The 55,667-nt window shown below is 65.0% G+C and carries 56 protein-coding genes (2 of these 56 running past the window's edge); 19 read left to right on the plus strand and 37 right to left on the minus strand.

All coding sequences use genetic code 11. The annotated features are described in order from the left end of the window. The 3 genes in view from GPL20_RS17680 to GPL20_RS17690 are tightly spaced (at most 12 nt apart) and all read right to left on the minus strand, a layout consistent with a single transcriptional unit that may run on beyond the window. Window positions 1-429: the 5' portion of a GDSL-type esterase/lipase family protein gene (locus tag GPL20_RS17680; RefSeq protein ID WP_157330787.1), read on the minus strand. It extends 570 nt beyond the left edge of the window; 429 of the gene's 999 nt are visible here — the first part of the coding sequence; its start codon is at window positions 427-429; the stop codon falls past the left edge of the window. 12 nt (window positions 430-441) lie between these two features. Next, the gene (locus tag GPL20_RS17685) at window positions 442-1,221 is read right to left on the minus strand and encodes an SGNH/GDSL hydrolase family protein (RefSeq protein ID WP_157330788.1); all 780 of its coding nucleotides are present in this window, start codon (window positions 1,219-1,221) and stop codon (window positions 442-444) included. After that, the gene (locus GPL20_RS17690) at window positions 1,221-2,462 is read right to left on the minus strand and encodes an OpgC domain-containing protein (RefSeq protein ID WP_157330789.1); all 1,242 of its coding nucleotides are present in this window, start codon (window positions 2,460-2,462) and stop codon (window positions 1,221-1,223) included. Before GPL20_RS17690 ends, GPL20_RS17685 begins: the two co-directional genes overlap by 1 nt. A gap of 196 nt (window positions 2,463-2,658) precedes the next feature. Here GPL20_RS17690 and apaG point away from each other — a divergent pair, with 196 nt between their 5' ends. Continuing rightward, window positions 2,659-3,051, plus strand: coding sequence for a Co2+/Mg2+ efflux protein ApaG (gene apaG, locus GPL20_RS17695; RefSeq protein WP_167533085.1), 393 nt, complete (start codon window positions 2,659-2,661; stop codon window positions 3,049-3,051). A gap of 366 nt (window positions 3,052-3,417) precedes the next feature. Here the strand turns inward: apaG and GPL20_RS17700 are convergent, their stop codons facing one another. The 3 genes from GPL20_RS17700 to GPL20_RS17710 all read right to left on the minus strand — a co-directional run bounded on the left by GPL20_RS17700 (window position 3,418) and on the right by GPL20_RS17710 (window position 6,845). Then, on the minus strand, window positions 3,418-4,425 hold the full coding sequence (locus tag GPL20_RS17700; RefSeq protein ID WP_157330791.1) for an Hsp33 family molecular chaperone: 1,008 nt from the start codon (window positions 4,423-4,425) through the stop codon (window positions 3,418-3,420). A 288-nt stretch (window positions 4,426-4,713) separates the two neighbouring features. After that, a complete protein-coding gene (gene argF / locus GPL20_RS17705) occupies window positions 4,714-5,637 on the minus strand; it encodes an ornithine carbamoyltransferase (protein ID WP_157330792.1) in 924 nt (307 codons plus the stop codon). Further along, window positions 5,637-6,845 (minus strand): aspartate aminotransferase family protein, encoded by a 1,209-nt coding sequence (locus tag GPL20_RS17710; protein ID WP_157330793.1) that lies wholly within the window; start codon window positions 6,843-6,845, stop codon window positions 5,637-5,639. Before GPL20_RS17710 ends, argF begins: the two co-directional genes overlap by 1 nt. 455 nt (window positions 6,846-7,300) lie before the next feature. Between GPL20_RS17710 and GPL20_RS17715 the strand changes: the two genes are divergently transcribed. Then, a complete protein-coding gene (locus GPL20_RS17715; RefSeq protein ID WP_157330794.1) occupies window positions 7,301-7,813 on the plus strand; it encodes a GcrA family cell cycle regulator in 513 nt (170 codons plus the stop codon). 218 nt (window positions 7,814-8,031) lie between these two features. On the opposite strand, the gene phoB is transcribed toward GPL20_RS17715, so the two are convergent. The 13 genes from phoB to GPL20_RS17780 all read right to left on the minus strand — a co-directional run bounded on the left by phoB (window position 8,032) and on the right by GPL20_RS17780 (window position 20,056). Next, window positions 8,032-8,739, minus strand: coding sequence for a phosphate regulon transcriptional regulator PhoB (gene phoB / locus GPL20_RS17720; protein WP_074122952.1), 708 nt, complete (start codon window positions 8,737-8,739; stop codon window positions 8,032-8,034). Between the two features lie 23 nt (window positions 8,740-8,762). After that, window positions 8,763-9,479, minus strand: coding sequence for a phosphate signaling complex protein PhoU (gene phoU, locus GPL20_RS17725; RefSeq protein WP_157330795.1), 717 nt, complete (start codon window positions 9,477-9,479; stop codon window positions 8,763-8,765). An 11-nt stretch (window positions 9,480-9,490) separates the two neighbouring features. Beyond that, window positions 9,491-10,312 (minus strand): phosphate ABC transporter ATP-binding protein PstB, encoded by an 822-nt coding sequence (gene pstB / locus GPL20_RS17730; RefSeq protein ID WP_027549768.1) that lies wholly within the window; start codon window positions 10,310-10,312, stop codon window positions 9,491-9,493. After that, the gene (pstA, locus tag GPL20_RS17735) at window positions 10,309-11,154 is read right to left on the minus strand and encodes a phosphate ABC transporter permease PstA (RefSeq protein ID WP_157330796.1); all 846 of its coding nucleotides are present in this window, start codon (window positions 11,152-11,154) and stop codon (window positions 10,309-10,311) included. The genes pstB and pstA overlap by 4 nt, the downstream gene beginning before the upstream one ends. Before the next feature lies 1 nt (window position 11,155). Beyond that, a complete protein-coding gene (pstC, locus tag GPL20_RS17740; protein WP_157330853.1) occupies window positions 11,156-12,145 on the minus strand; it encodes a phosphate ABC transporter permease subunit PstC in 990 nt (329 codons plus the stop codon). Window positions 12,146-12,310: 165 nt separating this feature from the next. Continuing rightward, on the minus strand, window positions 12,311-13,321 hold the full coding sequence (gene pstS, locus GPL20_RS17745; protein ID WP_157330797.1) for a phosphate ABC transporter substrate-binding protein PstS: 1,011 nt from the start codon (window positions 13,319-13,321) through the stop codon (window positions 12,311-12,313). Window positions 13,322-13,466: 145 nt separating this feature from the next. Next, on the minus strand, window positions 13,467-14,765 hold the full coding sequence (locus GPL20_RS17750) for an ATP-binding protein (RefSeq protein ID WP_157330798.1): 1,299 nt from the start codon (window positions 14,763-14,765) through the stop codon (window positions 13,467-13,469). Window positions 14,766-14,797: 32 nt separating this feature from the next. Next, window positions 14,798-15,853 (minus strand): lysylphosphatidylglycerol synthase domain-containing protein, encoded by a 1,056-nt coding sequence (locus GPL20_RS17755; RefSeq protein ID WP_157330799.1) that lies wholly within the window; start codon window positions 15,851-15,853, stop codon window positions 14,798-14,800. Window positions 15,854-16,276: 423 nt separating this feature from the next. Continuing rightward, window positions 16,277-16,708 carry a GNAT family N-acetyltransferase gene (locus GPL20_RS17760; RefSeq protein ID WP_157330800.1) on the minus strand — a complete coding sequence of 144 codons (432 nt, stop codon included), beginning with the start codon at window positions 16,706-16,708 and terminating at the stop codon, window positions 16,277-16,279. 13 nt (window positions 16,709-16,721) lie between these two features. Beyond that, entirely contained in the window at window positions 16,722-17,654 is a 933-nt protein-coding gene (locus GPL20_RS17765; RefSeq protein WP_157330801.1) for a haloalkane dehalogenase, read from the minus strand. Next, window positions 17,651-18,241 carry a TetR/AcrR family transcriptional regulator gene (locus GPL20_RS17770; protein ID WP_167533079.1) on the minus strand — a complete coding sequence of 197 codons (591 nt, stop codon included), beginning with the start codon at window positions 18,239-18,241 and terminating at the stop codon, window positions 17,651-17,653. The genes GPL20_RS17765 and GPL20_RS17770 overlap by 4 nt, the downstream gene beginning before the upstream one ends. A gap of 121 nt (window positions 18,242-18,362) precedes the next feature. Next, the gene (locus tag GPL20_RS17775) at window positions 18,363-18,659 is read right to left on the minus strand and encodes a hypothetical protein (protein WP_157330803.1); all 297 of its coding nucleotides are present in this window, start codon (window positions 18,657-18,659) and stop codon (window positions 18,363-18,365) included. Between the two features lie 2 nt (window positions 18,660-18,661). Then, window positions 18,662-20,056 (minus strand): OmpA family protein, encoded by a 1,395-nt coding sequence (locus tag GPL20_RS17780; RefSeq protein ID WP_157330804.1) that lies wholly within the window; start codon window positions 20,054-20,056, stop codon window positions 18,662-18,664. A gap of 166 nt (window positions 20,057-20,222) precedes the next feature. Here GPL20_RS17780 and GPL20_RS17785 point away from each other — a divergent pair, with 166 nt between their 5' ends. Together GPL20_RS17785 and GPL20_RS17790 are read left to right on the plus strand one after the other, a co-directional pair. Next, window positions 20,223-21,281: a polysaccharide deacetylase family protein gene (locus GPL20_RS17785; RefSeq protein WP_157330805.1), complete on the plus strand. Its 1,059-nt coding sequence runs from the start codon at window positions 20,223-20,225 to the stop codon at window positions 21,279-21,281. Between the two features lie 238 nt (window positions 21,282-21,519). Then, a complete protein-coding gene (locus tag GPL20_RS17790; RefSeq protein WP_157330806.1) occupies window positions 21,520-22,332 on the plus strand; it encodes an SDR family oxidoreductase in 813 nt (270 codons plus the stop codon). Between the two features lie 78 nt (window positions 22,333-22,410). Here the strand turns inward: GPL20_RS17790 and boxB are convergent, their stop codons facing one another. From boxB to GPL20_RS17815, 5 genes are all read right to left on the minus strand, one after another. After that, window positions 22,411-23,862, minus strand: coding sequence for a benzoyl-CoA 2,3-epoxidase subunit BoxB (boxB, locus tag GPL20_RS17795; protein WP_145642220.1), 1,452 nt, complete (start codon window positions 23,860-23,862; stop codon window positions 22,411-22,413). Between the two features lie 101 nt (window positions 23,863-23,963). Beyond that, a complete protein-coding gene (gene boxC / locus GPL20_RS17800; protein ID WP_157330807.1) occupies window positions 23,964-25,652 on the minus strand; it encodes a 2,3-epoxybenzoyl-CoA dihydrolase in 1,689 nt (562 codons plus the stop codon). Window positions 25,653-25,759: 107 nt separating this feature from the next. Continuing rightward, window positions 25,760-26,296 (minus strand): DUF309 domain-containing protein, encoded by a 537-nt coding sequence (locus GPL20_RS17805; RefSeq protein ID WP_157330808.1) that lies wholly within the window; start codon window positions 26,294-26,296, stop codon window positions 25,760-25,762. A gap of 21 nt (window positions 26,297-26,317) precedes the next feature. Then, complete coding sequence (locus tag GPL20_RS17810; RefSeq protein WP_157330809.1) at window positions 26,318-27,136, minus strand: alpha/beta fold hydrolase; 819 nt, start codon at window positions 27,134-27,136, stop codon at window positions 26,318-26,320. A gap of 125 nt (window positions 27,137-27,261) precedes the next feature. Beyond that, window positions 27,262-28,803 (minus strand): benzoate-CoA ligase family protein, encoded by a 1,542-nt coding sequence (locus tag GPL20_RS17815; RefSeq protein ID WP_254125731.1) that lies wholly within the window; start codon window positions 28,801-28,803, stop codon window positions 27,262-27,264. Window positions 28,804-28,930: 127 nt separating this feature from the next. Here GPL20_RS17815 and GPL20_RS17820 point away from each other — a divergent pair, with 127 nt between their 5' ends. Together GPL20_RS17820 and GPL20_RS17825 are read left to right on the plus strand one after the other, a co-directional pair. Continuing rightward, complete coding sequence (locus GPL20_RS17820) at window positions 28,931-29,848, plus strand: helix-turn-helix transcriptional regulator (RefSeq protein ID WP_256557436.1); 918 nt, start codon at window positions 28,931-28,933, stop codon at window positions 29,846-29,848. A gap of 2 nt (window positions 29,849-29,850) precedes the next feature. After that, a complete protein-coding gene (locus tag GPL20_RS17825) occupies window positions 29,851-30,243 on the plus strand; it encodes a group II truncated hemoglobin (protein ID WP_157330811.1) in 393 nt (130 codons plus the stop codon). Between the two features lie 107 nt (window positions 30,244-30,350). Here the strand turns inward: GPL20_RS17825 and GPL20_RS17830 are convergent, their stop codons facing one another. Further along, window positions 30,351-30,683 carry a PRC-barrel domain-containing protein gene (locus GPL20_RS17830; protein WP_157330812.1) on the minus strand — a complete coding sequence of 111 codons (333 nt, stop codon included), beginning with the start codon at window positions 30,681-30,683 and terminating at the stop codon, window positions 30,351-30,353. A 102-nt stretch (window positions 30,684-30,785) separates the two neighbouring features. Continuing rightward, window positions 30,786-31,571 carry an IclR family transcriptional regulator domain-containing protein gene (locus tag GPL20_RS17835; protein ID WP_157330813.1) on the minus strand — a complete coding sequence of 262 codons (786 nt, stop codon included), beginning with the start codon at window positions 31,569-31,571 and terminating at the stop codon, window positions 30,786-30,788. Window positions 31,572-31,683: 112 nt separating this feature from the next. Between GPL20_RS17835 and GPL20_RS17840 the strand changes: the two genes are divergently transcribed. Then, window positions 31,684-33,042, plus strand: a complete 1,359-nt coding sequence (locus GPL20_RS17840) for an aromatic ring-hydroxylating dioxygenase subunit alpha (protein WP_157330814.1) — start codon at window positions 31,684-31,686, stop codon at window positions 33,040-33,042. 111 nt (window positions 33,043-33,153) lie between these two features. Further along, window positions 33,154-34,590 (plus strand): glutamine synthetase family protein, encoded by a 1,437-nt coding sequence (locus GPL20_RS17845; RefSeq protein ID WP_254125729.1) that lies wholly within the window; start codon window positions 33,154-33,156, stop codon window positions 34,588-34,590. Window positions 34,591-34,611: 21 nt separating this feature from the next. Here the strand turns inward: GPL20_RS17845 and GPL20_RS17850 are convergent, their stop codons facing one another. Then, entirely contained in the window at window positions 34,612-35,940 is a 1,329-nt protein-coding gene (locus GPL20_RS17850; RefSeq protein WP_157330815.1) for a lipase family protein, read from the minus strand. A 107-nt stretch (window positions 35,941-36,047) separates the two neighbouring features. Beyond that, window positions 36,048-36,662: a hypothetical protein gene (locus GPL20_RS17855; protein WP_157330816.1), complete on the minus strand. Its 615-nt coding sequence runs from the start codon at window positions 36,660-36,662 to the stop codon at window positions 36,048-36,050. A 389-nt stretch (window positions 36,663-37,051) separates the two neighbouring features. Between GPL20_RS17855 and GPL20_RS17860 the strand changes: the two genes are divergently transcribed. After that, on the plus strand, window positions 37,052-37,384 hold the full coding sequence (locus GPL20_RS17860; protein WP_157330817.1) for a hypothetical protein: 333 nt from the start codon (window positions 37,052-37,054) through the stop codon (window positions 37,382-37,384). Between the two features lie 46 nt (window positions 37,385-37,430). Here GPL20_RS17860 and GPL20_RS17865 read toward each other — a convergent pair whose 3' ends face one another. The 9 genes from GPL20_RS17865 to GPL20_RS17905 form a co-directional block, all read right to left on the minus strand. After that, on the minus strand, window positions 37,431-39,725 hold the full coding sequence (locus GPL20_RS17865) for a TonB-dependent siderophore receptor (RefSeq protein ID WP_246250645.1): 2,295 nt from the start codon (window positions 39,723-39,725) through the stop codon (window positions 37,431-37,433). A gap of 107 nt (window positions 39,726-39,832) precedes the next feature. Next, complete coding sequence (locus GPL20_RS17870; protein WP_254125727.1) at window positions 39,833-40,612, minus strand: helix-turn-helix transcriptional regulator; 780 nt, start codon at window positions 40,610-40,612, stop codon at window positions 39,833-39,835. 260 nt (window positions 40,613-40,872) lie between these two features. Further along, entirely contained in the window at window positions 40,873-41,586 is a 714-nt protein-coding gene (locus GPL20_RS17875; RefSeq protein ID WP_157330819.1) for an ABC transporter ATP-binding protein, read from the minus strand. Beyond that, on the minus strand, window positions 41,579-42,346 hold the full coding sequence (locus GPL20_RS17880; protein WP_254125725.1) for an ABC transporter ATP-binding protein: 768 nt from the start codon (window positions 42,344-42,346) through the stop codon (window positions 41,579-41,581). The genes GPL20_RS17875 and GPL20_RS17880 overlap by 8 nt, the downstream gene beginning before the upstream one ends. Beyond that, window positions 42,339-43,283: a branched-chain amino acid ABC transporter permease gene (locus GPL20_RS17885; RefSeq protein WP_157330820.1), complete on the minus strand. Its 945-nt coding sequence runs from the start codon at window positions 43,281-43,283 to the stop codon at window positions 42,339-42,341. The genes GPL20_RS17880 and GPL20_RS17885 overlap by 8 nt, the downstream gene beginning before the upstream one ends. Continuing rightward, a complete protein-coding gene (locus GPL20_RS17890; RefSeq protein WP_157330821.1) occupies window positions 43,280-44,197 on the minus strand; it encodes a branched-chain amino acid ABC transporter permease in 918 nt (305 codons plus the stop codon). The genes GPL20_RS17885 and GPL20_RS17890 overlap by 4 nt, the downstream gene beginning before the upstream one ends. Window positions 44,198-44,583: 386 nt before the next feature. Beyond that, a complete protein-coding gene (locus tag GPL20_RS17895) occupies window positions 44,584-44,802 on the minus strand; it encodes a hypothetical protein (RefSeq protein ID WP_157330822.1) in 219 nt (72 codons plus the stop codon). 1 nt (window position 44,803) lies between these two features. After that, window positions 44,804-45,463: an acyl-homoserine-lactone synthase gene (locus tag GPL20_RS17900; protein WP_167533080.1), complete on the minus strand. Its 660-nt coding sequence runs from the start codon at window positions 45,461-45,463 to the stop codon at window positions 44,804-44,806. 83 nt (window positions 45,464-45,546) lie between these two features. Beyond that, window positions 45,547-46,275, minus strand: coding sequence for a helix-turn-helix transcriptional regulator (locus GPL20_RS17905; RefSeq protein WP_157330824.1), 729 nt, complete (start codon window positions 46,273-46,275; stop codon window positions 45,547-45,549). Between the two features lie 168 nt (window positions 46,276-46,443). On the opposite strand from GPL20_RS17905, the gene GPL20_RS17910 reads away from it, so the two are divergent. The 10 genes from GPL20_RS17910 to GPL20_RS17955 form a co-directional block, all read left to right on the plus strand. Further along, window positions 46,444-46,620: a hypothetical protein gene (locus tag GPL20_RS17910; RefSeq protein WP_157330825.1), complete on the plus strand. Its 177-nt coding sequence runs from the start codon at window positions 46,444-46,446 to the stop codon at window positions 46,618-46,620. A 466-nt stretch (window positions 46,621-47,086) separates the two neighbouring features. Then, window positions 47,087-48,025, plus strand: coding sequence for a LysR family transcriptional regulator (locus GPL20_RS17915; RefSeq protein ID WP_157330826.1), 939 nt, complete (start codon window positions 47,087-47,089; stop codon window positions 48,023-48,025). Between the two features lie 143 nt (window positions 48,026-48,168). Further along, a complete protein-coding gene (locus tag GPL20_RS17920) occupies window positions 48,169-49,047 on the plus strand; it encodes a shikimate dehydrogenase (RefSeq protein ID WP_157330827.1) in 879 nt (292 codons plus the stop codon). 57 nt (window positions 49,048-49,104) lie between these two features. Further along, entirely contained in the window at window positions 49,105-50,235 is a 1,131-nt protein-coding gene (locus tag GPL20_RS17925) for an ABC transporter substrate-binding protein (RefSeq protein WP_157330828.1), read from the plus strand. Between the two features lie 159 nt (window positions 50,236-50,394). Continuing rightward, the gene (locus GPL20_RS17930) at window positions 50,395-51,270 is read left to right on the plus strand and encodes a branched-chain amino acid ABC transporter permease (protein WP_157330829.1); all 876 of its coding nucleotides are present in this window, start codon (window positions 50,395-50,397) and stop codon (window positions 51,268-51,270) included. Then, on the plus strand, window positions 51,267-52,265 hold the full coding sequence (locus GPL20_RS17935) for a branched-chain amino acid ABC transporter permease (RefSeq protein ID WP_157330830.1): 999 nt from the start codon (window positions 51,267-51,269) through the stop codon (window positions 52,263-52,265). The genes GPL20_RS17930 and GPL20_RS17935 overlap by 4 nt, the downstream gene beginning before the upstream one ends. Beyond that, window positions 52,262-53,005: an ABC transporter ATP-binding protein gene (locus GPL20_RS17940; RefSeq protein ID WP_157330831.1), complete on the plus strand. Its 744-nt coding sequence runs from the start codon at window positions 52,262-52,264 to the stop codon at window positions 53,003-53,005. Before GPL20_RS17935 ends, GPL20_RS17940 begins: the two co-directional genes overlap by 4 nt. Before the next feature lie 12 nt (window positions 53,006-53,017). After that, entirely contained in the window at window positions 53,018-53,755 is a 738-nt protein-coding gene (locus GPL20_RS17945; RefSeq protein ID WP_157330832.1) for an ABC transporter ATP-binding protein, read from the plus strand. Next, window positions 53,752-54,810 (plus strand): Gfo/Idh/MocA family protein, encoded by a 1,059-nt coding sequence (locus GPL20_RS17950; RefSeq protein ID WP_157330833.1) that lies wholly within the window; start codon window positions 53,752-53,754, stop codon window positions 54,808-54,810. The genes GPL20_RS17945 and GPL20_RS17950 overlap by 4 nt, the downstream gene beginning before the upstream one ends. Next, window positions 54,807-55,667 carry the start of a bifunctional sugar phosphate isomerase/epimerase/4-hydroxyphenylpyruvate dioxygenase family protein gene (locus tag GPL20_RS17955; RefSeq protein WP_157330834.1) on the plus strand. It continues 1,011 nt past the right edge of the window, so the window shows 861 of its 1,872 coding nt (coding positions 1-861); its start codon is at window positions 54,807-54,809; its stop codon lies beyond the right edge, outside the window. Before GPL20_RS17950 ends, GPL20_RS17955 begins: the two co-directional genes overlap by 4 nt.

The raw sequence follows: 55,667 nt of genomic DNA on the forward strand, positions 1-55,667 counted from the left end.
ATAGTTGAACTCGGGCGAGCTCGCGCCATAGCCCGCGGTCGACGACGAGCCGAACGCGACGATGACGACGGGCTGGCCGGCGACGAGCTTGCTTGCGACATGCGGCAGCGAGCCCATCGCCTTCGCGCCGCCCTTCGGGGCAAGGCATGGTACGCGGCTGAAGATGTCGCCGGCGGATTTCGCAACCTGCTTCACCTTGTCGATGGCGCGCGCGGTGATGCCGCGCTGCTCGGCGGGCGGCTGGCTGGTGGCGGCGACCGTGGTCTGCGACGGTGATGCGGGAGCGGGATTAGCGCTCTGCTGCGGAGCGGGCGTCGTCTGTGCAGCCTGCACCTGCGCGCGCGACGGCGAAGCGGGCGTCAGTACCAGCAGCGCCGCTGCGGACGCTGCCAGCCATGCCGTCAGGCAAAAAGGGCGGAGAGAACTCATTAACGCTAGACCTCAATTTTGCTGCTGGGCCGGCCCCAGATGGGCGGCGTCGATCACGAACTGTGCCAACGCCCGGCCAAGGCAATCATGAACCTGTTTCGCCAGTTCAGGCCCGCGGGACGGGCTGAACAGGTCGAACTGCCCCTGATCGTTCCACTGCCGCATGATCGCGAAACGATCGAACAGCGGGATGTCGTGCTCCTGCGCCACCACACGCATATTATCGAGAAAAGGCTGCGCCGAAATCATCGTTTCTGTGCGCGGGCTGTACTGCAAATTCATCAAGACGACGTCAGCTCCCGCACTTTGCAACGCAGCAACACCTTCGGTGACGGCGCCGCGAAACTCATCAGGATCGATGGATCGGATAGCATCCACGGTCCCGGTCTGCCAGATGACCAAAGTAGGCCTTTTTGCTTCCATCAGCTTAACGAAGGTGGAGGCCGTTTCCTCGGCCGTTTTCTTGCTCTGTATTTCTACGGAGACGTGCACCACCTCCGGCGGCGGCAGCTTGTCCTTCAAGACCGCCTCCATCCGCGCCGGATACGAGCTGTTCTCCGAGGCCGGAATGGTGGTCGAGCGGCTGCCGACGACCAGGATTTCGAGCGGTTTGCCGGCCTTCACGGCATCGGCGACCCTGGGAAGCTGGCTTTCGCTGGTGAGCAGATAGGACGGCAATTCGCAGGCTGCGGGCGCCGCCGGAGCGGCAGACGCAGCATCATCCGCGCGCGCCGAGGGCGCGGCGAGGCCACCGCATAGCAGGATCAGGCTCAGGAGAACCCTAGCCTTCATCAGCCCCCTCCCGCCAGATCGGCGTTGCCGACGGCGTTTTTGGTTTTCGCACCGCTCTTGTCAGCTACGCGTTTGTACCACGAAATCACCCAGGCCACGCCCCACATGATCAAGATTCCGGAGAGACTAATCAGCGCATGCATGGCCGGGCCGCCGGAGACTTCGGCCAGGATGAAATGGCCGGCGAAAGCCAGGAAGACGCCGAGGCAGAATATTTCCAGCGAATGCTGACCGCACAGGATCAGCGGCCTTAGCCAGCGCGACCTCAGGCCCGGCCAGTCGCGCGGCAGGAAGCGCACGGTGAGCGCGGCCAATGCCACGAAATGCGTGAAACGCAGCACGTCGAGATCGGTCTTGTCGATCGGATACATCCACTGCTCGATGCGCTTCGGCATGAGGTGACCGAGCTGCGGCACGTACCAGGTCAGCGTCACGTAGAACGCCGCGACGAGATAGGCGACCGCGATCCACATCGTCACGGGCGAGGCCAGAATGCGCGACATGCGTCGCGCACCTCCGAGCGCACACCATGCACCGAAGACGAAAAGCAATTGCCAGGCCAGCGGGTTGAACGCCCAGAAGCCGTTCGGATAGGCGGAGAAGTAGAGATCGTACTCCCAGGTCACCACGTAGAGCGCGACGGAGAGGCCGAGGGTGACGTCGGGCTTCCACTTCATCGACCACAGGATCAGCGGCAGCGCCAGCATCAGCACGATGTAGAGCGGCAGCACGTCCATGTTGACGGGACGGAAGCGCAACAGCAGCGCCTGCACGATGGTGACGTCGGGCTGCTTGAGGAAATCCATGATGCCCATCTCTTCGGTGTAGAGCGGGTTCTCGAAGCTGGTCGCCACATAGGAGATTTCGGCAAGGAAGATCGTGAACAGGAAGACGTGCGCGACGTAGATCTGCCAGACCCGGCGCAGGATGCGCGCGGTGGCGATGACGAATCCGCTCTCCAGCATCGCCCGGCCGTAGACGAAGGCGGCGGTGTAGCCGGAGATGAAGATGAAGATCTCGGTGGCGTCGCTGAAGCCATAATTGCGGATCGTGAACCAGGTCAGCAGGCTCGTCGGCAGGTGATCGATGAAGATCAGCCACAGCGCCAGCCCGCGGAACAGGTCGAGCCGGAGTTCGCGCTCGCCGATGGCGGGCAGCGTGATGGCCGACGCGGCGGCACGCGGCTTGGCGCCCGCGGCGTCCGCGATCGTCGATCCCGTCACTTGGTCGGCAATGGTCATCGGGGCCCGAAACCCTCACACAAATCGCGACGTTCAATGGAGTTTACCGGTCCAGTCATCGTCTCGCAAAGCGACCGGATCACATAAGGGTGTCTTCCCTGGGGGTGTACTTCCCCGCCAATTCTGGCGGGACGATGTCACCAAAAGCCGCCTCCGGCGTTTGGTTCCGGGGGCGGATTTCGGTATGATGGCAGCCATGTACCGCGCCGTGACCCGCCAGATCGAAGTGACCGTCGAGCCGAACTTTGTTCCGGAACAGTCGTCGGCCGACCGCTCCCGCTATTTCTGGTCCTACACCATCGTCATCACCAATTCGGGCGAGGAGACCGTGCAGCTCAAGACGCGGCACTGGATCATCACCGACGCCTCCGGCCGCCAGCAGGAGGTGAAGGGCGAGGGCGTGGTCGGCGAGCAGCCGATTCTGGCCCCCGGCGAGCGTTTCGAATACACCTCCGGCGTGCCGCTCTCGACCGCATCCGGCTTCATGACCGGCCGCTACCAGATGGTCAGCGAGAGCGGCGAGCGCTTCGAGATCGACGTGCCGACGTTCTCGCTGGACAGCCCGGACAACAAGCGGGTGCTGAACTAGGGGCGAGACGAGTGCCGCAGGGTGGGCGCGCAAAGCGCCGTGCCCACCATTCCGGTCGCCGCGCACAAGATGGTGGGCACGCTTCGCTTTGCCCACCCTACGATAGCCGAGGGCTTGGCACGCACCTTCCAACTTCGTCATTGCGAGCGCAGCGAAGCAATCCAGAATCGTTCCGCGGCGCCATGCTGGATTGCTTCGCTGCGCTCGCAATGACGAAGCACGCGTAGCCCGGATGGAGCGGAAGCGTAATCCGGGAAAGTGCCGATGCCGAGCGAGCGCTCCTGGGTTGCGCGGAGCCGGTCATCGGGCGGCGCTTCGCGCCGACCCGTTGGCTTCCCATCCGGGCTACGGCTACTAGGCCGGCGCCTACGCGTTCTCCACGCCCGCCTCGTGCGGGGTGAACTGGTAGACCGAGCTACAGAACTCGCAGGTGACGACGACCTTGTCGTCCTTGACCATGGCGGCGCGGTCGTCCGGCGAGAAGCTCTTGAGCATGGACGCGACCGCATCGCGCGAGCAGGAGCACTGCGCCTTCAGGATCTGCGGATTGAACACGCGCACGCCGCGCTCGTTGAACAGGCGGAACAGCAGCCGCTCGCCGGAGAGCTCGGGATCGATCAGCTCGACGTCTTCGATGGTTTCGATCAGCGAACGCGCCTCGACCCAGGCATCGTCCTCGGCCACGCTGTGCACCTGCGTGCCGTCGGGCGCATCGCCCGGATGCAGGTCGGCCTGACGCGCGCGCTCCGGCGCTTTCGGCAGGAACTGCATCAGCATGCCGCCGGCACGCCAGCGGTGCTTGCCGCCGTCGCTCGAACGCCACTCCTCGCCGACGGCGAGGCGGACGCGGGTCGGGATCTGCTCGGAACGCAGGAAATATTCGTGGGCGGCATCTTCCAGGCTGCCGCCGTCGAGCGCGACCAGACCCTGGTAACGGCTCATGTCGGGGCCCTGGTCGATGGTCATGGCGAGATGACCGCGGCCGAGCAGCGCGCCGGAATCCTTGGCTTCACCCAGACGCGCAGCATCAAAGCGCGCGTAGGCGCGCAGACGATCCGGCGCCATGTAGTCGACGACCAGGAACGACACCGGCCCGTCGGTCTGGGCCTGGAGGATGAAGCGGCCTTCGAATTTCAGCGCGGTGCCAAGCAGCGTCGTTAGCAGGATGGCCTCACCGAGCAGCTTGCCGACCGGCGCAGGATAGTCGTGCTTGGTCAGGATGTCGTCGAGCGCGGGCCCGAGCCGCACCAGGCGGCCGCGCACGTCGAGCGCATCGACCTCGTAGGGCAGCACGGCGTCATCGATCGGAACTGCTGATGGCGCGCGAACCGGGCCTTCGGGCCCGGTTTTCATGTCAGGAGATTGAAAAACCATGGCGCTCTATTTGGGGTCGGAGGTGGTGAAATGGAAGGGGCGCGGGGCTGTGTGTTCCGGATGCAGTGATGATCGCACACGATAACGCAAATTCGATGTCGTCCCGGGGCGCGCGAAGCGCGAACCCGGGACCCATAACCACGGAATTACGTCATAACGCGAGATGGTAACTCCGAGTCCTCGCCAAACAACGTCCTGTGGTGATGGGTCCCGGATCTGCGCTTGCGCTTGTCCGGGACGACGGCGGAGGATGGGGCCGCCAGCGCGGCCACACACTCTCACGCTGCGTTACTTCACCGCGTCGAAGCACCAGGCCAGAATCCCCTTCTGCGCGTGCAGGCGGTTTTCGGCCTCGTCGAACACAACCGATTGCGGGCCGTCGATCACCTCGTCGGTGACCTCCTCGCCGCGATGGGCCGGCAGGCAGTGCATGAACAGCGCGTCGGGCTTGGCCAGCGACATCAGCTTGGCATTGACCTGGTAAGGCTTGAGCACGTTGTGACGGTGCTCGCCTTCCTTGTCGCCCATCGACACCCAGGTGTCGGTGACGACGCAGTCGGCGCCCTTCACGGCGGCCTCGGGATCGGTGCCGAGCACGATCGGGGCGTTCGTCGCCTTGATCCAGTCGCGCATCACCTTCTTCGGCGCGAGCTCCGGGGGCGTTGCGACGTTGAGCTGGAACTTGAAGCGCTCCGCAGCGTGGGCCCAGGACGCCAGCACGTTGTTGTCGTCGCCGGTCCAGGCCACCGTCTTGCCCTCGATCGGGCCGCGATGCTCCTCGTAGGTCATCAGGTCGGCCATCACCTGGCAGGGATGCGAGCGTCGCGTCAGGCCGTTGATGACCGGCACGGTCGCATAGGCCGCAAGCTCCAGCAGGGCCTCGTGGTTGAGGATGCGGATCATGATGGCGTCGACATAGCGCGACAGCACGCGCGCGGTGTCGGCGATGGTCTCGCCGCGACCGAGCTGCATCTCGGCACCGGTGAGCATGATGGGCTCGCCGCCGAGCTGGCGCATGGCGACGTCGAAGGACACGCGGGTGCGGGTCGAGGGACGCTCGAAGATCATCGCCAGCGTCTTGCCTTCGAGCGGCCGCTCCGGCTGATGCGCCTTCTGCTTCGCCTTCATCGCGGAGGAGGCGGCGAGCATGCGCTTGAGCTCCGGCAGCGGCAGCTCGTTGATATCGAGGAAGTGCTTGGGGGACTTGCTCATCAGCTTGCCGCCCGCTTGGTCTGACTGGACGAGATCGCGGAGCAGGCGCGCTCGAGCCGCCCGACACTGTCCTCGATCTCGGCTTCGGTGACGATCAGAGGCGGCAGGAAGCGCACGACGTTGTCGCCGGCGCCGACCGTGAGCAGCTTTTCGTTGCGCAAGGCGGCAACGAGATCACCCGAAGGCACGACCGCCTTGATGCCGATCAAAAGACCCTCGCCGCGGACTTCGCTGACGACGTCGGGGTGACGATCGATCACGGAGGCGAGCTTCTGCTTGAGCAGCAGCGACATCTTCTGCACGTGATCGAAGAAGCCGGGCTTGAGCATGACGTCGAGCACGGCGTTCGCTGCGGAGATCGCGAGCGGATTGCCGCCGAAGGTCGAGCCGTGCGAGCCGGGCGTCATGCCGGAAGCCGCTTCCGCGGTGGCAAGGCAGGCGCCGATCGGGAAGCCGCCGCCGAGCGCCTTCGCCAGCGACATCACGTCGGGCGTGACGCCCATGCGGCGATGGGCGAACAGATCGCCGGTGCGGCCCATGCCGGTCTGCACCTCGTCGAACGCGAGCAGCAGGCCCTTCTCGTCGCAGAGCTGGCGGAGCGCCTTGAGGAAGGCCGGCGTCGCCGAACGCACACCGCCCTCGCCCTGGATCGGCTCGATCAGGATGCCGGCGGTCTGCGGGCCGATCGCCTTCTTCACGGCCTCGAGGTCGCCATGCGGCACCTGGTCAAAGCCGTCCATCGGCGGGCCGAAGCCTTCGAGATATTTTGCCGAGCCCGTCGCGGCGAGCGTCGCCAGCGTGCGGCCATGGAAGGCGCCGTCGAAGGTGATCATGCGATAGCGGTCGGGGTGGCCCTTCACGGCGTGATAGCGGCGCACGACCTTGATCACGCATTCCAGCGCTTCGGCGCCGGAATTGCAGAAGAACACGAAGTCCGCGAAGCTTTCACTGCACAGACGCGCGGCGAGACGCTCGCCGTCCGGGCTCTGGAACAGGTTCGACATGTGCCAGAGTTTCGTGGCCTGCTCCTGCAACGCCTTGACCAGCGCCGGATGAGCATGACCGAGCGCATTCACTGCCACGCCCGAGGTGAAATCGAGATAGCGCTCGCCATTGGTCGCGATCAGCCAGCAGCCTTCACCGCGCTCGAAGCCGATGTCGGCCCTGGCGAAAACGGGGAGCAAATGCGGCGCAGCGCTGTTGGTCATGACGATCACTTGATGTTGCGGACGGCGTGAGCGTGCATTGCGCAACGCACCATCGACCGGCCCGGAAAACGAAACGTGCCGCCTTTTAAGGGCGGCACGCGCCACTATCTTATGCCTGGCAAAACCGGTGTCAATGCCGCCCCGAAAGCCTCGCGAAACGCCGAATCCGTAGTCTTGCGGTGGCGATTTTGCCGGGTTTTCGCCACGGAACATGTGGAAGCGAGTCGGCGGACTCTTGCGCGCGAGTCACGCCATATTGTAGCGTTTGGCTTGTCAGATACGACATCTCGTGCAGCAGTTCTGATCCTCTAAGTCCTCATGTACCGGCGTAACGTTCGGGCGTTTCTTGATGCGCCCGGCGAGCCTTAAGGGATTCTGGCGGCACGGGTTTTTCGAGGCTTAGGCATTCGCTGTGCGGCCCCAGAATGGCAGGCGCCGGCGAAGGAAAGGGTGCAATGACGGTTTTGACCTGGTCCGACGATCGCGTCGAGCAGCTGAAAAAGCTCTGGGAGGCAGGACTTTCTGCCAGCCAGATCGCGGCCGAGCTCGGCAATGTGACCCGCAATGCCGTGATCGGCAAGGTTCACAGGCTCGGCCTGTCCGGCCGCGCCAAGAGCCCCTCATCCGCTGCTCCGCGGCCGCGCAAGGCGCGCCCCGCGCAGCACATGATGCGGGTGAGCCGTCCGATCTCGCGCGGCAACACCGCGCTGGCGCAGGCCTTCGAGGTCGAGGTGGAGCCCGATCCGGTCACCTACGACAACGTGGTGCCGATGAGCCAGCGGCTGTCGCTGCTGGAGCTGAACGAGGCGACCTGCCACTGGCCGGTCGGCGATCCCTCGAGCCCGGATTTCTTCTTCTGCGGCGGCAAGGCGCTCTCCGGCCTGCCCTATTGCGCCCAGCACTCGCGCGTGGCGTATCAGCCGGCGGCGGATCGCAGGCGCGCGCCGGCGAAGCCGAGCACGCGGTGAGGTTATCAGCGCGCGCGGCCTGTGGTCGCGCAAAGTAGCCTCAACAAATCGGATGTCGTCCCTGCGAACGCAGGGACCCATAATCCCAACGCGCAGTTGTTGCGCGACAAGGTCACTCCGAGTCTTCGCCAAACCACTCCCTGTGGGTATGGGTCCCTGCGTTCGCAGGGACGACATCGGAGGTTGTAGCGGCAGATCGCTAAATCAGCTCGCAAACCTTACGTCTGCTCAGCCTTCGCGAAACGATCGTCGAGCGCGTAGCCGGCGCCGCGGACGGTGCGGATCGGGTCCTGCTCGCGGCCGAGATTGAGCAGCTTGCGCAGGCGGCCGATATGGACGTCGACGGTGCGCTCGTCGATGTAGATGTCGCGGCCCCAGACGCTGTCGAGCAGCTGCTCGCGCGAGAACACGCGGCCGGGATGCTCCAGGAAGAACTCCAAGAGGCGATATTCGGTCGGGCCGAGATCGATCGGCCGGCCCGAGCGCGCCACGCGGCGCTTCTCGCGGTCGAGCTCGATGTCGCCATAGGCGAGCACGGTGGCGAGCCGCTCGGGGCTGGCGCGCCGCAAGAGTCCCTTCACGCGCGCCAGCAGCTCCGGCACCGAGAACGGCTTGACGATGTAGTCGTCGGCGCCGGTCGCAAGCCCGCGCACCCGCTCGCTCTCCTCGCCGCGCGCGGTGAGCATGATGATCGGGAGCTGCTTGGTCTCGGGGCGGGTGCGCAGCCGCCGGCACAGCTCGATGCCGGACAGTCCCGGCAGCATCCAGTCGAGCACGATCAGGTCGGGAATGTGCTCCTTGAGGCGGGTGTCGGCGTCGTCGCCGCGCATCACCGTCTCGACGTCATAGCCGTCGCCTTCGAGGTTGTAGCGAAGAAGCTCGGTCAGGGCTTCCTCGTCCTCAACCACCATAATGCGTGCGCCCATCGGGTCGTCGCTCCTTAAGGAAATCAGGTATTCGGGACCGTGGTGGCGAAGGTCGTCATATCGCCCTTCGGCCGCTTGTCGGTGATCGCCTGTCCCTCGATCATGTAGAACACGGTCTCGGCGACATTGGTGGCGTGATCGCCGATGCGCTCGATGTTCTTGGCGCAGAACATCAGGTGGATGCAGAACGAGATGTTGCGTGGATCCTCCATCATGTAGGTGAGGAGCTCGCGGAACAGCGAGGTGCAGATGGCGTCGACTTCCTCGTCGCCCTTCCACACCGTCATCGCCGCCGGCAGGTCATGCGCGGCATATGCATCCAGCACCGACTTGACCTGCTGCTGCACGAGGTCGGTCATGTGCTCGAGGCCGCGGAACAGCTTGAGCGGATGGAAGTCCGTCTCCAGCGCCGCGACGCGCTTGCCCATGTTCTTGGCGAGGTCGCCGATGCGCTCGAGATCGGTGGCGACGCGCATGGCGCCGACGATCTCGCGCAGATCGACCGCCATCGGCTGGCGGCGCGCGATGGTGAGCACGGCGCGCTCCTCGATCTTCTTCTGGAGCGCGTCGAGCTCGGCGTCGGTGGCGACGACGCGCTGGCCGAGCGCGACGTCGCGGCGGATCAGCGCATCGACGGAATCGACGATCATGCGCTCGGCGATTCCGCCCATCTCGGCGACCAGGCGGGTGAGCTCCTGGAGGTCGGTGTCGAAAGCCTTTGCGGTATGTTCAGAACCCATGTGCCGTCTCCTCAGCCGAACCGGCCGGTGATGTAATCCTGCGTCCGCCGATCGGTCGGCGACGTGAAGATCTTGCTGGTGTCGTCGAACTCGATCAACTCGCCAAGATACATGAAGGCGGTCTTGTCGGATACGCGCGCCGCCTGCTGCATGTTGTGGGTCACGATCGCGATCGTGTAGTTCTCGGACAGTTCCTGGATCAGCTCCTCGACCTTGGCGGTCGAGATCGGATCGAGCGCCGAGCAGGGCTCGTCGAACAGGATCACTTCAGGCCGCACCGCCACGGTGCGGGCGATGCAGAGGCGCTGCTGCTGTCCGCCGGAGAGCGACAGGCCCGAGGCGTTGAGCTTGTCCTTGACCTCGTTCCACAGCGCGCCGCCGCGCAGCGCCTTCTCGACGCGGTCGTCCATCTCGGACTTCGAGATCTTCTCGTAGAGGCGGATGCCGAAGGCGATGTTCTCGTAGATCGTCATCGGGAATGGCGTCGGCTTCTGGAACACCATGCCGACGCGAGCGCGCAGCAGGTTGAGGTCCAGCTTGGGGTCGAGGATGTTGGTCTGGTCGAGCATGAGCTGACCGGTGACGCGCTGGCCCGGATAGAGATCGTACATCCGGTTGAAGATGCGCAGCAGGGTCGACTTGCCGCAGCCCGACGGGCCGATGAACGCCGTGACGCGGTTGGTACCGAGCGTCAGGTTGATGTTCTTCAGCGCGTGGTGCTCGCCGTAATAGAAGTTGAGGTTGCGCACCGTCACCTTGGCGGGCGCTTCCGGCAGCGGCTGCTGCGAGGCCAGATGGCCGTTGGCACTCACGGATACGGAAAGATCGGTCATTTTGCAGTCCTCTCGGCGCCAAGGATGCGCGCGCCAATGTTCAGGGCAAGCACGGTGATCGTGATCAGCAGCGCGCCGCTCCAGGCGAGCTGCTTCCAGTAGGCATAGGGGCTCTGCACGAAGTTGTTGATGGTGACCGGCAGGTTCGCCATCGTCTTGTTCAGGCTCAGGCTGAAGAACTGGTTCGACAGCGCGGTGAAGAGCAGCGGTGCGGTCTCGCCGGCGACGCGGGCGGTGGCGAGCAGGACGCCGGTGATGAGGCCGGAGCGCGCGGCGCGATAGGCGATGCGCTTGATCACCAGCGAGCGCGGCAGGCCGAGCGCCGAGGCCGCCTCACGCAGCGCGTTCGGCACCAGCAGCAGCATGTCCTCGGTCGTGCGCAGCACCACCGGGATCACGATGACGGCGAGCGCAAGGGCGCCCGCGATCGCCGAGAAGCCGCGCATCGGCACCACCACCGCGCCGTAGATGAACAGGCCGATGATGATCGAGGGTGCCGAGAGCAGGATGTCGTTGATGAAGCGGATCACCGAGGTCAGCTTGTCGTTGCGGCCGTACTCGGCGAGGTAGGTGCCGGCGAACAGGCCGAGCGGCGCGCCGATGCCGACGCCGAGCACGGTCATGATCAGCGAGCCGACGATGGCGTTGAGCAGGCCGCCTTCGGTCGAGCCCGGCGGCGGCGTGTTCTCGGTGAAGATCTGGAGGTTCAGACCCGTCAGACCGTTGTAGAGCAGCGTGACCAGGATCAGCGCGAGCCAGGTGACGCCGAAGGCGGCGGCGCCGAAGCAGAGCCCGCGGATGACGATGTCGGTGCGGCGGCGGCGTACGTAGATCGGGTTCATGTTACTTCCCCGCCTTCTTTTCGAGACGCAGCAGCATCAGTCGCGCGGCCGCGAGCACGAAGAACGTCAGCACGAACAAGAGCAGGCCGAGCAGGATCAGGCCGGACTGATGCAGGCCGTCGCTCTCGGCGAACTCGGATGCGATCGCCGCCGAGATCGTGGTGCCCGGCGCGAAGATCGACGAGGAAATGCGGAACGAGTTGCCGATGATGAAGGTCACCGCCATGGTCTCGCCGAGCGCACGGCCCAGCGCCAGCATGACGCCGCCGATGATGCCGACGCGGGTGTAGGGGATCACCACGCTGCGGACGACTTCCCAGGTGGTGCAGCCGACGCCGTAGGCGGCTTCCTTCAGCACCGGCGGCACCGTCTTGAACACGTCGACCGAGATCGAGGTGATGAAGGGCAGCACCATGATCGCGAGAATCAGCGCGGCGTTGAACAGGCTGAGATAGGACGGGGGACCCGCGAAGATCGCGCCCAGCACGGGGACGCCATCGAAGATCCTGATCATGAAGGGCTGGAACGTGTTGGCCAGGAACGGGCCCAGCACGAAGAAGCCCCACATGCCGTAAATGATCGAAGGGATGCCGGCGAGCAGTTCGACCGCCATGCCGATCGGGCGGCGCAGCCATTGCGGGCAGAGCTCGGTCAGGAAGATGGCAATGCCAAGACCGACCGGAATGGCGATCAGCATCGCGATGAAGGAGGTGACGAGCGTGCCATACATCGGCCCGAGCGCGCCGAGCACGGGGGGATCTGCCGACGGCGCCCAGCGCTGCGTCCACAGGAACGACAGGCCGTATTCCTTCATCGCCGGGAAGGCCCCGACGATCAGCGAGATGATGATGCCGCCGAGGATCAGCAGCACGGAGATCGCGCTGAGGCGCGTGATCCAGTAAAAGGTGAGGTCACCGAGCTTGAACGCGCTCAACGCCTTGGCGCGATCATACGGTCCGGCGGCATCAACTACGTTGCTCTCGACAGCCATCTCTGCCACGCCGATCCCCTGTACTTACTGATACGTTTTTTTAATCACTGTCCGCGCCCCGGATGGCTCGCCATGCGACGCCGGCCCGGAGGACGATCGTTCGTGAGAGCCCCGGAACGGCGGCGCGACTTCGATGCCGCACCGCCTTTCCGGAACTAGAAGAGCTTAGCTCTTGATGTCGGCAGACCAGGTCTTCTCGATCAGCTTCACGACGCTCTCGGGCATCGGGATGTAGTCGAGCTCCTCGGCCGCCTTCGCGCCGTTCTTGAACGCCCAGGTGAAGAACTTGAGGGCTTCCTTCGACGCCGCCTTATCAGCCGGATCCTTGTGCATCAGGATGAAGGTCGCCGCCGTGATCGGCCAGGACTTGTCGCCGGGCTGGTCGGTCAGGATGACGTAGTAGCCGGGAGCCTTGGCCCAGTCGGCGTTGGAAGCGGCCGCCTGGAAAGCCTCGACGGTCGGCTGCACCGGCTTGCCCGCCTTGTTGACGAGGCCGGTGTAGGTCAGCTTGTTCTGCTTGGCATAGGCATACTCGACATAGCCGATCGAGTTCTTGGTCTGGCCGATGTTGCCCGACACGCCTTCGTTGCCCTTGGCGCCGACGCCGACCGGCCACTCGACGGCCGTGCCCTCACCGACCTTGCTCTTCCAGTCCGCGCTGGCCTTGGAGAGGTAGTTGGTGAAGTTGAAGGTGGTGCCCGAGCCGTCCGAACGGCGGACCACGGTGATCGCTTCCGAGGGCAACTTCACGTTCGGATTGAGCTTCTTGATCGCAGCGTCGTCCCACTTGGTGATCTTGCCGAGATAGACGGCCGCCAGCGTCTCGCCGTCGAACACCATCTCGCCGGGCTTCACGCCCTCGATGTTGACGACGGGAACGATGGCGCCCATCACCATCGGCCACTGGACGAGACCGTCCTTCTCGAGCTGCTCGGCCTTGAGCGGCGCGTCGCTGGCGCCGAAGGTCACGGTCTTGGCCTGGATCTGCTTGATGCCGCCGCCGGAGCCGATCGACTGGTAGTTCAGACCGTTGCCGGTCTCCTTCTTGTAGGCGTCAGCCCACTTGGAATAGATCGGGAACGGGAACGTCGCACCGGCACCCGTGATATCGGCAGCGAAGGCCGACGTCGATGCGGCGACCAAGCCAGCAGCGACGATAGTTTTGATGAAATTCATGCTGGTCTCCATACCAGGGGAGCGAAGCGCCTTCCGCGCCCGATCGCGCTCCCCGTGCCGCCCCTTTAGGAGCGGTCGGCTGTGCTTTTACGAAGGTTTCGTGACAGTCGGATGACTGCCTTAAAGGACTGAAATCACTACGTTTTCAGCCTGAGACTAAAGTCTTAGCTTGGGGAAAACAGGCGGTGAAGGTGGCACCCTGTCTGGGCACGCTTTCAATCAAAAGCCGGCCGCGATGACGGTTAAGAATATGTTTCACCAGCGATAATCCGAGCCCGGTTCCACCCTGCGATCGGCTGTCGCCGACGTCCACACGATAGAACCGCTCGGTCAGCCGCGGCAGGTGCTCGGGCGCGATGCCCGGGCCGAAATCGCGGACCATGACCCGAATTTCCTGAGTTCCGTCAGTGACCGCGCTTGAGGTCAGCGACACGATGACGCGCCCGCCCGAGGCGCCGTATTTGAGCGCGTTCTCGATCAGGTTCTCGAACAGGCGCAACAGCTCCTCGCGGTCGCCGGCGATCATCACCGGCGCCTCCGGCAGATGGGTTTCGACATCCACCTGGCGTTCCCGCGCCAGCGGCTCGAGCCCATCGGCGACCTGGAGGATGATCGGCAGCAGGTCGACCAGGGTATCGGGCCGCACATGGGCCGACAGCTCGACCCGCGACAGCGACAGCAAATCGTCGATCAGGCGCGCCATTCGGGTGGCCTGGTTGTGCATGATGCCGAGGAAGCGCTCGCGCGCCTTGGGATCGTCCTTGGCCTGGCCCTGGAGCGTGTCGATGAAGCCCGACAGCGCGGCCAGCGGCGTGCGCAGCTCATGGCTGGCATTGGCGACGAAGTCGGCCCGCATTTCCTCGACCCGGCGCAGCGGCGTCTGGTCGTGGAAGGTCATCAGCATGCATTTGTCGGCGCCGCCGAAGGCGGTGGGCACCGGCACCGGCGTGATGATCAGCTCCATCCAGCGATCGACCGGGACATGATCGAGATAGGTCGCGCGCCGCGGTTCGGTGGTCGCGATCGCCTCGCGCAGCGCCGTGATGATCTCCGGCGAGCGCAGCGCGAACTGGGCGAGCTCGTTCTTGCGCAGCGCCGGTGCAAGCTGGGCGGCGGCGGCATTGAGATGGATGACGCGGCCGGCACGGTCGAGCAGCACGGCGGGATCCGGCATGCCGGCGACGACCGCGGCCACCGCCGCGCTCTCGACCGGGTTGATGCGGCGGGTGTCGTCGCGCGAAGCGGCGGGATCGTGCAGCCGCCAGGGGATCAGCGCTGCGGCTGCGATGCAGAGAAACACGGCCGCCGCCCGCATCACCGACAATTCGCCGAGCGACACCACCACCGACAGCGCCAGCGCCGCGGCGATCAGGATGACGGTCGAGTGCCGCAACCGGTCGGACCAGGGCTGGGCGTTGGAAGACGATGGAGCGTCGATCGCCATCGGGGAGGGCTTCTCCTAAGGGCTTGCGCCAGTCAGGCGCCGCTGTCGCTGCGCTCTCTCACATAGGCGGCTTCACGCGCCGGGCCGGGATCGAGCTTGAGCGCCGCCTGCTGCAGACGCTTCGATCGAGCGCCGATTATAACTTCGCGAAACGTCAGCAAGATTACAGATATGACGAAGGGGGACAGATAATAGAGGACGCGGAACAGGAGCATGCCGCCGAGAAGCTCCTCCCGGTCCATTTGCCAGAGGCCGACCAGCATGGCGGCGTCGAACACCCCGAGGCCGCCGGGCGAATGGCTGGCAAAGCCCAGCAGCGTCGCCGAGACGAAGATCACCGCGACCACGACGAAGCCGAGATTGGGCTCGTCCGGAACCAGCACGTACATGGCGAGCGCGCAGAAGCCGAGATCGACGATGCCGATCATGATCTGGAGCAGCGTCAGCGGGCCGCCCGGCAACACCACGGACCAGGGTCCGCGGCCGACCACCCGCGGCTGGGTCCAGACCCAGACCACATAGCCAATGAGCGCCATGATGATCATCAGCGCCAGGGTCCGGTTCAGCCAGGGCGGAAGCTGGTCGATCGAGGCGGCCGCCTCCGGATGGTAGGCGATGCCGAGGCCCAGCACCGCGGCATTGCCGAGCCAGAAGGTCAGGCCGGCGAGGAAGCAGATCTTGGCGACGTCGATCGCGTTGAGGCCATAGGCCGAATAGATGCGGTAGCGCACCGCGCCGCCGGTGAAGACGCTGGCGCCGACATTGTGGCCGATCGAGTAGCTGGTGAAGGCGGCGAGCGCGTTGATCCGGTAGGGCACGTGGGCGTGGCCGATCGCCCGGACGGCGAACAGATCGTAGAAGGTCAGGGTGAAATAGCCCGCGGCCACGAACAGCGCCGCCATCGCAATCTGGCTCGGCTCGGTGCTCTTGATCGCTTCGAGGACCTCGTTGAAGTCGATGCCTCGCAGCATGTGGTAGAGCACATAGCAAGCGATGCCGATGACCGCGACGCTGATCACAACTCCAAGCTTATGCAGGATTTGCTTCTGGCGCAGAAACGACATCGCCCTGCGTATGGCTTCCAGCATCTAGACCTCGAACAACGCTTCAGCGGCCGGGGTGGCCGGCGAACAGGCGGACAACGCACAGGCAGTCAACGAACCCTTGCCGCCGGCTCCGGTATCGCGCATGCCCCCCGCCCCTCCACTAGCGCGTTTTCGGGCGGAGTGGAATTCGCCAATTCGAACAAAAACACGTGCCTTCAATATTTTAGGCAGGGTTGCGGGTTCAGGATGCACGGTTTGGCGCTTTCGTCGGCAAGGCTCGATGCGAATCTCCATGGCAATCCTGCGCAGTCGCCGTGAAGTTTTGATGATTTCAACCGCGCAATGTTCCGTCACGCCTTAAGCCGACGTCAATCTATGGGGCGCGCCTGCCTGTTGAAAGAGGGGGCAATCGAAGCATCGGTCACGGATTTCTGATGTGCCGAAAGGACACGGCACGCGGATGCTTCAGGGCGCGGTCAAATAGCCGCGGCTGTAGGCACCGGCCTGGTCGTCGAAAATCGCCATGGCCGTCGTCATCCGGCGGAAGCCGAGACGCTCGTAGAAGCCCTCCTTGCCGGGCACGGCATAGAGAATGATCTTGCGGTGGCCGCGGCAGTGCGCCAGCAGCCTGCCGATGATTTCGCGGCCAAGGCCCCGCCCCTGGCAGTCCGGGTGCACCGCGACATCACAGAGATAGGCGCAGTCGCGGCCGTCGGCCAACGCGCGCCCGGCACCGACGAGGCGGCCGGCGTCATGGGCGAAGGCGCGAAACATGCTGTTGCCGAATACCAGCGCGAGATCGGCCGGCGCCTTGTTGCCGAGCGGTGCGATGCGGTAGAGCGCGGAAAGCTCGTCCCAGTCGACGTCTGCGAGACTGTCGGTCCAGACAATCGTCATCGGCGGGCCTCGCTCAGGCCGCAAGCTGCGGGCGCATCGCCTCGATGCCCGCGATCCATCCGGCGACGGATCGGCCGATCGCCTCGGGGTGATCTTCCTGGAGGAAGTGGAGTCCCGATCCGAGACGGACCAGTGCGCAGTGCCTCAGCGAGGCAGCGAACCGCTCGGCGAATTCGGGGGACACGAGCGCGCCCGGCTCGCCGGTGAACAGCAGCTTGGGATAGGACGATGCCCCGAGCGCCGCATGGGCGGCCTCGAGCGCCTCGTAGACATCGGCGGGCTCGCCGGCGATCGGCAACTCGCGGGGAAAGGCCAGAACGGGGCGCCGGCTCTCGGGCGTCGGGAACGGCGCGCGATAGGGTGCCATCTCTTCGTCGCTCAGCTTGCGCACGATGCCGCCGGGAAGCACGCGTTCGACGAACGCATTCGCCTCGAGGATCATGGCCTCGCCCTCGCCCGCCGTCCTGAATTTGCGGAATACCGCCCTCGCCGCCTCGGCGTGATCCTGCTCCTCCGCGACCTCGGTGTGATGAAAATCCTGCCAGGTGGGCATCGGCCGGATGAACTCCATGAAGGCAAGCCCCTTCACGAAGTCCGGACGGCGCGCGGCGAGATGAAACGCCAGCGCCGTGCCCCAGTCCTGCGCGACGAGATAGGCCGAGGAGATGCCGAGCTGGTCGATCAACGCATCGAGATGGCGGACGTGATCGAAGAAGCGGTAGGCGATGCCGGGCTTGCCGGATCGGCCGAAGCCGATCAGATCGGGCGCAATGCAATGCGCGACCGGCGACACCAGCGGCAGGATGTTGCGCCAGATGTGCGACGAGGTGGGATTGCCGTGCAGGAACAGTGCGACTGGCGCGTCCTGCGCGCCGGTCCGGCGCCAGGCCATGGTCGTTCCCAGGACGGACGTGCTGCGGCTCTCGATCTCGGCTTGCTGGCTCATGTCGGCTCCTTGAACACGGTTTGGAAGGCGATGGTCTTGAAACGTTCGAGCGCGCTGGGATTGCGATCGACCTTCATGCGCAGGATCGCGCCCTGCCAGGACGCGAGCAGGAAGTCGGCAAGCTCCTCGGACGCGAAATCGGCGGCGACCTCGCCGCGGGTCTGCGCCTCGGCGATGCAGGCCGCGAACGGCAGGCGCCATTCGGCAAAGATCTCGGCGAGGCGCGTGCGCAGCAGCTCGCTGCTGCCAGCCGCCTCCAGGCTGAGATCGCCGATCAGGCAGCCGCGGCCGTAACCGTCAGCCTGAAGCCGGCCGGTGATGATGTCGAGGTAACGCCGCAGCCGCGCACGCGGCGTCAGCGAATTGTCCTCGAGCGCCTCCGCGACCAATCCCCTTGTGACGTCGAAGTAGCGGTCGAGCACCTCGTAGGCGAACGCCTCCTTCGAGCGGAAATGGTTAGTGAAGGACCCCTGCGGCGCGCCCGCGGCGGCGGTGACGTCGCGCACGCTGGTGCCGTGATAGCCGGTGCGAAACATGACCTTCAGGCCGGCGTCGAGGATCGCGTCTTTGAGCGAGGGCTTTGGCATGCGCGCAATAATACGTACGTACGTATTATTGTCAAGCGCGCCTTGTCCTCTGGCAATCCGGCTGCCGATCAAGCTCTTGTCGCGATGTCGAGGAACGCCCTCCTCGGGGCAATCCGATGCCTCAAGCCGGCGGCATGCTCCGCGCGACCACCCGGTCGCGCAGCCAGGCGCCGATGGTGCAGCCGACGAGGTAGCAGGCGAACATGATCAGGCCGAGGTCGAGCCAGTAGCCGAAACGGCCGGGAACCACATGTGCGAACGAGGCCGCGACCAGACCCGCGACGAGCGCGGCGAGCCACCGCGCGGTTACCTTCGAGGTGCCGTTGCCGCGCTGGACCACCGAGATCCAGCCCATGCAAAAGCCCAGCAGCAGCGAGCCGATCAGCCAACCCAGATGGAACGAGACGAGATAGGGCATCGTCACCTCACCAGAAATTCGATGCGGCGGTTCTGCGCCTTGCCGTCGTCGGTGTCGTTGCCGGCGACGGGCTGCGTGCTGCCATAGCCCACCGCCGTGAAGCGGCTGGCGGGCAGGCCGGCCTTGACCAGATAGTCGATCACCGCCTGCGCGCGCTTCTCCGAGAGCGCCTGGTTGGACGAGTCCTCGCCGTCAGCATCGGTGTGCCCGGCAATTTCGATATTGGTCGAGGGGCACCGCAACGCCGTTTCGATCAGATGATCGAGAATACCCGCGGAGTCCGGATCGATGTCGGCGCGCTTCGCCGCAAAGCGGATCTTGCCCTTGGTCAGAAGCTCGGAGAACAATTGCTGGCACACGGTGCCGTCGACAGGGCCTGCCGCGGGTTTCACCGTGATCTCCGGCTTGTATTGCCAGTTCTTTGGAAAGTCCTTGCCGAGCCCTGCGCGGATGTCGTTGGCGGCACCTTCGTACAGCGCATCGCCCGACAGCTTCACCTCGCGGTCGGAGACGACGAGCGTTCCGGTCGACAACCGCGACAGCGCGCCGAGGGCTGCGACCACGGCGGCGTTGAAGGAGCCGGGGGCACCGATGCTGGCCTTGAGATTGTCGACGACCTTCTCGCCGAAGAATTTTCGCGACGCGCTGGTGGCGATGGTGGAATGGACATTGCTGTCGGGAACATAGCCGGTCAGCGTCACGGTCGCGGCGACCGGATCCTTGTAGGCCTGGAAGATGTAGGGCGGCGCCTTGACGTCGTTGGCGGCGACGGAAAAGCCCTCGGGCAGGTTCTTCAGCGCGGCCACGATCGCTTCGCGGCCGCCGAGCTCACGCGCCATGCCCGACAGACTGACCTTGGTGTCCGTGATCGTGATCTTGCCGTCCTTGAGCTTGCCGATCTGGTCGAGCAGCAGCATCGCGGCCGCCTCGAACCGTGGCGGCGCACCGCGTGCCAGGGTCATCTGATCGGCGACCTCGACCCCATTGACTTCCTTGCGTGCCGCCTCGGTCAGCCGTGCCTTCATCGAAGGCAACGGCGCCGAGCCCGACAAGGTGACCCGCACCACGTCACGTTCGGCATTCCAGACGAAGGGTTGGGCGTCGGCAACGAGGCGGGTCCGATCGTCGACCAGGCGCACGCCGGGGACGGTCTCGACCGCCATCACCGCGTCCCGGCGCCCCTCCTCGGAGAAGGCATCCGCGGCCAGGCGGACGTCGCGGCCCTCGACCGCGATCCGGGTCTTGTCCAGGACGGTGTCCTTGAGGGCAGCCGAGCTGCGGGCGGAAAGGTCCGCCTCGACCGGCAAGGTATTATTCCAGGCCGCAAATCCCCACATGACGGCCAGGGGGATCAGCCCCGGCCACCATTTGCTGGCCCACCTGAAAAGCTTCTGCATTCGACGACCCGAACTCTGGAACCGGAGACAAAACAAACCCTTGGCAGGCTGTCAAACCGGAAATGGCGCCCTTCCGAAGGCGCTCCGTGGACAATTGGAATAACTTTTTCTTCAAGGGTCCCACCCTAAGTTGAGGGCGGAATGCCCGGGGGTCCGCCAGCCTGCAATGAAACAACTCCGTAACAACGTCATTCGCGCTGGGCTGGGCGCGCTCTATTTCACTGGAGCACACCATTTGCTGCGCCCGCTATTGTCGGGCGTCGGCGCCATTTTCATGCTGCATCACGTCCGGCCGGCGCGCGAGGCCGCGTTCCAACCGAACCGGCATCTCGAAGTCACCCCCGATTTCCTGCACGCGACGCTGAGCCATTTGCGCTCGCGCGACATCGACATCGTCAGCATGGACGAATTGCATGAGCGGCTCGTGCAGGGCCGGTTCGCCCGCCGCTTCGCCGCCTTTACGCTCGACGACGGCTATCGCGACAATCTGGAATTTGCGCTGCCGGTGCTGCGCGAATTTGACGCGCCTCTGGCCGTCTACGTCGCCAGCGATTTCGCCGAGGGTATCGGACGCCTGTGGTGGACCGCGCTGGAAGCCGTGGTCGCCAAGGCGGAGCAGGTCGACGTGCAGATCGGCAATGCCGCGCTGCGGCTCGATGCGACGACGCCCGCAGCCAAGCAGGCGGCGTTCGACCGCCTGCACGACTGGCTGCGCACGCTGCCGGGCGAGCACGACCTCAAGCGCGAGATCGAAGCGCTCTGCGCCCAATATGACGTCGACATCGCCGCACTGTGCCGCGGCCTCTGCCTGTCCTGGGATGAGGTGAGGCGGCTGGCCGCCGATCCGCTGGTCACGATCGGCGCGCACTCCATCAGCCATTGCAATCTCGCCAAGCAGAGCGAGGCGATCGCCGCGCAGGAAATGGCGGTGAGCCGCGCGCGGATCGAGCAGGCGCTGGGGCGCACGGTGCAGCACTTTGCCTATCCCTATGGCGATCGCGAGGCGGCAGGCGAGCGCGAATTCGCGCTGGCTGCGTCTGCCGGCTTCAAGACCGCCGTGACGACGCGGCCCGGCATGCTGTTCGCCGAGAACGCCGTCCACATGACCGCGCTGCCGCGCGTCTCGCTCAATGGCAACTATCAGGACACGCGTATCCTGCCGGTGCTGACCTCGGGCGCTGCGACCGCGATGTGGAACGGCTTTCGCCGGATCGCGGCGGCTTAGGCCGCATTCTCAGCTGTCGTCCCCGCGAACGCGGGGACCCATACCGCGGAATCTATCGATCGGTATCGGTAGACGTACCGAACGACGAGTCTTCGTCAAACTTCTTCCTGTGGTTATGGGTCCCCGCCTTCGCGGGGACGACACCGAGTGGGTTGGACCGCTGGCGCGCCACACTTGGCGCATTCCTTGACTCGCCACCCCTCCCCGCCCACAACGAACGCCAACCAAGGGAGGCACCATGTTCAACGATCTGTTTTCGCTCAAGGGCCGCGTTGCGCTCGTGACCGGCGGCTCGCGCGGCATCGGCAAGATGATTGCGGCGGGATTTTTGAGCGCTGGCGCGGCGAAGGTCTACATCACCGCGCGCAAGGCGGGGCCGTGCGAGGCCACCGCGAGCGAGCTCACCGCGCAATATGACGGCGAATGCATCGCGCTGCCGATCGACATCTCGACGGTTGCCGGCGCTGAGCTGCTCGCAACCGAGTTCACGAAGCGCGAGCCGAAGCTCGACATCCTCGTCAACAATGCGGGCGCGGCCTGGGGCGCGGAGTTCGACGAATTTCCGGAGAGCGGCTGGGACAAGGTGATGAATCTGAATGTGAAGGCGCCGTTCTTCCTGACCAAGGCGCTCGCCGCGCCGCTGCGCGCGGCCGCAAGCGCGGAGCGGCCGGCGAAGGTGATCAACATCGCCTCGATCGACGGCATCTTCGTCAATCCGATGGAGACCTATTCCTATGCCGCCAGCAAGGCCGGGCTGATCCATCTGACGCGCCGCATGGCGGTGAAGCTGATCTCCGACCATGTCGTGGTCACCGCGATCGCGCCGGGCCCGTTCCAGTCCGACATGAACCGCGCTGCGCGCGACCATGGCGACGAGGTCGCAACCCGCGTGCCGGCGGGCCGCATCGGCACCGACGAGGACATGGCGGGCGCCGCGATCTACCTGGCCTCGCGCGCCGGGGATTACGTGGTGGGCGCGACCATCGCGGTCGATGGCGGCATCGTCTACGCGAACCCGGGGATCAAGGGGAGCGGGTGGGATAGCGAGTAGGGCGAATAGCGAGTAGCCAATGGCGAAAAGTGCTTCTTGCTCTATTCGCTACTCGCCATTCACTACTCGCCAATTCCTTTACGACTCGATCTTCACGTACTCGAAATCGCCGGGCTTGTTGTCGATGCCGACCTTCGGCGGCGAGATCCAGGAGGCGAACTTGCCGGTTTCGGTGACGGGCTGCATCAGGGAGGTGATGAAGTCGCCGTCGCTCGTCGACGGCAGCCACTCGTCCTTGCGCTTGGCCCAGGTGGCCTCGTCGATCAGGATGCCGTCGGGCGTGGCATGGATATCCTTGAACTCGCCGATGTGACGGTGGAAGGCGACGTTGGGCAGCGTCAGCTTGAAGTCGTAGCCGGCGGTCGAGATCACCTTGTTCCAGCGCAGCATGCCCTTGACGCAGTCCTGGCTGTAATCGTCGCGCAGGCGCATGTTGAGCGCGGTCAGTGCCGGCTCGTCCACCAGCTTGATCTCGCCGTTGATGAACTTCAGCACCGGATAGGTGGCGTTCTTGAGCTGATGATCGTCCTCGATCTGGGTCTCGTGATAGCGGCCCTTGATGCCGGCGTTGAAGGCGTTGGCCGCGTTGGTCGAGACCTCCGAGCCGAAAAGATCGAGCGACAGCGTGTAGTGCAGGTTCAGCTTCTTCTGGATGGTCGGCAGGTCGATCACGCCGAGCGCGCGAACCTTGGCGATGTCGGTCGGATCGGTGATGCCGGCCTCGCGCATCGCATCGCAGGTGCGCTGCACGACGCGGGTGATGCCGGTCTCGCCGACGAACATGTGGTGCGCTTCCTCCGTCAGCATGAAGCGGCAGGTGCGCGACAAGGGATCGAAGCCCGACTGCGCGAGGCTGTGCAGCTGCATCTTGCCGTCGCGGTCGGTGAAGTAGGTGAACATGAAGAACGACAGCCAGTCCGGCGTCGCTTCGTTGAAGGCACCGAGCATGCGCGGGGCGTCCGCATCGCCGGAGCGGCGGCGCAAGAGATCATCGGCTTCCTCGCGGCCGTCGCGACCGAAGTATTTCTGGAGCAGATAGACCATTGCCCAGAGATGGCGGCCTTCCTCGACATTGACCTGGAACAGGTTGCGCATGTCGTAGAGCGAGGGCGCGGTCTTACCGAGATGGCGCTGCTGCTCGACCGAGGCGGGCTCGGTGTCGCCCTGGATCACGATCAGGCGGCGCAGCATGGCGCGATGTTCGCCCGGGACTTCCTGCCAGGCCGGCTCGCCATAATGCTCGCCAAACGGCACGACGCGATTTTCTTCCTGCGGCGCCAGCAGGATGCCCCAGCGATATTCGGGCATGCGGACGTAGTCGAACTTGGCCCAGCCGCGCGGATCGACGGAGTAAGCGGTGCGCAGATAGACCAGCGACTCCTGGAAACCCTCCGGCCCCATGTCGCTCCACCAGTCCATGTAGCCGGGATGCCAGCCCTCCAGCGCCTTCAGCACCTGGCGGTCTTCGGCGAGATTCACGTTGTTCGGAATCTTGGTCGAGTAGTCGACGTTCATGATGTTCATGTTCATGGTGGATCTCCCATGGGGGACTGACTCGTTTGAAGGGGCGAATAGCGAATGGCGAGTAGCGAATGGAATTCCCCTATTCGCTATTCGCCACTCCCTACTCGCTAGACTCGCGTCATATCGAATTTCGGCTTCTGCCCGCTGCCGTAGCGGCGCAGCGCGCCTTCCTCGCCGACCGCGTTCGGGCGCTGGAAGATCCAGTTCTGCCAGGCGGTGAGGCGCGCGAAGATTTTTGATTCCATCGTCTCGGGACCGACGAAGCGCAGGCTCGCCTCCATGCCGGTGAGGCTGTCCGGCGAGAAGCTGGCGCGTTCCTCGAGGAAGACGCGGACCTCGTCGTCCCAGTCGATGTCGTCGAGCGCGAAGGTGACGAGGCCGAGCTCCTCGGCCTGCTCGGCATCGAGCGCGGTGCCCAGCGTGGCTTCCGCGCGCTCCACGTCGGACGGATCGGCCTGGAAGCGCGATTCCAGCCGTGTCAGGCCATGGCTCATCGGATAGGGGCCGAAATTCATCGCCGACAACTCGATCGACGGCGGCGGACGGTTGTCGCCCTGGCGCGTGCCGATCAGCATGTAGGAGCGGTCGGCGGCGAAGACGAGCTCGGCGAGCGTGCCGGCAAAGCAGGAGCCCGGCTCGACCAGCGTCACCAGTGTGCGCGAGGTGACGTCGATGCGCTTGAGGACACGCTTCCAGTAGTGCCTGATCTCGTTGACCAGCCAGTGCGCCTTGTTGGCTTCGAGGAAGGCGTCGCTGGCGAGCACATGGGCGCGGTCGCCATGGCTCTTGAACACCAGCATCGCGATCTCGAGCTCATTGATGCGCAGATGCAGGATGGCATCGTCGATCTCGCGCGCGACCTGGAGCGGCCAGAATGTGGCGCCCTGCGCGATCATGCCGTCAATGTCCGCGGGCGGCGCGGCCTCCGGCGCCTTGATCGAGATGGTGGCGATGCGCGCGGTGCGATCGATATCGACCGTGACGAAGCCGTAGCGGATGCTGGTCTCGTCGATGACGCGCTTGAGCTGTGTCAGCGCGATGCCCTTGCCGCTGCCCTTGCGCTTCGAGGCGGCTGCGAACTCCTTGGCGCGCTCGGCGATCTTGCCTTCCAGCTTCGAGTTCGGCGCGATCTCGTCGACGAGGCGCCACTGCACGGCGCGCTTGCCCTTCACGCCTTCCTCGATCGTGCAGAAGAAATCGGCGTGGTCGCGGCGCACTTTTCGCTTGTCGACGACGCGCGTCAACCCGCCGGTGCCGGGCAACACCGCGAGCAGCGGCACCTCGGGCAAGGCCACGGCGGACGAGCCGTCATCGGCGAGGATGATGTGATCGGTCGCGAGCGCGAGCTCGTAGCCGCCCCCGGCGGCCGAGCCGTTGACTACGGTGATGAAGCGCTGGCCGGAATTCTCCGAGGAGTCCTCCATGCCGTTGCGGGTCTCGTTGGTGAACTTGCAGAAATTGACCTTGTGAGCATGGGTCGAGCCCGCGAGCATGCGGATGTTGGCACCGGCGCAGAACACGCGGTTCTTGGCCGACCGCATCACCACGACCTTCACGTCCGGATGCTCGAAGCGCAGGCGCTGGATCGCATCCGCAAGCTCGATGTCGACGCCGAGATCGTAGGAATTGAGCTTGAGCTGGTAGCCCTCGAACAGACCGCCATTCTCGTCGACGTCCATAGTCAGCGTCGCGACGTCACCGTCGACCGCGAGCTTCCAGTGCCGGTAGCGGGACGGTTCGGTCTGGAAATCGATGAATGTCGCGCCACCTGCGAGGCGCCGATCTTCCCCGGCCATGGGTCACCCCTAAGCTTGTTTATGCATTATCGCCGTAGCGTTAGATGCACAATAGTGCATCTTTTGGAATGCGTCTAGCCCTTAACCGTCGACGCATGCACTTTGTTTCATGCGGACGGCTGGGATCGCACGGTCGCCCCGAGGGCGATCCAATCCGCCTTGGAGAGCTGGGGACGGTCGAGCTTTGCCTGGAGCAGCGCCGTCAGGGCGGCGACCGGGAAGCTCTCGACAAGACCATCGCCGCCAACAACCACCTTGCGCGCGCTCAGCGCCCGCAGCTCGCCCAGCGCATCGCCGAACAGCCGCGCGGCCGAGTGCGAGCGCTGCATGCGCAGCCGCAGATTCGCGTTGGCGATGTGGATGCAGGCGCGCAGCAGAATGCGCTCGCGGCCGCCCTGCGGAGCGGCGGCCCACACCGCCTCCAGCACCTCCTGCGATTCCCAGAAATAGCCGCGATCGTTGAGCGCGAATCCGTAGCGCAGCGCCGGATGGCGCGCCGGGACATGGCCGCGAAAGGCCGAGGGTACCTGCGCCTTGGCCATGTCGAGCGTCTTGGAGTCGGCATCGACCGCGCCGGCCTCGCCCGGCACATAAGCCCATCGCGGCCACGGCAACGGCCCGCTCGCGTTCGAAGGCACACTCATTGAAGGTGTGCCTCCGCAACATCATGCGGCGCGTACCCCGAGTCCCTGATCGTCGCGCAGGGCCGCTTTTGCAAATTGCTCAATCGCGTCAAGCGTCGCCCCCGGCGCTTCACGATGCGGGGAATGGCCCGCGTCTGAAATAACCTTCAAATCTACCGGACAGTAGCACTCTTCCTGCGCAATTTCGACCTGGCGCAGCGTCCCATATTGGTCACCCTCGCCCTGCACGACCATGATGGGAACGCGGATATAGGCGAGATATTCGGAAATGTCCCAGTCGCGGAATTCCGGATCGAGCCAGGCGCCGTTCCAGCCGTAGAAGGCGTTGTCGACATCCTTGTGCCAGCGCGCGAGTTTTGTCTTCAGGTCCGTGGTCTCGAAGGCCGTCTTGATCGCGGCGATGGATGTCACCGAGATGTCCTCGACGATGAAATGCGGCGCGATCAGCACGAGGCCGCCGAGGCGATGATCCTGATGTGTGCCGGCATAGATCGTCGCGATCGAGGCGCCGTCGGAATGGCCGAGCAGGAGGCCGCGCTTGAAGCCGATCGCATCGAGGACCTTCGGCAGCACGTCCAGCGCCTCGCGCTGCATGTAGTCGAGCGGCCGCGGCAGCGCGACCTTGCTCGACTGCCCGTAGCCCGCGCGCGAATAGACGAAGACGCCGGCAGAGGTCGCCTCTCGAAGTCTTTCCGGAAAATCGCCCCACTGCCCGACCGAGCCGAGCCCTTCGTGCAGCATGACGATGGTGGGTGCGTCCGGGTTTGGCGGCGCGAGCCATTTGTATTCGAGCCGGGCGTCGCCGATGGTTAGGAATCCGGTGGGAGTGAGGTTGGTCATGCTGTGTTCCCGTTCATTCCGTCATTCCGGACAGCTCGCAGCGCGAGCTGATCCGGAATCTCGAGATTGTCTTTGCGGCTCGAGATTCCGGGTTCGCGCTTCGCGCGCCCCGGAATGACGAGCGACTAATTCGCCCCTTCCCGCAACTTGAACCGCTGAATCTTTCCCGTCGCCGTCTTCGGCAAGGAGTCCACCACGTCGATCCAGCGCGGATATTTCCAGGGGCCGATCTTCTGCTTGACGTGCTCCTTCAGCATCTCCTGCAAGTCCGTCGTTGTCGCTCCGGGGCGCAGCACGACGAAGGCTTTCGGCTTCAGCAAGCCTTCCGGATCGGCCTCGGGCACGACGGCGGCTTCGAGCACGGCGGGGTGGGTGATCAGCGCGCTCTCGACCTCGAACGGCGAGACCCAGATGCCGGAGACCTTGAACATGTCGTCGGCGCGGCCGCAGAAGGTGTAACGGCCCTCGGCGTCGCGGATATATTTGTCACCGGTGCGGGTCCACGGGCCCTCGAAGGTGCGGCGGCTCTTGTGGCGCTGGTTCCAGTAGCCCTCGCCGGCCGAGGGCGCATCGACCAGCAGCTCGCCGACCTCGCCGTCGGCGACGTCCTGACCGGCCTCGTTGACGAGCCGCACCGCATAGCCCGGCACCGGCTTGCCGGAGGAGCCGTATTTGATGTCGCCGGGCGCGTTCGACAGGAAGATGTGCAACAGCTCGGTCGAGCCGACGCCATCGAGAATGTCGACACCGAAGCGCGATTTCCAGCTGTTGCCGACGGATTCCGGGAGCGCCTCGCCGGCCGAAGTGCAGATGCGCAAGGACTTGCCGCCGCGCTCGCTCTTCATCGTCTCGTCGTTGAGCATCGCCGCGAACAGCGTCGGCACGCCGTAGAAGATCGACGGATTGTAGCGATTCATCAGGTCGAACATGCGCGCCGGCGTCGGGCGCTCGCTGTTCAGCACGACGGTGGCGCCGACCGACATCGGGAAGGTCAGTGCATTGCCGAGACCATAGGCGAAGAACAGCTTTGCCGCGGAGAGGCAGACGTCGTTCTCGCGAATGCCGAGCACCTGCTTCGCATAAGTGTCGGCGGTCGCCTGCAAGTTCGAATGCAGATGACGCACACCCTTGGGCATGCCGGTCGAGCCCGACGAATAGAGCCAGAACGCCGGCTCGTCGGGATGCGTCGCGGCGTTGGTGAACTGCTCGCTCTCGCCGGCGATCTCTTCGGCGAGTTGCTTGTGGCCATTCTGCTTGGCACCGGACACCACGACATGCTCGAGATCGGGCATGCGGCCGACGACGTCCTTGATGACGGGATAGAGCGCCTCGGACACGAACAGCACGCGCGCGCGGCAGTCGGCGAGGATGTAGGCGTACTGGTCCGCGGTCAGCAGCGTGTTGAGCGGCACCGGCACGATGCCGGCGCGGATCGCGCCGAGGAATACGATCGGGAAGTCGACCGTATCCAGCATGATCATCGCCACGCGCTCCTCGCGGCGGACGCCGAGTCGGCGCAGCATGTTGGCGGCGCGCCGCGTCTCGCGCTGGAGCTCGCCATAGGTGAGCCGCGAGACGGTGTCGTTGAAGACGAGCTTGTTGCCGCGCCCCTCCTCAACGTTACGGTCGAGCAGCCAGGTCACCGCGTTGTAGGATCCCTCGCTCACGGACGTCTCCCCAGAATTTAGAATTATAATTCATAGAAAGACACTGCGGCGGCTTGCTGTCAATGCCATCAGGCACTATGTTTCATTAAAACGCGCCGCAGGGCATTAGCTAAAGAAGGCCCATGATCTGCAGTCCATGACCGACAGTCCCGACGCCGAATCCCGATTTCTCGAACAACTCGGCCAGCGCGTGCGCACCATGCGCGCGCTGCGCGGCATGTCGCGCAAGGTGCTCGCCAAGGTATCAGGAATTTCGGAGCGCTACATCGCGCAGCTCGAGAGCGGCAAGGGCAATGTCTCCATCGTGCTGCTGCGCCGCGTCTCCGACGCGATGGGCGCGCATCTCGAAGATCTGCTCCCCTCGCCGGACCCGACGCCGGACTGGCAGATGTTTCGCGATCTCTTGCGCAAGGCCACACCAGCGCAAATCGCGCAGGCAAAAGATCTGCTCGCCGGCGGCAGCGCCTCCGCGCCGCGGCGTGCGCCATTCTGCGGCATCGCGCTGATCGGCCTGCGCGGCGCCGGCAAATCCACGCTCGGCCGCATGCTGGCCAAGAAGGTCGGCTGGAGTTTCGTCGAGCTCAACAAGGAGGTCGAGCAGCAGAACGGGCTCTCGGTCGCCGAGATCATCGCGCTCTACGGCCAGGAAGGCTTTCGCCGCATGGAGCAGGCGGCGCTGCAACAGCTGCTCGCCCGCAACGAGCTGATGGTGCTGGCGACCGGCGGCGGCATCGTCTCGGAGCCTTTGACCTTCGACCAGATCCTGTCGTCGTTCTACACGATCTGGCTGAAGGCCGAGCCGGAAGAGCACATGGCCCGTGTCCGCCGTCAGGGCGATCTGCGCCCGATGGCCGATGACCGCTCCGCTATGGCGGAGCTGCGCAACATCCTGCTGAGCCGCGAGCCGCTGTATTCGCGCGCGACGGCGGTGGTGGATACGGCGGGCCTCAGCGTCGATGCCGCGGCCGCGCGTCTCATCGACGCGGTAAGGCCGGTGCTGCAGAACGAGGCTCGCAGCTTCGGGCTGCGCAGCGTGGCGCTGTAGCGATGACCGATAGCGACGTCGCAGTCTCCATATTCGAGCGGATCGGCGGCAGTGCCACGATCGATCGCCTCGTCGATCGCTTCTACGAGCGCATGGATACGCTGCCGGAGGCGAAGATCATCCGCGCCATGCATGCAGCCGACCTCGCGCAAATCGGGGACGTGCTGAAGCGCTATCTCACCGAATGGACCGGCGGCCCGCGACTCTACTCCGTCGAGAAGGGCCATCCGCGGCTGCGCCAGCGGCATATCGGCTTTGCCATCGGTGATGCCGAGCGCGACGCCTGGATGATTTGCATGCGCGGTGCGCTGGAGGAAACGGTGAGCAACGCCGCTGCGCGACAGGACCTCGATCGCGCGCTGTCCGGCCTCGCCGACTGGATGCGCAACAGATAGTGGCCCGTAGCCCGGATGGAGCGTAGCGCAATCCGGGAAGGTCTCGCCTGCCGTGAGATCCCGGATTTCGCTGCGCTCCATCCGGGCTACAAAGACTACCGCACGACTTAGATCGACCAGTAATGCGGATGCTGGTACGGCCGCGAGCGGTCGCCCCAGTCGAATTCATCGCCATCGGCTTCGCAGGGGCCGCTGCTCAATTGCTCCGGCGTCAGATCGACCTGGAAGGCCTGACGTCCCGGATCATATTTCAGCAAGCTCCACTGCACGGGATAATGGTGATGGGTGCCGAGCAGCCGTCCGGTCTTGATCACGGCGTAGGCGACCGTTCCGCTCACCTTGTCGAGCATCAATCGCTCGATCGTGCCGAGCTTGGTGCCGTCACGCCCGTAGACGGTGACGTGCTCGACGCGATCACTGGGGACCATGGTGTGTTGCATGGCGTGCTCCCTTGGTCTTGTTTGGAGCCGATTATAGGCCCGTAGCCCGGATGAGCGAAGCGACATCCGGGGTCTGCGACACTTTCCCTACCGGCAACACCGCTACAGCAATTGCGAACGCACCGCTTCCGCGCCCTCACGCAGCAGTGGCAGGAAGCGGTCGAGCAGCTCCCGAACCGGCACGCGGTCGACATGGGCGCCCATGTTGATGGCGGCGACGATCACGCCGTCGTAACGGCGGACGGGAACCGAGATCGAGCGGAAATGCGGCTCCGCCTCGCGATCGACCAGCGAATAGCCCTGCGCGCGATCGGCCGTGATGCGCGCGGCCAGCGCCTTGGGATCGGTCATCGTCTGCGGCGTCAGCGCGTCCCGCTTCATCGTCTTCAGGCGCGCAGCTAGTTCGGCATCGTCGAGCCGACCGAGCATGGCGCGGCCAACCGAGGTGCAGAAGGCGGGCAGGCGGTAGCCGATTTCCAGCCCGCCGGAAAACACGCGTGACGGTCCGCCGCGGGCGACGAACACGACGTCGTCGCCGTCAAGCACGGCGAGCGAGGAGATTTCCTGCGCTGCCGTCGCGACGCGGTCGAGCACGGGCTGAAGCACCGCGACGAGCTGGCTGGAGCGCAAATAGGACGCCGCCAGCGTCAGCACATGCGGCGTCAGCGTGAACAGCTTTCCGTCGCTGGCGACGAAGCCGCCGTGTTGCAGCGTGAACAGGATGCGCCGCGCCGTGGCGCGCGGAAGATCGGCGGCGCGGGCGAGATCGCTCAGCGTCATCGGGCCCGGCGTCGCGCCAAAACATTGCAGCAGCCGCAGGCCGCGGTCGAGGCTCTCGACGAAATCCGTCGCGCGCTCGTCGCTCTCGCTCCGTTTCAGCTTGGGCATGGTGACGGGACAATCCTGCAAAATAGTGCTTGCTGCCGACCCAAGGCATGTCATAATTCGCCCATTCGTTCAATAGGCGAACAAACGCCATTCCACAAAGGATGCACTCGCCATGATGAGCCAGGAGCAGAACGACCTGATCACCCGCACCGGTCCGAAGGACCCCTGCGGCAAGCTGATGCGAAGCTATTGGCAGCCGGCGGCGCTGGTGGATGAGCTGGCGGGCGCGCGGCCGATCCGTCCCGTCAAACTGCTCGGCGAGAACCTGGTGCTGTTCCGCGACGAGACTGGGCGCTACGGCCTGATCGACCGCCACTGCGCGCACCGCGGCGCCGACCTCGCCTTCGGCCGGCTCGAACATGGCGGGCTGCGCTGCGCCTTCCACGGCTGGCTGTTCGACGCCACCGGACAGTGCATCGAGACGCCGGCCGAGCCGAAGGACTCAAAGCTCTGCCAGAACATCCGCCAGCGCTCCTATCCCGTGGTCGAAAAGAGCGGCATCCTCTGGGCGTATCTTGGCGAGGGCGCCCCGCCGGCCTTTCCGGAGCTCGACTGCTTCGTGGCTCCGGGCACCCATACGTTCGCCTTCAAGGGCCACATGGCCTGTAACTGGCTGCAAGCGCTCGAAGTCGGCATCGATCCGGCACACGCCTCCTATCTGCATCGCTTCTTCGAGGACGAGGACACTTCCACGGCCTATGGCAAGCAGTTCCGCGGCGCCTCCGCAGGCTCGGATCTGCCGATGACGAAGATCCTGCGCGAATACGACCGCCCGATCATCAATGTCGAGCACACCGAATACGGCCTGCGGCTGATCGCGCTGCGTGAGATCGACGAGGAGCGCACGCATGTGCGCGTCACCAACCAGCTCTTCCCGCACGGCTTCGTCATCCCCATGAGCACGGAGATGACGATCACGCAGTGGCACGTGCCGGTCGACGACGAGAACTGCTACTGGTACGCGATCTTCACCAGCTACACGAACCCGGTCGACAGGCAGAAGATGCGCGACCAGCGGCTCGAGCTTTATGAGCTGCCGGACTACAAATCGCGCAAGAACAGCAGCAACGATTACGGCTTCGATCCGCACGAGCAGCAGACCGCGACCTATACCGGCATGGGCACCGACATCAACGTCCACGACCAGTGGGCGGTGGAATCGATGGGCGCGATCCAGGATCGGACCAAGGAGCACCTCGGCCAGAGCGACAAGGCGATCGTGCAGTACCGCCGCCTGCTGCGGCAGGAGATCGAGAAGGTCTCTGGCGGCGAGAAGCCGATGCTGTTCCTGGACGAGGCCAATGCGCGCTCGATCCAGGGACCGGCGACCATGGACGGCATCGGCCCGACGCGTGGCTGGGAAACCTATTGGATGGAAGTCGACGTCAAGCGCCGCCGCGGCGCACCCTGGACCGCGCCGGTGCCGAAGGACATCGCCGACAACGTGCACCGGCTGACGGCAGCGGAGTGATTTTGAGGCACCGTCGTTCCGGGCGATGCGATAGCATCGAACCCGGAACCTCGAGATTCCGGGTTCTCGCGTCGCGAGCCCCGGAATGACAGGGTAGCAAGGAGCAGCAAAGTGACTTTCGTCGCGCGTCATGCGTTGTGGTCGGATGAGCAGAAGGACGCGGCGGCGCGCATGCGGCGCATCGTCGAGGAAAGGAACCTCGAGGTCATCCGCCTCGCCTTCCCCGACCAGCACGGCATCCTGCGCGGCAAGACCATCATCGCCGCCGAAGCTCTCGCTTCGCTCGAAAGCGGCTGCTCCATCACCACCACCATGCTCGCCAAGGACACCTCCCACCGCACGGTGTTCCCGGTGTTCACGTCGGGCGGCGGCTTCGGCATGAAGGAGATGGAAGGCGCGGCCGACGTGCTGATGGTCGCCGATCCCACCACGTTCCGCGTGCTGCCATGGGCGCCGGCCACCGGCTGGGTGCTGTGCGATCTCCATTTCAACGACGGCCGGCCGGTGCCGTTCGCAACGCGCGGGCTCTATCGCAGGGTGCTCGACGAGCTTGCCGGCCGCGGCCATGACTTCGTGGCGGGACTAGAGGTCGAATTCCACATCTTCAGGCTCGACGACCCGCACATGCGCGCGGAAGACGCGGGACAGCCCGGTACGCCGCCGTCGGTGAGCCTGCTCAGCCACGGCTATCAATATCTCACCGAGCAACGCTTCGATCAGATGGAGCCGGTGCTGGAGATCCTGCGCCGTGACATCGTCGCGCTCGGACTGCCCTTGCGTTCGGTCGAGGTCGAGTTCGGGCCGAGCCAGTGCGAATTCACCTTCGCACCGAGGAAGGGGCTCGAGCCCGCCGACAACATGGTGCTGTTCCGCTCGGCCGTGAAGCAGATCGCGCGCCGGCACGGCTATCACGCCAGCTTCATGTGCCGGCCGAAACTGCCGAACGTGTTCGCGAGCGGCTGGCACCTGCACCAGTCGGTCGTCTCGCGTGCTACGGCTGAGAACCTGTTCATGGCGAAAGACGGCGGCGAGCCGCTCAGCGCGTTCGGCCGCGCCTATCTCGCCGGCCTGCTCGACCACGCCCGCGCCTCCACCGTGTTCACCACGCCGACCATCAACGGCTACAAGCGCTACCGCTCCTATTCGCTGGCGCCGGACCGCGCGATCTGGGGCCGCGACAATCGCGGCGTGATGATCCGCGTGCTCGGCAGCGCGGGCGACGCCTCAACGCGCCTCGAGAACCGCATCGGCGAGCCCGCCGCCAATCCCTATCTCTACATGGCCTCGCAGATCCTCTCGGGCCTCGACGGCGTCGACCGCAAGCTCGATCCCGGCCCGTCCGCGGACACGCCCTACGAGACCCAGGCGCCGCTGCTGCCGAAATCGCTGCGCGATGCCGTCAGCGCGCTGAAGGATGACCCGTTCTTCCGCGAGAAGTTCGGCGCCGAGTTCGTCGACTACTACACCCACATCAAGAACGCCGAGATCGACCGCTTCCTCGCCGAGGTGACCGACTGGGAACATCGCGAATATTTCGAGATGTTCTGAGAGCGGCGAGCGGCCCCGCGACTAGCGAGGCAGCGGCGTAGAGCCGAACGCGCTTCCAGTCGCCAGAGCAAAAGCGTTGGAGGCTACGCTCGTGGTCACGCCGGCTCTGGACTCGCCATTCTGCTTGTGCGAGCCGGACCGTGCGTTTCCGCCAAGCCGTGCGGGTTTGACCGGATAGGAGGCGACGAGCCGGCCCGCACGTCGGGCGTAGACCGGGCCAAGCCCTCCGAACCGCCGGTTTCCGTCGCGCGCGATCATCTCCTCGTCGGAATCCGGTCGATAGATAATGCCGCAATTGCCGACCTGCGTGGCCGGAGCGCGGTAACCCAGCGGATTGCCGTCATTGTATGTGAGATCGGCAAGGTTGGTCGCAAGCAACTCCATCCCGTGCAAGCCAACCGCCGAGCCTCGCGCCGCCTTGACCTCGACCGTCCGCACCTGCGGATTGCAGCGCGAGCTCGACCGCGGATATTCCTGAACGGCCGCGCGGGCATATGACAGGACTTCGCCGCTTTCATAGACACGATCGATGACGAGACCCTGGGCGTTCTCGGCCAGAAGCGCTTTGTTGACGAGGTGTGCACCAGTCACGGGAGACGGATCGAATGCAAGCACCTTGGCGATCCGAGGGCCCCGCGACTTGGTTGCGAGCGCGACAAACTGCGCCAGACCGGCGCCAAGGGAATGCCCCGTCGAAACGATCTGCGGCTTCCTGCCAGCCCGCCTGTAGCAATCCAGGCTTTGGATCTGCTTCATGATCGTATCGATATTGCGCTGCAATTGCTTGTAGTAGTCGTCGTAGGGCGAACCGAACCGGCTGAAATTCGAGAACCAGTCGCCGCCGGACAGGCCCATCGTGCCCCGAAAGGCAATGCTCACTTCGCTGCAGGCGCCGCGCGCAGCGGTACGGGTTCGCGCCCATACCTGGTAGGTCGGACCGCTGCCGAAATCCCAGCCGCGCTTCTCGTAGGCCGCCTTGCAGGCATCGGTCCACTCGATGCAATCCAGATAGGCATCGCTCCCGAATTGATATCGCCATGGCTTGAATATCTTGCGGGCGTGCCCTCTGAGGTCCTCCTGCGAGGCGGGGATCGCACTCTGCACGGCGTAATCGACTTCCCCGCCGAGGCCTGCGTCGCGCATGGCGTTCAGGGTGCCGACCGGATTGTAGGCCGTGGAGGCCTGGATGGCATACGGCAAGTAGTAGTCGGCATATCTGTAGACATAGGCTGCCAGGATGTCGGGATCAGTGCTGGAATTGGATTGAGCAACGGCAATCTGAACGGCGGAAAGCCAGAACGCGACCGCGCTCACGAGAATGATCGGCAATGCTGGAAAACGGAGCCGCATCGCAACATCTCCAAACATATAAATAACAATCTATGGATGCATGAGACCACACCCGCCCCTTCTTGACAATAACGAGGGACGGCCGGCGGAAGGTGTCGGCACTGACCTCAATGCAACGGACGGGGCGCCGCAGACCTCCTCGCGCGCAGCTCGATGGCTGTGGCGATGATCAGGTACAGGACGAAGATGCCGATCGCGATCGGAGCACCTTCGAGGATCCTCCAGCCCAGGCGAACCACCGCATGGGCGATGTCGCCCACGTCACCGCCATAGACGAGGCAATCGCCGACGCTGCCTTCGTTCGGGGAGCATTTGGGATTGACGAGATGGCTGATCGAGAGCATCGGGCCGAAATAGGGAACGAATGCGCAGGTCAGGCTGACGGCAAATGCCAGCAGCAATCGGCTCCATAGCCGACGCCATCCCAGCGTGATCAGCCAGCAGCACGATGCCAGCCAGATTGCTGCCAGCCCGTCACCGAAACGAGAGCCGACCAGGAAGGCCGCCTCCAGCGCGCGACGAATGATTTCGGCGGCGGACGGTCCGAAGGGACAGGCGGTGTCGCCGCTGGGACGGCATCCCAAAAGTCCGGCGAACAGGGAGGTCAGCAATATGACCAGTTCGGGGAGAAAAGGGACCGCAACGAGCGCCAACAATGCCACTCTCCAGCGCAGATGATGCGATTTCCCGTCCGATCCTGACATCATGCTGGCGCGGGTCATCCCCCAATGATCTTCCGCGAAAACTCCGATCCTACTACCTCTGATAACAATCACCTGCAATCGGCATCGTGGCGATCCGCATCACACACCTCCGTACCGCCCTCTCTCACACCCCCGTGAGGAGACTTCGTGCGGTCCGTTCCGACGAAACGCCGGCGCACGATCACGAAACCACTTTGCTCACGGCGCGAAAATCCCTTGAAAAACGGCGCCTCCATGATGAGGGCATGTGATCAACAGTGGAGTTCGATCATGTGGGGTCAATTGTTCAGCCTGATCTATCGCTTGTCCTGCCGGACCACCCTGATTGAAATCGGCACGCACCGGCTGGCGCGCTAGCGGCAGGTGCGATTTGGGTAAGCCAAATTGACCAGTCAACGGGAATGGCCATGCGCAAGCTGATCCTGATCGCCGCGGTGGCGCTGCTCGCAACCCAGGCCCATGCCGGCTCGCGGAGCCTGAGCCTTGCGGCGACCAACGCCAGCCAGCAGGCGACCGACCAACCGGCCGCACCAGCGGCCGGCGCCGCGGCGCAGCCGGCGGCAGCGGCACAGCCGGCGACGACGCAGACGGCAACCCTACCCCCCAACGGGACGACGCCGCCTGCGGCCACGACGGCTCCAGCCGCACCGGCCCAAGCCGCGGTCAAGCCGAAGCGCCGCACACCTTCGATCGAGACCCGCGTGGTCCGCGAGCTGGACCGCCACGGGATCTATTGGTGATTGGCGCGGACCGCCTGCTCGGCCAGCCCGCGCCTCGGGAAGACATTCACCAGCGATAGCCGAGCGTTGCAATGACGGTCAGCGGCGCGCCGCGATAGCAATATCCGACCTGGCACGTCGTGTAGTGCAGATTGAACAGGTTCTTGGCGTTGACCTGGAACTGAAGACCCTTCAGCTCCTTTGCCGCCTGGCCAAAATCATATTTCAGCGCCGCGTCGACCAGTGTCACCGAGCTGTTCTTGAAGGTGTTCGCATCGTCGCCGTAGCTCCAGGACATGTAACGCATGCCGCCACCGACGCTCAGTCCCGCGAACGGGCCGGCCAGCGGCAGGGCATAATTGCCCCAGAGCGTTGCGGTGTGCGGAGGATTGCCTGACGGAAACTTGCCGACCAGCGAGCTGTCTCCGGCCTGCTTGGTGACCATGTCGAGATAGGTGTACGACGAGGTGATGTCGAAACCGCCGCCGAGGCTCGCGAGCCCCTGCAATTCGAAACCGCGGCTTTGGATCTCGCCGCGCTGGACCGTGACGCCCGTCCCCGTCGTCACCAGGCCGCCGTCCTGGGTCAGGTCGAACACCGCCGCGGTGATGAAGCTCCTCGTCCCCGGCGGCTGATACTTCACGCCGATCTCGGTCTGCTTGCCGGTGGTCGGCTTGAAGAAGGCGCCCGAGGGATCGACGCCGAGATTGGGAAAGAACGACGTCGAATAGGCGACGTAGGGCGCCACGCCGGAATCGAACACATAGGTCAGACCGGCCCGCCCGCTATAGGCCTGATCGGACTGCTGCTGCCGGGTCAACGCGAACAGATCCTCACCGGTGGTGCGGACCCAGTCGCTGCGTCCGCTCAGCGTCAGGATCCAGTGATCGAGCCTGGCCTGGTCCTGAACATAGACGCCGGACTGGGTCTGGCGCTGCGCCGTCGAGGACGAGATCGTGGGATCGGGAATGGATTCGGGCGCGTAGACCGGCGCGGCCAGATTGAGATCGGAGACACCGAAGCCGAACCCCTGCTTGTCGGTGAACTTCGACGCGGTGTAGTCAGTGCCGACCAGGAGCGTGTGCTGCACCGGCCCGGTCGCCAGCTTGGCCTCCACCTGGTTGTCCATGATGGCCGATTGCAGCGTATCGTGGACATAGCCGGTATAGCGCGACACGACATTGCCCACGGGCGCGCCGAGAAAGCCGACATAGCGGGTGACCGCGTCGAGATCGACGTAGCGGAATTTCTGGCGGACGGTCACGGCGTTGTTGAACGCGTGCTCGAACAAATAGCCGACGCGGCCCTGCTCCTGATCGAGCGAATTGTAGGACGGACTGCCGGTGAAGATGTCCGTGGTGGTGCCGGTGCCCGATGAATAGGTGAACATTGAGCCCGGCGTCTTCGATTTCTGGTAGGCGCCGAGAAGCGTGAGGGTCGTCGACTGATCCGGCTTCCAGGTGACGGCGGGAGCGACGTAGACGCGATTGTCCTTGCCGCCGGGCACGAACACGTCCGCGTCGCGCACCACGCCGGTCAACCGATAGGAAAATTGACCGTTGGCGTCGACCGGCCCCGAAAGATCGAAATTGCCCTGAACGCGATCGCGGTCGCCGAACAGCGTCTGCACCTCGTGAAACGGCTGGCTGGTCGGCAGCTTGCTCTGGAGGTCGATCAATCCGCCGGGCGAGCCGAGGCCATAGAGTGCCGAGCTCGGCCCGCGGACCACGGCGATGCTGTCGACGCCATAGGGCTCGGTCTTGAACACGCCGAGACCGGCTCCGACGAGACGCAAGCCGTCGAGATAGATGCCGTTGTAGGTGATGTCGAAGCCGCGGATCGAGATGGCATCGAAGCGCGGATCGTAGCCGGAGGCATCGATGCGCACGCCCGGTTCATAGCCGACTGCCTCGGTCAGGGTCTGCACCGCGCGATCGTTGAGCTCCTTGCGCGTCACGACCGAGATCGACTGCGGCGTCTCGAGCAATGGCGTGTTGGTCTTCGTGCCCGCGGAACTGCCGCTCGCAACATAGCTGTTCTCGCTGGACGTGTTGCCGCTGGCGGCGCCGGGCTCGCGCAGGCCTGGGTTGCTGGCTTGCGTGGACCCGGAATTGCGCTGCGCCGCGACGCGGCCGCGCTGCGCCTGTGACGCGCGCTGAACGGACTGGGCGCGCGGACGCGCCTGGTTCGGTGCTTCCACCGTGACGGGAGGCAATGTCCCCGCCGTCGCCCCCGAACTGGTCCCGGCGACCTGTGCGGCGGACGGCGCCACGTGCAGCACCACTCCCAAGCCAGCCACGCCCAGGCCAGCCTTCATCATCCGTTCCCAGCCGAGCGTCTGCCCGTCGTTGCGCCTCATCATCTTCCCCGAGTTCCATGTTCGAACAGCCGGGGAGTAACCAAATCCGGACGCCTGCCGCCTTTGCGCGCGCGCAAATCACCTTTGATTCCACGTTGAGGCTTTCGAGTTTACTGGCAGCGGCTCGGCGAATGGCCGAAGCGTCTGCGGAAAGCCGTGGCGAAATTTGCCGGGTGGGCATAGCCGACCCGATAGGCCGCCTCGGTGACCGACAAGCGCTGATGAATCAGAAGGGCACGTGCGGCATCAAGCCGCTGGCCCCTCAAATAGTCGATCGCGCTTTCGCCATACGCCATCTGGAATTTCTGGTTGAAGGACCGGCGGCTCAGCCCGGCATTGCGCGCCAGCTCGTCGATGCTCCAGGGATAGGCGAGGTCGGCGTCGATCCGCTCCTTGACCGATTGCAGGCGCATCCTCTGGAGATCGGAAGTCGGATCGACCGAAATCCGGCCATGTTCGCCGAACAAGGCGTGCACGACGATCTCGGCGGCATGGGCCGACAGCAACAGCTGCGCGGCGCTTCCGGCGACCGGCGGCGAGAACATTTCTGCTGCGACAGCCTGGATGCGCGGCGACGCCTTCAGGGAGACGACGGTCGCGCCCGACTCGTTGCTCTCGAACAGCGCCCGAAATGCGTCCCCGAGTCCAAGTTCATCGATCGAGGCCTCTGGGAGCGCGAGGCCTATCGCGGAATGCCCATGACGTCGAACAGAGCGCCCCACAGCGGTGGCTTCGCGCACGGCAATTGCCGTCATCTGCGTTTCGCCGCCGGCTGCGCGCGTCAGAACGCCGCGGCCCGCACCGTCGTCGAACGCAACCGAGATGAACAGGCCCGGCAACGCCATTACAGGCCCGTCGGCATCGGCCTGAAACTCGCCTCTGACGAACACGCAGCCCGGGAAATCCAGCCATTGGGCCGCTGTCGAAGCCTCTCGCTGTGCGGAACCGATGATGTCGTCTTGAGGCCGTCCAACAATCTGATCGTAAAAGTCCCGCATCGCATCCGCTTACGCGCGCGACCTTGACCGCTGGCCACTGCGCGCTCAAGACCTCGGCGCGCAGTTTGGAGGATTTCGAATCTGGATTTGCTCGAAGAGTCGGGCGTGGCGAAATCGGCACGAACGATGCTGCGAACGGGCCCAAGCCCGCTTCAGATTCCCAGATATTTATGCTGGAGATCCGGCTCGGCCATCAGCTCGTCGGAGGTGCCGCTCCACACCGTCTTGCCGCGCTCGATGATGTAGTGGCGATCGCAGATACGAGCGAGGTGATCGACGTTCTTGTCGACGACCAGGATCGACTGTCCCCGGCTCTTGAGCAGCGACAGGCAGTTCCAGATCTCTTCGCGGATCAGCGGCGCGAGGCCCTCGGTCGCTTCATCCAAAATGAGCAGCTTCGGGTTGGTCATCAGCGCGCGGCCGATCGCGAGCATCTGCTGCTCGCCGCCGGAGAGCTGGTTGCCCATGTTGGCGGCGCGCTCGGCGAGGCGCGGAAACAGCACGTAGATCGCGGCCAGCGTCCAGGGATTGGGACTGCCGAAGCGATCGGCGGCGGCCGCGACCAGGTTCTCGCGCACGGTGAGGTTCGGGAAGATCTGGCGTCCCTCAGGCACGAGACCAACGCCGAGTTTCGCGATCCGGTACGAGGGAAGCTGCCGCACCTCGGCGCCCGCAAAACGGATCGCGCCTGCACGCGCCGGCGTCAGGCCCATGATGGAGCGGATGGTGGTGGTCTTGCCCATGCCGTTGCGGCCCATCAGCGAGACCATCTCGCCCGGCTTGATCGCCAGCGACAGGCCGAACAGCACCTGGGACAGGCCGTAGCAGGTCTCGATGCCGTCGACGTCCAGCAGCGTGTCAGCCATGATGCGTCACCACATGCTGATCGCCGAGATAGGCGCGCTTGACGTCCTCGTTCTGGCGGATCGCGGCGGGGTCGCCGGAGGCGATGACGCGACCATAGACCAGCACCGAGATGCGGTCGGCGAGTGCGAACACCGCCGGCATGTCGTGCTCGACCAGCACGATGGAAACTTCCTTCCGCAGCTCCTGGAGCAGCTTCACCATGCGCTGGGACTCGGTGACGCCGAGACCGGCCATCGGCTCGTCCAGCAACAGCAGCTTCGGCTTGCTCGCGAGCGCGACCGCCAGCTCGATCTGGCGGCGCTCGCCATGGCTGAGCCTGGACACCACGACGTCGGCGCGATCGGCAAGGCCGACGCGGTCGAGCGCGGCATGCGCGGCATCGCGCAGGCCCTTCTCCTTGCGCGCATTGGCGAAGAAGCGGAACGACGTGCCGGCATGCGCCTGCGCCGCCAGCGCGACATTGTCGGCGGCCGTGAAGTCGAGCAGCAGCGAGGTGATCTGGAACGAGCGGGCAAGGCCAAGCGCACAGCGGCGATAGGCCGGCAGATAAGTGATGTCGCGCCCGGCCAGCGAGACGCTGCCGGAATGCGGCTCGAGATGCCCGGTGAGCTGGCTGATCAGCGTGGTCTTGCCGGCGCCGTTCGGGCCGATGATGGCATGCAGCTCGCCGGCCGCGACGTCGAGCGAGACGTTGTCGGTTGCGATGATGCCGCCGAAGCGGCGCACCAGCTTTTCGACGCGGAGCAAGGGTTCAGCCACGGCCAGACCTTCCCAGTGACCCCATGATGCCGCCGCGGCCGAACAGCACGATCAGCAGCAACAGCGGGCCCATGATCAGCGCCCAGTATTCGGTGATCTGCGACAGGAACTCCTCCAGCAGCAGGAACACCACCGCGCCGATCACCGGGCCGAACAGCGTGCCCATGCCGCCCAGGATCACCATCACCATGAGGTCGCCGGAACGGGTCCAGTACATCACGGCCGGGCTGACGAAATCGGTGTTGTTGGCGAGCAGCGCGCCGGCGAGGCCGCACATCGTGCCCGAGATGACGAAGCAGACGAGCTGATAGCGCTTTGCCGGAAAGCCGATCGCCTGCATGCGCTGCTCGTTGGAGCGCAGGCCCTGCACGACGAGGCCGAAGCGCGAATTGACGATGCGCCAGATCAGGAAGACGACGCCGAGCAGGCAGGCGAGGCAGAAATAGTAGAACTGCACGCGGTCGCCGAGATTGACCAGCCCGGAGAAGTCGCTGCGCTTGTAGACGGTGAGGCCGTCATCGCCGCCGTAGCGCGCGAGCCCCGAGGCGACGTAATAGGCCATCTGCGCGAAGGCCAGTGTGATCATGATGAAATAGACGCCGCGGGTGCGGAGCGAGAGCGCGCCGATCACCAGCGCGTAAATCGCGGACGCCGCCAGTGCCACCGGAAACTGGATGAAGCCGCTTCCGACGCCTTCCTGCGCCAGGATGCCGACGGCGTAGCCGCCGATGCCGAGATAGGCGGCGTGGCCGAAGCTCGTCATGCCGCCATAGCCCATGATGAGGTTGAGGCTCGCGGCGGCCAGCGCCAGGATGACGATGCGGGTGAACAGCGTCAGGATGAAGATGTTGCCGGTCAGATGCGAATACAGCGGCAGCAGCACGAGGCCCGCCAGCATCAGGGCCGTGACGACCTTGCTCACAGTGAAAGTCTTCATCGACGGCTGGCCGGAAACAGCCCCTCCGGCCGCACCACCAGCACGATCGCCATCAAGAGATAGATCAACATGGACGACAGCGCGGGCGCGGCGGTGGAGGCGGCGGCGCCGCTCAGGACCTGCCGCAGCAGATTGGGCAGGAAGGCGCGGCCGAGCGTGTCGATCATGCCGACGAAGATCGCGGCCAGGAACGCGCCGCGGATCGAGCCGATGCCGCCGATCACGATGATGACGAAGGCGAGGATCAGGATGTTCTCGCCCATGCCGATCTGCACGGTGAGGATCGGCGCCTGCATCAGGCCGGCAAGGCCGGCGAGCGCGGCCCCCAGACCGAACACCAGCGTGTAGAGCAGCTTGATGTTGATGCCGAGCGCGCCGATCATCTCGCGGTTGGAGGCGCCGGCCCGGATCAGCATGCCGATGCGCGTGCGCATCACGCCGAGATAGAGCAGCAGCGCGACCAGCAGCGCCACCACGATGATGGCGAGGCGATAGGCGGGATAATAGATGCCGGGCAGGATCGGCACCGGCACGGTGAGCCAGGCCGGCAGCGGCAGCGCCAGTCCCGCCGGGCCCCAGATCAGCCGCACCGCTTCGTTGAAGAACAGGATCAGGCCGAAGGTCGCGAGCACGTGGTCGAGATGGTCTCGCCCATAGAGATGCCGCAGCGCCGTCATCTCGAGCACGATGCCGAGCACGAGCGTCGCGCCGAGCGCCATCAGCGCACCGAGCAGGAAGCTCCCGGTCCAGGCCACGAAGGTCGCGGCGAAATAGGCGCCCATCATGTAGAGCGAGCCGTGCGCGAGGTTGACGAGATCCATGATCCCGAACACCAGCGTCAGGCCGGCGGCGAGCAGGAACAGGAGCAGGCCGAACTGCAATCCGTTCAGGAACTGTTCGACGACAAGCAGCATCAGAACTCTTTCAGGCGCACGCGGTGTCGCGCCGATGTTCGAACACGGTCGCCATCAGTGAAAGAGCTCCCCCTGCCTGTTCAAGGCCGAAAAATGGGTAATGGCAGTATCGTTCCGAGGCAAGAGCGATTTGACGCCAAAGATGCACTTTGTTGCATCCCGACGGATGCGGCCAAGAGTTGCGATGCAAGAAGGTTGCCGCGCAAGATGGGGCAACCTGACGCACCCAAACGACCGCCCTCCCCCCGGAAGGCCGAGGGGAGGGCGCGAATGTCGTCGGAGTGAGCGAGGATTCGCCTAGAGCATGATCCGGAAAAGTGTGCAGCGGTTTTCCGAAAAGATCATGCTCAAACAATAACCTAAAGCGCGATGACGATCATCGCGCTTTAGTGCGACGTCATCTGCTGGGGAAGGCCGTCCGGTTCGACGAACTCGCTGTTGGCCGTCGAGGCTTCCAGCGCCGCCATCCGGAACAGATAGGCAAGCGTCGCCAGCCCGGAGTCTTCCGCCATCTGCGCCAGCTCGAGCGCCATGTCGGACATGTAGCCGAGATTCTCGTCCTTGGTTTGCGCCATGATCTGGCTGTCCCGCATCATGTTCGACATCTCAGGCGCTCTTTCGTTGCGCGGCAGCGTGGCCGCAGAGGTTGGCACGGGCGACGGCGTCCAGATGCGGGCCGTCCTCACGCACGACCGAAGCCATGCCGATACGATCATGCAGGGCATCGAGCGTCTCGCGACGAATGTCGATGGTGGCCGCCATGGTCCAGGCGTTCTCCACCAGGGCCGGCAGGCCAAGCGGAGTGACGACGAAGCCGGCCTCATGGAAGCGCGGCAACCACCAGGTTTCCATGATCGCGCTGACCTGTGCGATTCCCTGGCCGAGGCAGAACTCCTGCACCGCCGCCATCAGTTGCATGTTGAGCGCGCCGTCACGGCGATCACGCACGACGAAATAGCGCGACCATTCCCAGACCAGCGGATCGGCGGGGCAACCGCGCACCGACGCCAGATGCGGGAAGACCTCGCTCATCATCGAGGGCTTGGTGGTCGGATAGAGCCGGTGACCGCCAATGACGCGGCGCCCCTCCAGCGCGAGCAGATAGACCGTGTCCTCGTCGTCATAGGAATCGATCTCGCGGCCATCCGGCTTGCGAAGCGTCTCCCAGCCTCGCTCCTCGACGAAAATGTCGTGGCGCAGCCGGAAATGCTGCTCGAGCACGTCTTCGTAAAGGTGGCGATTTACCGCGGAAATTGTGTGAATCATGAAAACCCCCATCCGTCCTCAATGGGGGCAAGCCTCTGCGAAAAGAGGCAGGTTCGATATTGGGAAATTTCCCAGTATGTCGCTTAGGGACTGATGATCTTGTTGCGAATCGCGAGCGCGACCGCGTGCGTACGGTTGACGGCGCCGAGTTTGCGCGCGGCGGTTGCAAGATGTTCTTCCGCGGTGCGCTGCGTGATGTGCAGGATCTCGCCGATTTCCCAGGCCGACTTGCCCTGCGAAGCCCAGGCGATCACCTCGCGCTCGCGCGGGGTGAGACGGGCCGAACGAGACGGCGCCGGATCGAGCAGACGGCGAATATGGTCGAAGCCATACATCGCCATCAGATGCAGTGCCGGCTTGCTGCGGGCGTTGAGGTCGAGATGGACGCCGCCGAGAGAGACCGCGGCCTCGTAGCCGGTGAGCCCGTGGATCGGAACGATGAAGCCGCGCGACATGCGAAAGTCGGTGGCGCGATTCATCACCTCGGCTGCGTTCGGCTCGAGTTCGGCATCATAGGGCGCTTCCGACCACTCGAACGGATTCACCGATTGCCGGCACAGCCGCACCACCGGGTCGAAGCGGTCGTAGTTGTTCTGGGTGTAGAGACTGAACCATCCGGCCGGCCAGCGCTTGGCGAGCACCATCTGCGCAAACCGCTGGTCGGGATTCGGCAGTCCCGTCACGATGATGGTTTCGAAGCCGAAGCGACCGAAGGCTACCTCGAGCGCATCCATCGCCTCTGGTATCTTGCGGTAGGTCCCAAGACCTTCGATGAAGTCGAGCGCCTCCCGGCCATAATCCACGGCGGACATCGATAAGTTTCCTGACCCTCGCCGTGCGGTATAGCATGTATTTGGCGGCTGCCTCAATTTGCTGCTTCCGTACTTTCCCGGTGCCTCGCCTGTTCTGAAGATTTAATCTACTTGTGGAGGATGTGACGCCAAGATACACCTGAAGGCGTCCGAAGCGGGAAAACCACGATGGAAGACGAGGACATCGCCCTCAACAGCGTGCTCGGCCTGGAACTGAACCGCGTGTTTTTCGCCGTCCGCGAAACGGCAAACAAGCAGAAGATCATCGAGTTCGCGCGCGAGGTGCTGCAAAGCGAGCGCGAGGAACTCGCGGACAGCGTTTTGCCCGAGGGCCCGGCAAGCTGAGCACAGTCGCAGCAAACGACGCCGACGAGACAGGTCGCGCGACGATGCAGTCCTTCCAATGCGCTGATTCTCGTCGGAACGATCTGACAGCGAAGTTGCTCCATCATTGTTCTCGGTGGGCGAGCTACGCCCTCCATCTCCCTCTCGATAGCCGCGCAATCGCATATGCGGCGTCTGAGCGCGCGCCTCGTCCTTCGAGACGACCGCTCCGCGGTCTCCTCGGGATGAGGCTAAGCGTCGGTGCCCATTAAGCTGCTGCCGCACACTCCATCCTCATCCTGAGGGCCCGCCAAAGGCGGGCGTCTCGAAGGATGGCCGCAGACGAACGGTCTTCAAATGCGACGCCCCCCTGGAAGCGTAGGGTGACAGCCTCGTCCGTCCACATCGCCACTCACTTGCCGCTGGCTGACCTCGCGTCTCTCGTGAGATGATCGCCGCCACGATCCTCATTTTGGATGCCCAGGACATGATGACGCTGCGCCAGGTCGAAGTGATCCGTGCCGTGATGGTGACGGGCACCATCGGCGGCGCGGCAAAGCTGCTGAACGTGTCGGCGCCGGGGATCAGCCGCCTGGTCAAGTACACCGAACGCTCGCTCGGCATCCGCTTCTTCCAGCGCCAGAACGGACGCTACTTCCCGACGCCGGAAGCCGAGAACATCTTCGAGCAGATCAACGGCGTCTACAAGAAGGTCGACGATCTCTCCGAGATCATCTCCAAGATCGGCCGCGGCGGATTGTCGGAGCTGCGCATCGGCTCGGTGCCGAGCATCTCGCAGGTGATGGTGCCGCGCGCGATCGAGCGGGTCCGGCGCCGCTATCCGGATCTCGGCATCGACATCAACATCCTCAAGATCGAGGAGGCCATCGACTATCTCCTGCTCGGACGCGGCGAGTGCGTGGCGATGAGCTACCGGCTCGAGCATTCCGGCCTCGAGTTCATGCCGCTCGCCTCGGGCGAGCTCTATTGCATCGTGCCGCCCGGCCACGCGCTTGCCGGCCGCAAGCAGGTCTCCGCCGCCGAAATCACCCGCTATCCGCTGATCGGCATCGATCCCAACGACCCCTACGGCCGGATCATGGCCGAGATCTTTGCGCGCAACCGGCTCGACTACAACATCACCATCCGCGCGCGTTTCGGCACCACGGTCTGCGCGCTGGTGAAGGCAGGGCTCGGGATCGCCATCATCGACCAGTTCACGGTGGCCCATGGCGGCTATCCCGGGATCGAGCTGCTCAAGATCACCGAGCCGACGCGGTTCGACACCTACATCGCGGTCAAGCGCGGCGCGCCGCTGTCGCTCCACGTCGAGTATTTCATCGAGGCCCTGCGCGCCGAGATGCGCGCGGTCGAACCGTCCCGCAACACCGGCAAGGCCGTTTCGGCACGGGTGCGGAAGAAATAACATTATGTTAGGTTTGCTGGATAAATGGGTAATTGTGTTAGGCCGGGGAAAGTCTATCGTCGTAGTTGGAAGCCCCTTGGAATTGCGCTGATTTCCCGGCTAATGACCGGGACCGGATGCTCCCAACGAGACGATAGTGCACCATGCCGAAGCGCGGATACGCCGCCAGCAAGAAGCTTCTCACCGGCCTGATCGGCGCGCCGATCGCGCATTCCGCGTCCCCCGCCATGCATGAGCGCGCCGCCGAGGCGCTTGGCCTGCGCGGCCATTACCAGCTCATCGAGGTCGCCGGCGCCGATGCGGCCGGGCTCGCCATGATGCTCGAAGGCGTGCGTCGGCTCGGCTTTGCCGGCGTCAATGTCACCTACCCCTACAAGGAAGCCGTGGTCCCGCTGCTCGACGCGCTGGCGCCCGGCGCCGCCGCGATGGGCGCTGTCAATACCGTCGTCGTCAGGGACGGCCGGCTGACCGGCCACAACACCGATACCACCGGCTTTGCACGCGCGGTGGCGCCGCTGCTGGCGCCGTCCGGCAACGCCGTCGCCGTGATCGGCGCAGGCGGCGTCGGCAAGGCGATCGCGTTTGCGCTGGCGACTCTGGAAGTAACCGACATCCGTATTTTCGACAGCGAGCCGGCGCGCGCCGAGGCGCTGGCCTCCCTGCTTGCCCCGCGCGGCGGCGCCCGCGTTGCTTCGAGCGTCGAGGATGCCCTGCACGGCGCGACCGGCCTCGTCAACGGCACGCCCGTCGGCATGCTGCCGAACCGGGGCATGCCGGTTGCGGCCACGCTGCTGCATGACAGAATGTGGGTTGCGGATGCCGTCTACTCGCCGCTGATCACGCCGCTGCTGGCGGCTGCACAAGCCAAGGGCGCGCGGATCATGACCGGGCGGGAGCTTGCGATCTATCAGGCCGCCGACGCCTTCGAGCTGTTCACCGGCCTTGCCCCATCGACCGAAGTCATGGGAGAGGCTTTCGACGAGGTGATGGCGGCGCGCAGTTCGACCTATCACGCAGCGTAACGGAAGCGGCCGGACACAAGGCCGTGGACAACATCAACGAGAATGGGAGGAGAGACCATGAAATCGACTATTCTGGCAGGCGCCCTGCTTGCCTTCGCGACGGCAACCAGCGTCCACGCACAGGCGATCAAGCTTGCCGACGTCGCCGAGCTGTCGGGCGGCGGCGCCACCGTCGGCACCAACTGGAAGAACGGCATCGACCTCGCGATCGAGGAGATCAACGCCAAGGGCGGCGTGCTCGGCCGCAAGCTCGAGGTCACCCACGCCGATTCGCAGTCGAATCCCGGCGTTGCGCGCGCCCAGGTGCAGAAGGCGCTGGATGCCGAGCCCTATGTGCTGCTCGGCCCCGGCTATTCCGGCTCGGTGAAGGTCACCGCGCCGCTCGCGGCCGAGGCCGGCATCGCGCAGATCATGGGCGGCGAAGCCGCCGAGCTGACGCAGGCCGGAAACAAATTCCTGTTCCGCACCTCGTTCGGCCAGCAGTCCTCGATGCCGAAGGTTGCAAAATACATCCACGACGAGATGAAGGCGAAGTCGGTCGCTGTGGTCTGGGTCAACAATGACTTCGGCCGCGGCGGCCGCGACGTCGTGGTCAAGGAACTCGACCGGCTCGGCTCCAAGGTGGTCGCCGATCTCTCGACCGAAGCGGGCCAGGCCGATTTCGCCGCCGACGTCGGCAAGATCAAGGCCGCCAATCCCGATGCGGTGTTCGTTTATCTCAATGAAGAAGAGAGTGCGCGCATCCTCAAAGAGCTGAAGCGCCAGGGCGTCACCGCACCGCTGATGGGCGAGACCACGCTGATCGGCCAGAAGGTGATCGAGCTCGCCGGTGATGCCGCCAACGGCGCACGCGGCCATGTCGGCCTCACCACGGATGCGCCGGTCGATTTGATCAAGGCGTTCCGCGAGAAGTTCTCGAAGAAGTACAATTACGTGCCCGACCACAACGGCCTGAAGGGCTACCTCGCCGTCTACATGGTGAAGGCCACCACCGAGAAGATGGGTAAGGTCGACCCGAAGAAGTTTGCCGACACGCTGCACGGCCTGACCATCAAGGCCGCGGACGAGCCGGGCATCTTGATGGACGTCACCTTCAGCGACACCGGCGACATCGATCGCCAGAGCTTCCTGGTCGAGGTGGTCGAAGGCAAGCAGGTGGTGAAGCAGGTGCTGCCGAAGGTGAAGTGAGGCACTTCTCCCTCGCCCCGCTCTTCGCGGGGAGAGGGTCGGGGTGAGGGGTGCTTCCGCGTAGACGGTGAGAGATGAGCTCGCGGAGAGAGCCCCTCACCCCTGCCCTCTCCCCGTAAGAACGGGGAGAGGGAGAGGACGAAGCGACGAGAGGGGAAAATGTCCAATCTGTTCGATCTTCTGGTCGCTGGACTCGCCACTGGCGCGATCTATGCGCTGGTCGCGGTCGGCTTCACGCTGCTGTGGCAGACCTCGCAGACCATCAATTTCGCGCAAGGCGAGTTCGTGATGCTGCCGGCGTTCCTGATGCTGGCGGCGATGCATGTGGGCGCGCCGTTCTGGCTCGCCATCATCCTCGGCATCCTGTTGTCGATGATCCTGCTCGGCCTCGCCTTCAAGCTGCTGCTGGTCGACCCGATGATGCGCCACGGCGTGCTGCCCCTGGCGATCGCGACCATGGCGCTCGCGATCGGCATCAAGGAAGCAGTGAAACAGTTCTTCAGCGCCGAGGCCTCGCCCTTCCCGTCGATCGTGCCGACCGGCGACGTCTCCATTCTCGGGCATGCCGTCTCGCTGCAGAGTATCGGCGTCCTTGTCGTCGCCATTCTCGCCGTCTTCGGCCTGACCGCGCTTCTCAACCGCACCTCGCTCGGCCACCAGATGCAGGCGGCGGCCCAAAACCCGACGGTGGCGCGCATCATCGGCGTGCCGGTCGAGCGCATGATCCTGCTGACCTTCCTGATCAACGCGTTCCTGGTGGCGCTCGCCTCGCTGCTGATCACGCCGATCTATCTGGCAAAGTTCTCCTCCGGCGAGGTGCTCGGCCAGGCCGCCTTCATCGCCGCGATCGTCGGCGGCTTCAACCAGGTGCGCGGCGCGATCGCCGGCGGCCTTCTGATCGGCGTGCTCGACAATCTCGCGGCCGCCTACGTCTCGACCCAGTATCGCGCCGCCGTGCCGATGATCTTCCTGATCGCCGTGATCCTGTTCCGGCCGCAGGGCTTGCTCGGCCGCGCCGAGGAGCGCACGGTATGAGCGGCTTCGCCAAACCCCTGAAGATCGCGCTCGGCCTTGCCGTCATCGCTGCTTTGATCGTCGTCCCCATGAACTTCAACCGCTACGGCCTGTTCATCCTGAGCCAGTGGGCGGTGATGAGCATCGCCGCGATGGGGCTGAACCTGACGCTGGGCTACGCCGGCCAGGTCTCGCTGGCGCAGGGCGCCTTCGTCGGCATCGGCGCCTATGCCGCCGCGATCATGACGACGCATGGCTGGCCGCTGCCGGCCGCGATCGTGGTCGCGATCGCCTTGAGCTTCGCGGTCGGCTGGGTGCTCGGCTATCCCGCGCTGCGCGTGCAGCACCACTACCTCGCCTTCGTCACGCTGGCCTTCTCCACCCTCGCCTTCCTGGTGTTCCGCAACGAGAGCTGGCTCACGGGCGGCATCTACGGCATCTCCAACATCCCGCGCCCGCACATCTTCGGGATCGCGACCAACAAGCCGCTGCCGTTCTACTATGTCTGCCTCGGCTCGCTCGCGATCGTGTCGCTCGCGGTGTGGTGGCTGATCCGCTCGCCCTGGGGCCGCGCCTTCATGGCGCTGCGCGAAAATCCGCTGCGCGCGCAGTCGCTCGGCGTCGACACAAGGCGCTACACGCTGATGGCGTTTGCGATCGGCTCGGCGCTGGGCGGTGTCGCCGGCGCGCTCTATGCGCCGCTGACGCAATATATCGATCCCGTGCCCTTCAACCTGTCGCTCTCGCTCGACCTGTTGATGATGGTGATCGTCGGCGGCGCCGGCTTCTATTTCGGTCCCTTCCTCGGCGCGATGATCGCGGTGCTGCTGCCGGAATGGCTGCGCTTCACCGAAGGCTATTACCTGATGCTGTACGCGGTGGCGGTGATGCTGCTGCTGATCTGGTCGCCGACCGGCATTCTCGGAATCCTCGATCGCGCCATGGCCGCGCGGCGCACCAAGGCGGCTTCTGCGCTGCGCGCCGTCGCGAAATCTCGCCTGGAGACGGTGCAATGAGCGCGGTCCTGGAAGTCACCAACATCAAGAAGAATTTCGGCGGCATCAGCGCCGTCGACGGCGTCTCTTTCGACGTGCGCGAGGGCGAGATCCTCGGCCTGATCGGCCCGAACGGCTGCGGCAAGTCCACGCTGTTCAACTGCATCCTCGGCCAGCTCACACCATCGGGCGGCGAGGTCAAGCTCGACGGCAAGCTCGTCACGGGCCTGCGACCCTCCGAGCTCAACAAGCTCGGGGTCAGCCGCACCTTCCAGCTCCTGCAGGTGTTTCCAAAGCTCTCGGTGCGCGAGAACCTGATCCTCGCCGGGCAGGAGCACCAGGGCAACATGGCCTCGCGCCTGGTCGGCCGCTCGGACGCCGGGCTGACGGAAGCCGCCAACCAGATGATCGGCTTCTTCAAGCTCGACCATCTCGCCGACGAGCCGGCCGGCGGGCTGTCCTATGGCCAGCAGAAGCTGCTCGATGCCGCCATGGCCTTCATGGGCGGCCCGCGCCTCGTGCTGCTCGACGAGCCCGCCGGCGGCGTCAATCCGTCGATGCTGTCTGATCTGAAGGAACGGCTGGTCGCGATCAACCGCGAGAAGAACGCCACCTTCGTCGTGATCGAGCACAACATGGAATTCGTGATGTCGCTGTGCTCGCGCGTGATGGTGATGGCGGAGGGCAAGGTGCTGGCGATGGGCCGCCCGGACGAGGTCCGCAAGAACCCCGCCGTGATCGAAGCCTATCTCGGACATTAGGGAGAGCGAGCCATGAGCGACCCGATCCTCTCGGTTCACAATCTCGTCGGCGGCTACGGCAAGATGACGATCTTGAACGGCACCACCTTCGCGGTGCCGCAGGCGACCATCACCACCATCATCGGCCCGAACGGCGCCGGCAAATCCACCGTATTCAAGGCGATCTTCGGCCTCTTGAAGCTGCGCGAGGGCAAGATCAGTTTCGCCGGCCGCGATGTCACGAATCTGAGCCAGCGCGCGCTGCTCAATGCCGGCATCTGCTACGTGCCGCAGGGCCGCAACATCTTCCCCGAGCTGTCCGTGCGCCACAACATCGAGCTCGGTGGCGTCGCCGCCGAGAAGGGTCTCGACCTGCCGAGGCGGATCGAGGCGGCCCTCGACCTGTTCCCGGCGCTGCGACGGAAATCGACGCAGCAGGCCTCGACGCTCTCGGGCGGCGAGCAGAAGCAGCTCGAGATCGCCCGCTCGCTGCTGCTCGAACCAAAGCTCGTGCTGATCGACGAGCCCTCGATCGGCCTGTCGCCGCTGATGGTGCAGCAGACCTTCGACATCCTCAAGAGCTTGCGCGACCGCGGCGTCACGGTCCTGATGATCGAGCAGAACGCCCGCTCGGCGCTGGAGATCTCGGACATCGGCATCGTGCTCGAGCTCGGCCAGACCCGGATGGTCGACGGCGCGCAGCGCATCCTGAACGATCCCCGCATCGGCCAGCTCTTCCTCGGCGGCGCCATGGAGGAGAGTGCGGCATGAGCGCAAAAATGCGCATCGCGGTCGCCGGCGCCGGTCTGATCGGCCGCCGCCATATCGAGCTGATCGAGTCCTCCAGGGATTGCGTGCTCGCCGGCATCGCCGACCCCTCGCCCGCGGCAAGGGATTACGCGCTGGCGCACAATGTGCCCTGCTACGCGGATCATCGCGCGCTGCTGGCGCAGGAGAAACCCGACGGCCTCGTCATCGCCTCGCCCAATACGCTGCACCTGCCGATGGCGCTCGACTGCGCCGAGGCGGGCGTGCCGGCCCTGATCGAGAAGCCGGTGACCGAGACGGTGGCGACCGCGCAGCGCTTGTGCACGGCCGTCAAGAAATCCGGCGTGCCGATGCTGGTCGGCCATCATCGCCGGCACAACCCCATCATCAAGTCGGCCCGCGAGACGGTGGCGGGCGGCAAGCTCGGCCAGCTCACCGCCGTGGTCGGGCTCTGGCTGCTGAAGAAGCCCGACGATTATTTCGAGGTCGCCTGGCGGCGCGAGCAGGGCGGCGGGCCGCTGCTGATCAACCTCATCCACGACATCGACAATCTCCGCTTCATCTGCGGCGAGATCGTCGAGGTGCAGGCGCTGACCTCGAACAAGATGCGCGGCTTCGCGGTCGAGGACACCGCCGCACTCCTCCTGCGCTTCGCCAATGGCGCGCTCGGCACGGTGACGGTGTCGGATGCAACGCCGGCGCCGTGGAGCTGGGAGCTGACCGCGGGCGAGAACGCGGTCTATCCCAGGCAGGACCAGCCCTGTTACGTCTTCGCCGGCACCAACGGCTCGCTGTCGGTGCCGACCATGGAGCTGTGGTCCTATCCGCATAACCCTGGCTGGCATGCGCCGCTGTCCCGCGAACCCGTTGCGCTCGCCAAGTTCGATCCGCTCGTCGAGCAACTCCGGCATTTCCTCGCCGTGATCGCGCGCCGCGAGCAGCCGCTGATTTCAGTCGAGGATGCGATGGGCACGCTTGCGGTCGTCGAGGCCGTCAGCGACGCCGCGCGCACGGGACACAAGATATCGCTGCGCCGGATCATGGAGCAGGTCGCATGAACAAGCGCTCGATCGCCACCGTCTCCCTCTCAGGCGCCCTCGACGAGAAGCTCCGCGCCATTGCTGCGGCCGGCTTCGACGCGGTCGAGATCTTCGAGAACGATCTGCTGTCGTTCGGCGCCAGCCCGCGCGAAGTGGCGCAGCTCTGCAAGGACCTCAATCTCGAGATCTGCGCGTTCCAGCCGTTCCGCGATTTCGAGGGCATGCCCGAGCCGCAGCGTGCGCGCAACTTTGCCCGCGCCGAGCGGAAGTTCGATTTGATGCAGGAGCTCGGCACCGATCTCTTGCTGATCTGCTCCAACGTCTCGCCCGCCTCGCTCGGCGGCATCGACCGCGCCGCCGAGGATTTTCGCGAGCTCGGCGAGCGTGCGGCGCAGCGCGGTTTGCGCGTCGGCTACGAGGCGCTGGCCTGGGGCCGCCATGTCAACGACTACCGCGATGCCTGGGAGATCGTGCGGCGCGCCGATCACGCCGCGATCGGCGTCATTCTCGACAGTTTTCACGCGCTGGCACCCGGCTTTCCGACCCGCGCGATCGCCTCGATCCCCGGCGACAAGATCTTCCTGGTGCAGCTTGCGGATGCGCCCAAGCTCGAGCTCGACATCCTGTCCTGGAGCCGGCACTTCCGCTCCTTCCCCGGCCAGGGCGATCTGCCGGTCGGCGAGTTCATGACGGTGATCGCGGCGACGGGTTATGCCGGGCCGCTGTCGCTCGAGATCTTCAACGATCAGTTCCGCGCCGGCTCGGCCGCGCAGACTGCGGTCGACGGCCTGCGCTCGCTGATCCTGCTGGAGGACCTGCTCGCACCGGATTGGCCGAAATTTGCCGGCGAGCCGCTGGCACCGAAGGCCAAGAGC

Source organism: Bradyrhizobium cajani, assembly GCF_009759665.1.
GTDB classification, from domain to species: domain Bacteria; phylum Pseudomonadota; class Alphaproteobacteria; order Rhizobiales; family Xanthobacteraceae; genus Bradyrhizobium; species Bradyrhizobium cajani.

What these genes read in the sequence shown, in the direction of transcription:
- GPL20_RS17765 (WP_157330801.1), bottom strand. Translation starts at nt 17,654, where the DNA reads ATGAGCCAGCAAGCCGAGATCGAGAGCCGCAGCACGTCCGTCCTGGGA.
- GPL20_RS17840 (WP_157330814.1), top strand. Translation starts at nt 31,684, where the DNA reads ATGATGAGCCAGGAGCAGAACGACCTGATCACCCGCACCGGTCCGAAG.
- phoB (WP_074122952.1), bottom strand. Translation starts at nt 8,739, where the DNA reads ATGGGCGCACGCATTATGGTGGTTGAGGACGAGGAAGCCCTGACCGAG.
- GPL20_RS17835 (WP_157330813.1), bottom strand. Translation starts at nt 31,571, where the DNA reads ATGCCCAAGCTGAAACGGAGCGAGAGCGACGAGCGCGCGACGGATTTC.
- GPL20_RS17715 (WP_157330794.1), top strand. Translation starts at nt 7,301, where the DNA reads ATGACGGTTTTGACCTGGTCCGACGATCGCGTCGAGCAGCTGAAAAAG.
- boxB (WP_145642220.1), bottom strand. Translation starts at nt 23,862, where the DNA reads ATGAACATGAACATCATGAACGTCGACTACTCGACCAAGATTCCGAAC.
- GPL20_RS17780 (WP_157330804.1), bottom strand. Translation starts at nt 20,056, where the DNA reads ATGCAGAAGCTTTTCAGGTGGGCCAGCAAATGGTGGCCGGGGCTGATC.
- GPL20_RS17685 (WP_157330788.1), bottom strand. Translation starts at nt 1,221, where the DNA reads ATGAAGGCTAGGGTTCTCCTGAGCCTGATCCTGCTATGCGGTGGCCTC.
- GPL20_RS17860 (WP_157330817.1), top strand. Translation starts at nt 37,052, where the DNA reads ATGCGCAAGCTGATCCTGATCGCCGCGGTGGCGCTGCTCGCAACCCAG.
- GPL20_RS17775 (WP_157330803.1), bottom strand. Translation starts at nt 18,659, where the DNA reads ATGCCCTATCTCGTCTCGTTCCATCTGGGTTGGCTGATCGGCTCGCTG.
- GPL20_RS17830 (WP_157330812.1), bottom strand. Translation starts at nt 30,683, where the DNA reads ATGCAACACACCATGGTCCCCAGTGATCGCGTCGAGCACGTCACCGTC.
- phoU (WP_157330795.1), bottom strand. Translation starts at nt 9,479, where the DNA reads ATGGGTTCTGAACATACCGCAAAGGCTTTCGACACCGACCTCCAGGAG.
- GPL20_RS17945 (WP_157330832.1), top strand. Translation starts at nt 53,018, where the DNA reads ATGAGCGACCCGATCCTCTCGGTTCACAATCTCGTCGGCGGCTACGGC.
- GPL20_RS17950 (WP_157330833.1), top strand. Translation starts at nt 53,752, where the DNA reads ATGAGCGCAAAAATGCGCATCGCGGTCGCCGGCGCCGGTCTGATCGGC.
- GPL20_RS17710 (WP_157330793.1), bottom strand. Translation starts at nt 6,845, where the DNA reads ATGACCAACAGCGCTGCGCCGCATTTGCTCCCCGTTTTCGCCAGGGCC.
- GPL20_RS17890 (WP_157330821.1), bottom strand. Translation starts at nt 44,197, where the DNA reads ATGCTGCTTGTCGTCGAACAGTTCCTGAACGGATTGCAGTTCGGCCTG.
- GPL20_RS17900 (WP_167533080.1), bottom strand. Translation starts at nt 45,463, where the DNA reads ATGATTCACACAATTTCCGCGGTAAATCGCCACCTTTACGAAGACGTG.
- GPL20_RS17915 (WP_157330826.1), top strand. Translation starts at nt 47,087, where the DNA reads ATGATGACGCTGCGCCAGGTCGAAGTGATCCGTGCCGTGATGGTGACG.
- GPL20_RS17810 (WP_157330809.1), bottom strand. Translation starts at nt 27,136, where the DNA reads ATGACCAACCTCACTCCCACCGGATTCCTAACCATCGGCGACGCCCGG.
- GPL20_RS17690 (WP_157330789.1), bottom strand. Translation starts at nt 2,462, where the DNA reads ATGACCATTGCCGACCAAGTGACGGGATCGACGATCGCGGACGCCGCG.
- GPL20_RS17935 (WP_157330830.1), top strand. Translation starts at nt 51,267, where the DNA reads ATGAGCGGCTTCGCCAAACCCCTGAAGATCGCGCTCGGCCTTGCCGTC.
- boxC (WP_157330807.1), bottom strand. Translation starts at nt 25,652, where the DNA reads ATGGCCGGGGAAGATCGGCGCCTCGCAGGTGGCGCGACATTCATCGAT.
- GPL20_RS17885 (WP_157330820.1), bottom strand. Translation starts at nt 43,283, where the DNA reads ATGAAGACTTTCACTGTGAGCAAGGTCGTCACGGCCCTGATGCTGGCG.
- GPL20_RS17805 (WP_157330808.1), bottom strand. Translation starts at nt 26,296, where the DNA reads ATGAGTGTGCCTTCGAACGCGAGCGGGCCGTTGCCGTGGCCGCGATGG.
- GPL20_RS17785 (WP_157330805.1), top strand. Translation starts at nt 20,223, where the DNA reads ATGAAACAACTCCGTAACAACGTCATTCGCGCTGGGCTGGGCGCGCTC.
- GPL20_RS17910 (WP_157330825.1), top strand. Translation starts at nt 46,444, where the DNA reads ATGGAAGACGAGGACATCGCCCTCAACAGCGTGCTCGGCCTGGAACTG.
- GPL20_RS17855 (WP_157330816.1), bottom strand. Translation starts at nt 36,662, where the DNA reads ATGACCCGCGCCAGCATGATGTCAGGATCGGACGGGAAATCGCATCAT.
- pstC (WP_157330853.1), bottom strand. Translation starts at nt 12,145, where the DNA reads ATGGCTGTCGAGAGCAACGTAGTTGATGCCGCCGGACCGTATGATCGC.
- GPL20_RS17750 (WP_157330798.1), bottom strand. Translation starts at nt 14,765, where the DNA reads ATGGCGATCGACGCTCCATCGTCTTCCAACGCCCAGCCCTGGTCCGAC.
- GPL20_RS17865 (WP_246250645.1), bottom strand. Translation starts at nt 39,725, where the DNA reads ATGATGAGGCGCAACGACGGGCAGACGCTCGGCTGGGAACGGATGATG.
- GPL20_RS17920 (WP_157330827.1), top strand. Translation starts at nt 48,169, where the DNA reads ATGCCGAAGCGCGGATACGCCGCCAGCAAGAAGCTTCTCACCGGCCTG.
- pstA (WP_157330796.1), bottom strand. Translation starts at nt 11,154, where the DNA reads ATGAACCCGATCTACGTACGCCGCCGCCGCACCGACATCGTCATCCGC.
- GPL20_RS17875 (WP_157330819.1), bottom strand. Translation starts at nt 41,586, where the DNA reads ATGGCTGACACGCTGCTGGACGTCGACGGCATCGAGACCTGCTACGGC.
- GPL20_RS17925 (WP_157330828.1), top strand. Translation starts at nt 49,105, where the DNA reads ATGAAATCGACTATTCTGGCAGGCGCCCTGCTTGCCTTCGCGACGGCA.
- apaG (WP_167533085.1), top strand. Translation starts at nt 2,659, where the DNA reads ATGTACCGCGCCGTGACCCGCCAGATCGAAGTGACCGTCGAGCCGAAC.
- GPL20_RS17700 (WP_157330791.1), bottom strand. Translation starts at nt 4,425, where the DNA reads ATGGTTTTTCAATCTCCTGACATGAAAACCGGGCCCGAAGGCCCGGTT.
- GPL20_RS17850 (WP_157330815.1), bottom strand. Translation starts at nt 35,940, where the DNA reads ATGCGGCTCCGTTTTCCAGCATTGCCGATCATTCTCGTGAGCGCGGTC.
- GPL20_RS17825 (WP_157330811.1), top strand. Translation starts at nt 29,851, where the DNA reads ATGACCGATAGCGACGTCGCAGTCTCCATATTCGAGCGGATCGGCGGC.
- GPL20_RS17755 (WP_157330799.1), bottom strand. Translation starts at nt 15,853, where the DNA reads ATGCTGGAAGCCATACGCAGGGCGATGTCGTTTCTGCGCCAGAAGCAA.
- GPL20_RS17930 (WP_157330829.1), top strand. Translation starts at nt 50,395, where the DNA reads ATGTCCAATCTGTTCGATCTTCTGGTCGCTGGACTCGCCACTGGCGCG.
- GPL20_RS17940 (WP_157330831.1), top strand. Translation starts at nt 52,262, where the DNA reads ATGAGCGCGGTCCTGGAAGTCACCAACATCAAGAAGAATTTCGGCGGC.
- pstS (WP_157330797.1), bottom strand. Translation starts at nt 13,321, where the DNA reads ATGAATTTCATCAAAACTATCGTCGCTGCTGGCTTGGTCGCCGCATCG.
- pstB (WP_027549768.1), bottom strand. Translation starts at nt 10,312, where the DNA reads ATGACCGATCTTTCCGTATCCGTGAGTGCCAACGGCCATCTGGCCTCG.
- GPL20_RS17770 (WP_167533079.1), bottom strand. Translation starts at nt 18,241, where the DNA reads ATGCCAAAGCCCTCGCTCAAAGACGCGATCCTCGACGCCGGCCTGAAG.
- GPL20_RS17760 (WP_157330800.1), bottom strand. Translation starts at nt 16,708, where the DNA reads ATGACGATTGTCTGGACCGACAGTCTCGCAGACGTCGACTGGGACGAG.
- argF (WP_157330792.1), bottom strand. Translation starts at nt 5,637, where the DNA reads ATGAGCAAGTCCCCCAAGCACTTCCTCGATATCAACGAGCTGCCGCTG.
- GPL20_RS17905 (WP_157330824.1), bottom strand. Translation starts at nt 46,275, where the DNA reads ATGTCCGCCGTGGATTATGGCCGGGAGGCGCTCGACTTCATCGAAGGT.
- GPL20_RS17895 (WP_157330822.1), bottom strand. Translation starts at nt 44,802, where the DNA reads ATGTCGAACATGATGCGGGACAGCCAGATCATGGCGCAAACCAAGGAC.
- GPL20_RS17790 (WP_157330806.1), top strand. Translation starts at nt 21,520, where the DNA reads ATGTTCAACGATCTGTTTTCGCTCAAGGGCCGCGTTGCGCTCGTGACC.